The sequence below is a fragment of the Methylophilus flavus genome (assembly GCF_042678905.1).
Lineage (GTDB): Bacteria > Pseudomonadota > Gammaproteobacteria > Burkholderiales > Methylophilaceae > Methylophilus > Methylophilus flavus.
This window is the reverse complement of sequence record NZ_JBHTLN010000001.1, coordinates 461,045-518,715: the sequence shown is the minus strand read 5'-3', so window position 1 is coordinate 518,715 and position 57,671 is coordinate 461,045. Positions and strand designations below refer to the sequence as shown.

51 protein-coding genes (2 of these 51 running past the window's edge) are annotated in these 57,671 nt (G+C 42.8%); 36 read left to right on the top strand and 15 right to left on the bottom strand.

Features of this window, described 5'->3' with window-relative positions:
- The 4 genes from ACFQ2T_RS02425 to ACFQ2T_RS02410 all read left to right on the top strand — a co-directional run.
- Positions 1 to 394, top strand: the final stretch of a protein-coding gene (locus tag ACFQ2T_RS02425) for a triphosphoribosyl-dephospho-CoA synthase (RefSeq protein ID WP_379029992.1). The gene continues 440 nt to the left of window position 1, outside the view; 394 of the gene's 834 nt are visible here — the last part of the coding sequence; its start codon lies beyond the left edge, outside the window; it ends in the stop codon at positions 392 to 394.
- Between the two features lie 109 nt (positions 395 to 503).
- Positions 504 to 878 (top strand): 4a-hydroxytetrahydrobiopterin dehydratase, encoded by a 375-nt coding sequence (locus ACFQ2T_RS02420; protein WP_379029990.1) that lies wholly within the window; start codon positions 504 to 506, stop codon positions 876 to 878.
- 51 nt (positions 879 to 929) lie between these two features.
- The gene (miaA, locus tag ACFQ2T_RS02415) at positions 930 to 1,889 is read left to right on the top strand and encodes a tRNA (adenosine(37)-N6)-dimethylallyltransferase MiaA (protein ID WP_379029988.1); all 960 of its coding nucleotides are present in this window, start codon (positions 930 to 932) and stop codon (positions 1,887 to 1,889) included.
- 52 nt (positions 1,890 to 1,941) lie between these two features.
- Positions 1,942 to 2,955, top strand: a complete 1,014-nt coding sequence (locus tag ACFQ2T_RS02410; protein WP_379029986.1) for an acyltransferase — start codon at positions 1,942 to 1,944, stop codon at positions 2,953 to 2,955.
- A gap of 15 nt (positions 2,956 to 2,970) precedes the next feature.
- Here the strand turns inward: ACFQ2T_RS02410 and ACFQ2T_RS02405 are convergent, their stop codons facing one another.
- Complete coding sequence (locus ACFQ2T_RS02405; protein ID WP_449288953.1) at positions 2,971 to 4,308, bottom strand: undecaprenyl-phosphate glucose phosphotransferase; 1,338 nt, start codon at positions 4,306 to 4,308, stop codon at positions 2,971 to 2,973.
- Between the two features lie 323 nt (positions 4,309 to 4,631).
- Between ACFQ2T_RS02405 and epsL the strand changes: the two genes are divergently transcribed.
- The 15 genes from epsL to ACFQ2T_RS02330 all read left to right on the top strand — a co-directional run bounded on the left by epsL (position 4,632) and on the right by ACFQ2T_RS02330 (position 22,774).
- A complete protein-coding gene (gene epsL, locus ACFQ2T_RS02400; protein ID WP_379029984.1) occupies positions 4,632 to 5,831 on the top strand; it encodes an XrtB/PEP-CTERM-associated polysaccharide biosynthesis outer membrane protein EpsL in 1,200 nt (399 codons plus the stop codon).
- Positions 5,832 to 6,110: 279 nt separating this feature from the next.
- Positions 6,111 to 7,139 (top strand): SLBB domain-containing protein, encoded by a 1,029-nt coding sequence (locus ACFQ2T_RS02395; RefSeq protein ID WP_379029981.1) that lies wholly within the window; start codon positions 6,111 to 6,113, stop codon positions 7,137 to 7,139.
- Positions 7,140 to 7,155: 16 nt separating this feature from the next.
- Positions 7,156 to 8,505: a chain length determinant protein EpsF gene (gene epsF, locus ACFQ2T_RS02390; protein ID WP_379029978.1), complete on the top strand. Its 1,350-nt coding sequence runs from the start codon at positions 7,156 to 7,158 to the stop codon at positions 8,503 to 8,505.
- A 45-nt stretch (positions 8,506 to 8,550) separates the two neighbouring features.
- Positions 8,551 to 9,420, top strand: coding sequence for a chain length determinant protein tyrosine kinase EpsG (gene epsG / locus ACFQ2T_RS02385; protein WP_379029976.1), 870 nt, complete (start codon positions 8,551 to 8,553; stop codon positions 9,418 to 9,420).
- A gap of 1 nt (position 9,421) precedes the next feature.
- A complete protein-coding gene (gene xrtB, locus ACFQ2T_RS02380) occupies positions 9,422 to 10,318 on the top strand; it encodes an exosortase B (protein ID WP_379029973.1) in 897 nt (298 codons plus the stop codon).
- Positions 10,319 to 10,331: 13 nt separating this feature from the next.
- Positions 10,332 to 11,051, top strand: coding sequence for an exosortase C-terminal domain/associated protein EpsI (locus tag ACFQ2T_RS02375; RefSeq protein WP_379029970.1), 720 nt, complete (start codon positions 10,332 to 10,334; stop codon positions 11,049 to 11,051).
- A 119-nt stretch (positions 11,052 to 11,170) separates the two neighbouring features.
- Complete coding sequence (locus ACFQ2T_RS02370; protein WP_379029967.1) at positions 11,171 to 12,019, top strand: glycosyltransferase family 2 protein; 849 nt, start codon at positions 11,171 to 11,173, stop codon at positions 12,017 to 12,019.
- Between the two features lie 114 nt (positions 12,020 to 12,133).
- Positions 12,134 to 14,056: an acyltransferase family protein gene (locus tag ACFQ2T_RS02365; protein WP_379029965.1), complete on the top strand. Its 1,923-nt coding sequence runs from the start codon at positions 12,134 to 12,136 to the stop codon at positions 14,054 to 14,056.
- A 40-nt stretch (positions 14,057 to 14,096) separates the two neighbouring features.
- On the top strand, positions 14,097 to 15,515 hold the full coding sequence (locus tag ACFQ2T_RS02360) for an O-antigen ligase family protein (protein ID WP_379029962.1): 1,419 nt from the start codon (positions 14,097 to 14,099) through the stop codon (positions 15,513 to 15,515).
- Positions 15,508 to 16,017: a serine O-acetyltransferase gene (locus tag ACFQ2T_RS02355; RefSeq protein ID WP_379029959.1), complete on the top strand. Its 510-nt coding sequence runs from the start codon at positions 15,508 to 15,510 to the stop codon at positions 16,015 to 16,017. Before ACFQ2T_RS02360 ends, ACFQ2T_RS02355 begins: the two co-directional genes overlap by 8 nt.
- Positions 16,018 to 16,032: 15 nt before the next feature.
- Entirely contained in the window at positions 16,033 to 17,253 is a 1,221-nt protein-coding gene (locus ACFQ2T_RS02350) for a glycosyltransferase family 4 protein (protein ID WP_379029956.1), read from the top strand.
- Positions 17,254 to 18,939 (top strand): GMC oxidoreductase, encoded by a 1,686-nt coding sequence (locus ACFQ2T_RS02345; RefSeq protein ID WP_379029953.1) that lies wholly within the window; start codon positions 17,254 to 17,256, stop codon positions 18,937 to 18,939.
- On the top strand, positions 18,917 to 20,380 hold the full coding sequence (locus ACFQ2T_RS02340) for a hypothetical protein (protein ID WP_379029950.1): 1,464 nt from the start codon (positions 18,917 to 18,919) through the stop codon (positions 20,378 to 20,380). The genes ACFQ2T_RS02345 and ACFQ2T_RS02340 overlap by 23 nt, the downstream gene beginning before the upstream one ends.
- A 41-nt stretch (positions 20,381 to 20,421) precedes the next feature.
- The gene (locus ACFQ2T_RS02335) at positions 20,422 to 21,606 is read left to right on the top strand and encodes a glycosyltransferase family 2 protein (RefSeq protein WP_379029947.1); all 1,185 of its coding nucleotides are present in this window, start codon (positions 20,422 to 20,424) and stop codon (positions 21,604 to 21,606) included.
- A 28-nt stretch (positions 21,607 to 21,634) separates the two neighbouring features.
- Positions 21,635 to 22,774: an acyltransferase family protein gene (locus ACFQ2T_RS02330; protein ID WP_379029945.1), complete on the top strand. Its 1,140-nt coding sequence runs from the start codon at positions 21,635 to 21,637 to the stop codon at positions 22,772 to 22,774.
- Positions 22,775 to 22,799: 25 nt separating this feature from the next.
- On the opposite strand, the gene ACFQ2T_RS02325 is transcribed toward ACFQ2T_RS02330, so the two are convergent.
- Complete coding sequence (locus tag ACFQ2T_RS02325; protein ID WP_379029942.1) at positions 22,800 to 23,768, bottom strand: NAD-dependent epimerase/dehydratase family protein; 969 nt, start codon at positions 23,766 to 23,768, stop codon at positions 22,800 to 22,802.
- Positions 23,769 to 23,777: 9 nt separating this feature from the next.
- Positions 23,778 to 25,457, bottom strand: coding sequence for an FAD-dependent oxidoreductase (locus ACFQ2T_RS02320; protein WP_379029939.1), 1,680 nt, complete (start codon positions 25,455 to 25,457; stop codon positions 23,778 to 23,780).
- A gap of 301 nt (positions 25,458 to 25,758) precedes the next feature.
- On the opposite strand from ACFQ2T_RS02320, the gene ACFQ2T_RS02315 reads away from it, so the two are divergent.
- From ACFQ2T_RS02315 to ACFQ2T_RS02245, 15 genes are all read left to right on the top strand, one after another.
- Complete coding sequence (locus ACFQ2T_RS02315; RefSeq protein ID WP_379029936.1) at positions 25,759 to 26,526, top strand: WecB/TagA/CpsF family glycosyltransferase; 768 nt, start codon at positions 25,759 to 25,761, stop codon at positions 26,524 to 26,526.
- Positions 26,527 to 26,565: 39 nt separating this feature from the next.
- Positions 26,566 to 27,732 carry a nucleotide sugar dehydrogenase gene (locus tag ACFQ2T_RS02310; RefSeq protein ID WP_379029933.1) on the top strand — a complete coding sequence of 389 codons (1,167 nt, stop codon included), beginning with the start codon at positions 26,566 to 26,568 and terminating at the stop codon, positions 27,730 to 27,732.
- Positions 27,733 to 27,813: 81 nt separating this feature from the next.
- Positions 27,814 to 28,866, top strand: coding sequence for a nitroreductase family protein (locus ACFQ2T_RS02305; RefSeq protein WP_379029930.1), 1,053 nt, complete (start codon positions 27,814 to 27,816; stop codon positions 28,864 to 28,866).
- Between the two features lie 48 nt (positions 28,867 to 28,914).
- On the top strand, positions 28,915 to 30,393 hold the full coding sequence (locus tag ACFQ2T_RS02300; RefSeq protein ID WP_379029927.1) for an oligosaccharide flippase family protein: 1,479 nt from the start codon (positions 28,915 to 28,917) through the stop codon (positions 30,391 to 30,393).
- Between the two features lie 33 nt (positions 30,394 to 30,426).
- Complete coding sequence (locus ACFQ2T_RS02295; RefSeq protein ID WP_379029924.1) at positions 30,427 to 31,722, top strand: polysaccharide pyruvyl transferase family protein; 1,296 nt, start codon at positions 30,427 to 30,429, stop codon at positions 31,720 to 31,722.
- 32 nt (positions 31,723 to 31,754) lie between these two features.
- Positions 31,755 to 32,936 carry a glycosyltransferase gene (locus tag ACFQ2T_RS02290; RefSeq protein WP_379029921.1) on the top strand — a complete coding sequence of 394 codons (1,182 nt, stop codon included), beginning with the start codon at positions 31,755 to 31,757 and terminating at the stop codon, positions 32,934 to 32,936.
- A 43-nt stretch (positions 32,937 to 32,979) separates the two neighbouring features.
- Positions 32,980 to 33,978: a hypothetical protein gene (locus ACFQ2T_RS02285; protein ID WP_379029919.1), complete on the top strand. Its 999-nt coding sequence runs from the start codon at positions 32,980 to 32,982 to the stop codon at positions 33,976 to 33,978.
- A gap of 88 nt (positions 33,979 to 34,066) precedes the next feature.
- On the top strand, positions 34,067 to 35,041 hold the full coding sequence (gene galE / locus ACFQ2T_RS02280) for a UDP-glucose 4-epimerase GalE (RefSeq protein WP_379033869.1): 975 nt from the start codon (positions 34,067 to 34,069) through the stop codon (positions 35,039 to 35,041).
- Positions 35,042 to 35,074: 33 nt separating this feature from the next.
- Complete coding sequence (locus ACFQ2T_RS02275; RefSeq protein ID WP_379029916.1) at positions 35,075 to 36,487, top strand: mannose-1-phosphate guanylyltransferase/mannose-6-phosphate isomerase; 1,413 nt, start codon at positions 35,075 to 35,077, stop codon at positions 36,485 to 36,487.
- Entirely contained in the window at positions 36,474 to 37,922 is a 1,449-nt protein-coding gene (locus tag ACFQ2T_RS02270; protein ID WP_379029914.1) for a phosphomannomutase, read from the top strand. The genes ACFQ2T_RS02275 and ACFQ2T_RS02270 overlap by 14 nt, the downstream gene beginning before the upstream one ends.
- A 119-nt stretch (positions 37,923 to 38,041) precedes the next feature.
- Positions 38,042 to 39,097, top strand: coding sequence for a dTDP-glucose 4,6-dehydratase (rfbB, locus tag ACFQ2T_RS02265; RefSeq protein ID WP_379029913.1), 1,056 nt, complete (start codon positions 38,042 to 38,044; stop codon positions 39,095 to 39,097).
- Entirely contained in the window at positions 39,094 to 39,981 is an 888-nt protein-coding gene (gene rfbD, locus ACFQ2T_RS02260; protein ID WP_379029911.1) for a dTDP-4-dehydrorhamnose reductase, read from the top strand. The genes rfbB and rfbD overlap by 4 nt, the downstream gene beginning before the upstream one ends.
- Positions 39,982 to 39,989: 8 nt before the next feature.
- Entirely contained in the window at positions 39,990 to 40,877 is an 888-nt protein-coding gene (gene rfbA / locus ACFQ2T_RS02255) for a glucose-1-phosphate thymidylyltransferase RfbA (RefSeq protein WP_379029908.1), read from the top strand.
- Complete coding sequence (rfbC, locus tag ACFQ2T_RS02250; RefSeq protein WP_379029906.1) at positions 40,877 to 41,419, top strand: dTDP-4-dehydrorhamnose 3,5-epimerase; 543 nt, start codon at positions 40,877 to 40,879, stop codon at positions 41,417 to 41,419. Before rfbA ends, rfbC begins: the two co-directional genes overlap by 1 nt.
- Before the next feature lie 638 nt (positions 41,420 to 42,057).
- A complete protein-coding gene (locus tag ACFQ2T_RS02245; RefSeq protein ID WP_379029904.1) occupies positions 42,058 to 42,579 on the top strand; it encodes an FxDxF family PEP-CTERM protein in 522 nt (173 codons plus the stop codon).
- 69 nt (positions 42,580 to 42,648) lie between these two features.
- Here ACFQ2T_RS02245 and dapC read toward each other — a convergent pair whose 3' ends face one another.
- Positions 42,649 to 43,839, bottom strand: coding sequence for a succinyldiaminopimelate transaminase (gene dapC / locus ACFQ2T_RS02240; protein WP_379029901.1), 1,191 nt, complete (start codon positions 43,837 to 43,839; stop codon positions 42,649 to 42,651).
- Positions 43,840 to 43,854: 15 nt separating this feature from the next.
- On the opposite strand from dapC, the gene ACFQ2T_RS02235 reads away from it, so the two are divergent.
- Positions 43,855 to 44,757 (top strand): DMT family transporter, encoded by a 903-nt coding sequence (locus tag ACFQ2T_RS02235; protein ID WP_379029899.1) that lies wholly within the window; start codon positions 43,855 to 43,857, stop codon positions 44,755 to 44,757.
- Positions 44,758 to 44,761: 4 nt separating this feature from the next.
- Here ACFQ2T_RS02235 and ACFQ2T_RS02230 read toward each other — a convergent pair whose 3' ends face one another.
- The 11 genes from ACFQ2T_RS02230 to ACFQ2T_RS02180 form a co-directional block, all read right to left on the bottom strand.
- Positions 44,762 to 46,534 carry an O-linked N-acetylglucosamine transferase, SPINDLY family protein gene (locus ACFQ2T_RS02230; protein WP_379029896.1) on the bottom strand — a complete coding sequence of 591 codons (1,773 nt, stop codon included), beginning with the start codon at positions 46,532 to 46,534 and terminating at the stop codon, positions 44,762 to 44,764.
- Entirely contained in the window at positions 46,531 to 48,489 is a 1,959-nt protein-coding gene (gene mnmC / locus ACFQ2T_RS02225; protein WP_379029893.1) for a bifunctional tRNA (5-methylaminomethyl-2-thiouridine)(34)-methyltransferase MnmD/FAD-dependent 5-carboxymethylaminomethyl-2-thiouridine(34) oxidoreductase MnmC, read from the bottom strand. The genes ACFQ2T_RS02230 and mnmC overlap by 4 nt, the downstream gene beginning before the upstream one ends.
- Before the next feature lie 39 nt (positions 48,490 to 48,528).
- The gene (locus ACFQ2T_RS02220; RefSeq protein ID WP_379029890.1) at positions 48,529 to 49,821 is read right to left on the bottom strand and encodes a class I SAM-dependent methyltransferase; all 1,293 of its coding nucleotides are present in this window, start codon (positions 49,819 to 49,821) and stop codon (positions 48,529 to 48,531) included.
- Entirely contained in the window at positions 49,818 to 50,645 is an 828-nt protein-coding gene (locus ACFQ2T_RS02215; RefSeq protein WP_379029887.1) for a DUF1365 domain-containing protein, read from the bottom strand. The genes ACFQ2T_RS02220 and ACFQ2T_RS02215 overlap by 4 nt, the downstream gene beginning before the upstream one ends.
- Positions 50,646 to 50,653: 8 nt before the next feature.
- A complete protein-coding gene (locus ACFQ2T_RS02210) occupies positions 50,654 to 51,898 on the bottom strand; it encodes an NAD(P)/FAD-dependent oxidoreductase (protein ID WP_379033867.1) in 1,245 nt (414 codons plus the stop codon).
- Positions 51,899 to 51,906: 8 nt separating this feature from the next.
- Entirely contained in the window at positions 51,907 to 52,848 is a 942-nt protein-coding gene (locus tag ACFQ2T_RS02205) for an acyl-CoA desaturase (RefSeq protein WP_379029884.1), read from the bottom strand.
- 105 nt (positions 52,849 to 52,953) lie between these two features.
- A complete protein-coding gene (locus tag ACFQ2T_RS02200) occupies positions 52,954 to 53,475 on the bottom strand; it encodes a lipocalin family protein (protein ID WP_379029882.1) in 522 nt (173 codons plus the stop codon).
- Positions 53,476 to 53,513: 38 nt separating this feature from the next.
- On the bottom strand, positions 53,514 to 54,173 hold the full coding sequence (locus ACFQ2T_RS02195; RefSeq protein WP_379029880.1) for a DUF6134 family protein: 660 nt from the start codon (positions 54,171 to 54,173) through the stop codon (positions 53,514 to 53,516).
- Positions 54,166 to 54,939, bottom strand: coding sequence for a DUF1295 domain-containing protein (locus ACFQ2T_RS02190; RefSeq protein WP_379029878.1), 774 nt, complete (start codon positions 54,937 to 54,939; stop codon positions 54,166 to 54,168). The genes ACFQ2T_RS02195 and ACFQ2T_RS02190 overlap by 8 nt, the downstream gene beginning before the upstream one ends.
- Complete coding sequence (locus ACFQ2T_RS02185; protein ID WP_379029875.1) at positions 54,936 to 55,472, bottom strand: DUF2878 domain-containing protein; 537 nt, start codon at positions 55,470 to 55,472, stop codon at positions 54,936 to 54,938. Before ACFQ2T_RS02185 ends, ACFQ2T_RS02190 begins: the two co-directional genes overlap by 4 nt.
- A gap of 15 nt (positions 55,473 to 55,487) precedes the next feature.
- Positions 55,488 to 56,531 carry an SAM-dependent methyltransferase gene (locus tag ACFQ2T_RS02180; RefSeq protein WP_379029872.1) on the bottom strand — a complete coding sequence of 348 codons (1,044 nt, stop codon included), beginning with the start codon at positions 56,529 to 56,531 and terminating at the stop codon, positions 55,488 to 55,490.
- A 175-nt stretch (positions 56,532 to 56,706) separates the two neighbouring features.
- On the opposite strand from ACFQ2T_RS02180, the gene ACFQ2T_RS02175 reads away from it, so the two are divergent.
- Positions 56,707 to 57,671, top strand: partial view of a pyrroloquinoline quinone-dependent dehydrogenase gene (locus ACFQ2T_RS02175; protein WP_379029870.1) — the 5' portion only. It continues 835 nt past the right edge of the window; 965 of the gene's 1,800 nt are visible here — the first part of the coding sequence; its start codon is at positions 56,707 to 56,709; its stop codon lies off the right edge, out of view.

Sequence of the window (57,671 nt, the reverse complement as noted above, 5' to 3'; positions counted from 1 at the left end):
CTTGCTTGAAGCAATGCGACTTGCGAGTGCGCACGATACGGTGGCGCGCCAGTATAGCGAATGCTATGGACAACTATTTTCTCAAGCGCTACCACTTTATAAAAACTATATCGACCGTTGGCAGCGTCCGGCCTGGGCATTGACTGCAGTATACCTTTACTGGCTATCCTCTGTGCCAGACAGCCATATCGCCCGCAAGTATGGCGAGGCCGAAGCATTACAAGTACAGCAAACTGCGCAGGAACATGCCACAGCGTTCATGGCACTCGAAAATCCTAAAGATTACATGAGCACATTGCTCAAATGGGACCAATCGCTCAAGCAAGCGCGACTTAATCCTGGCACCAGTGCCGACCTCACTGTAATCACCGCCATGCTGGCAATGTTGAGTTAACTCAGGAAGCTCCCCGGATCAATCAAGGTGCGCTAGATGCATGTAAATCGCCTGTATGGCTAAGGTATACTGTCTGTAAAATTAAAAAATCATTCACGAGGAGAACGCCATGACTGAACAGGTTCTAACCGAGCAGGAAATCCAACAACACTTTGCTGAATCTTTACCTCACTGGTTTTACGAAGAAGGCTGGATCCGTCGTAAATACAAAACCAATAGCTGGAAAGGCACACTGATGGTAGTGAACACCGTCGGGCATCTGGCAGAAGCCGCCTGGCACCATCCTGATTTAACCGTTTCCTACGCGTTTGTGATTGTGAAGCTCTGCACCCATAGTGCAAAAGGCATCACCATGAAAGACATTGAATTGGCACGCAAAATAGAAGAGGTCATTCAATGGCAACCGAATGCCAAAGGTGATTCTGCTCTGGAAGGTACCCCACAAGATGACCTGCGTTTCAGCTATGTAAAGTATGATAAATAAACAGCTCAACTAAGTAATTGCTACACGTTATTGATTAACGCTTGATACTGTATGTCCTTACCAGTTAATACCAGTCTGCCCCCCGCGATTTTTCTGATGGGGCCGACTGCCAGCGGCAAGACTGCCGCCACGATAGCCTTATACCAACAATTGCCGGTAGAAATTATCAGTGTAGATTCGGCTCTGGTATATCGCGGTATGGATATCGGCACCGCCAAACCTGATGCCGAAACGCTACGTCAGGCCCCGCATCATCTGATTGATTTAATCACACCGCTGGAACAGTACTCAGCGGCGCAGTTTGCCAAAGATGCACTCTCACTGATGAATGCAGCCACAGAAAAGGGGCGCGTGCCTTTGTTGGTAGGTGGCACTATGCTTTATTTTAATGCTTTGCAGCACGGCCTGAGCCAGCTTCCCGAGGCTGACCAAAATGTGCGTGACGAAATCGAAGCCGAGGCAGCTAAAGCGGGTTGGCCAGCCATGCATGCGCAGCTGGCAGTCATTGATCCAAAAGTAGCCGCCAAAATACAGCCCACAGACTCGCAGCGTATTGAGCGAGCGTTAGAAGTTTATCGTATTAGCGGTCAGTCGATGAGCACCTTGCGCGCACAATCCAGCAAACATGAACTTCCCTTCAATATCCTGAAAATTGCCCTGATGCCGAGTGAGCGCGCCGTATTGCATCAGCGCATCGCGGATCGTTTTAAATTGATGCTTGAACAAGGTTTTATTGAGGAAGTGCAAAACCTGCTTTCCGAATATCCGCAACTTACCGCTGAAAGCCCAAGCATGCGCTGCGTAGGGTATAGGCAAGCACTGGAATATCTAAATGATCAGATTGATTTAGCTACCCTAGGTGACCATGGAGTATTTGCGACTCGGCAGCTTGCAAAAAGACAGTTAACTTGGCTAAGAGGAATGACTGATGTGCAAATTATTGATTGCTTAAAACAAGATTGGGTTAATGAGATATTAATGATGACTCAAAAAAAATATCAATACACATGATGTTTTGCTTGCAGTCTATTTCACATCTTAATAAAAAATTGAAAGGTACTTGATGGCTGAAAGAATCGACTATTTTGATGTGCTTCGTGGATTGGCAATTATTGCAGTTATTGCAATTCATGTATCCCGGACTGGAATTCAAGCTGGCGAAGATAGCATCAACTTCTACGTGGCAATTTTATGGAAAAATATTTGGAGTTACGCTGTTCCTTTGTTCATTTCTATTTCCGGATACTTTTTAGCGAAAAAGTCTTTCTATCTATGGCACGATTATTTTACCTTTCTCGGCAAGCAGATACCGAGAGTATATTTGCCAATGTTTTTTTGGTCGCTTGCATTTTTATCTCTAGCAATGATGAATAGCAACACAACTTTTACTTATGAGTTAATTAAGTTAATTACCTTTCAATCTGCAGGCCCATATTATTTTATTGCACTTATTATTCAGTACTATTTATTGCTGCCACTGCTTAAAAAGTTTGCAAATATCGAAGGTTTAATAATTAGTATAGTGATTAGCTGCTTAACAGTTGGGGTGATTTTTATTACTCGATATTTTATCGGAATTGAGTTGCCATTGATTATTTTTGCCGGCAACTTCTTAACGTGGGGAATGTTTTTTGTACTAGGGCTTTATTTGGGGCTGGGTAAGCAGATCAACATATCCAACATTGTGCTTATCAGTTTTATTGTAGTGTTTTATTTATTATCATGCGTGGAAACTTATTTGCTTGTTAATTGGTTTCATAAGCCAACAGCAATTAAATTTTCTTCGTTGTTTTATGCTCTAAGCATGATTCTCTATTTATTTAAAAATAAAGATTTAATCAGAACGAATGTGTTAAAAGAGTTAGGTAGATTATCCTTCGGAATTTACTTGGTCCACATGCTTGTGCTCGATCTTGAATCTCGTGCTCTACATAAACTAATTCCAATGTTTGACCAAGACTCATTGATTCATCTAGTGCTTTTGTCTGCGCTTGTAGTTGCAACATGTGCAATAGCCATTAGAGTTACAAATAAAATGTTATCTAGCAAAGTGAGCATATTAATTGGGTTTAAATAGTTGGTATTTATCGGTCTAATATGCGCTATCTTGGCCGACAACAGTTAGCCATACTGTTTTAGCAACAATCAGCATATCCAGGCGAGGACTCCAGTTACGCAAATACTCAAGGTCATAGTGCACACGCTGCTCCATCTTTTCCAGCGTATCTGTTTCACCCCTGAATCCGTTCACCTGTGCCCATCCGGTAATGCCTGGCTTCACTTTATGGCGCACCATGTAACCCTTGATCAGCTTGCGATACTCTTCATTGTGCGCTACCGCATGCGGGCGAGGGCCAACTACGCTCATGCGTCCTTGCAATACATTAATAAATTGCGGTAATTCATCTAATGAAGTTTTACGCAGAAATGCGCCCAACGGCGTAATCCGCTGATCATTCTTTGTCGCCTGGGTCACCTTGCCGCCATCTTCAGTCACCGTCATAGAACGGAATTTGTAGACCAGTATCTCTTGCCCATCTAAACCATAACGACGCTGTTTGAAAATGATCGCGCCAGGAGAGGTAAGTTTTATTCCAATGGCAATAATCAATAAAATAGGTGAAATCAGAATTAAAACAAACAGTGAAAACAACACGTCAGCGGTGCGTTTAGTGAAGCCATCCATACCTGTGAATGGAGTATCGCATACAGAAACAACTGGAATACCATTTACCTCAGATACACGCCCCTGGATCAAATCCGTGACAAAAATATCCGGCACAAAATAGATCGAAGTCGTGGTGTCTTTCAAATCATCCAGCATTTTTAAAATACGTGGGTGACTGGACATTGGCAAAGCGATATACAACTTGTGTACTGTGTGTAAGCGTAGATAAGTACTCAGCTCATTCAAGCTCCCAAGTACGGGATAATCTGCCTGTTCTTCAAGACGGGCTGGAGAGCGATCCTCAAAAAACCCAAGCACATTAATTCGCTGGTAATAATCTTCTTTAAGATTATCAGCCAACAAAATACCTTGCTCATTCAAACCAACAATCAGTGTATTTTGCGGCGGACCTTGCCATTCAATCAACTTGGGGCTAGCCCATTTTAATAGTTGTAATGCGGCAATTTGAGCAAGCGGCGTGATGATCAACCACGCTAGAATCATTTGCTCACTATAGAGTGTGATGTATCGGGTGACGTATGCAAAAATTAAAACGAAAAAAGCAATTAATAACCATTGTGCAATGACATCCCTGCACATAGAAAAAAAGGACTTACGAATTTTTGCGCCACTAGGGAAGGTGATCGAAAACAGAACAATCGATACGATAAATATCGACATGGGAATCTGGTTTTCAGTGTAAATGAACAGTCCCCACAATACAAAAACCATTACCAGAGGTTCAACAATCGACTCTAGCAAGTATAGCGGGCTGTTGGCACTAGCGGAGAGGCCTGAGAGAGTTCGGATGGGAGGTTTTTTAGTAGCCATAAATTTCTTGTATATTACTTTAGGTAGAGTTTAACGCATCCTAATAGGGTTGCAGAAATTTTTTGTTCAAGCGCTGCCCTTTCGGGTAGGTGCAAGACAGGCGCTAACATGATAATCTGTCACATAAATATCATCATACTCTTGCATCATTAGAGGCCTTTTTCATAATTGTTCGCGAATATTTTTTTATTCGGTCGACTATTGTTTTTTTAATAGTAGAATAAGGTAAAAGATTTATAAATCAGGGTGGCTTCATGCCTTTTAAGTATAATCGTAAAAAAAATATCTCTCTCATTCATGAGCTTCTACTAAGCTATTGCTTCTTGAATTTGTCATCCACTCCAGTTTGGGCAGATGAACTTGACACTTTGCAATTCCGCGCTTCTATTAATAAAGCATATGACGATAACTTGTTTAGACGGTCCACCGATGAAACAACTGAGCAAATTACAAGGTCAACTTTGGGAATTAAAATTGATAAGTCTTACTCCTTACAGCATGTCATTTTAGATGTATGGGTTGTAGATAACAAATATCATAAAAACGATTATTTAGATTTCGTTGGTAAAAATTACAATGCAACTTATTTATGGACATTGACACCCAGCCTGACAGGTACTTTGAGTTCTCGACAAACTGAATCAATGAATAACTTTGGGGACTTTTTAAGAACCGAACAGAATGTCCGTACATTCACTAGTAATGAATTTACAGCAAAGTATTCGCCACATCAGGTTTGGGGAGCAATTTTAGGGGTTAGCCAGAACAAGCTGGAGAACAGTCAGGTTTTTACCGCGATTACGGATTTTGATGCTAAAGGTCTAGATTATGGGGTGAGTTATGACTTTTCTTCGAAGTCCAATATAAAATTTTTAGCTCATAATAGAACAGGAAATTTTAATCAGAGGCCACTCGATCCTGTAAATCTTTTTGACAACGGCTATAAAGAAAATGAATATGAACTAGATTTATATCTCCAAGAACCTGGTCTCAGTACTTTGAGCGCGAAGTTAGGGTATGTTGACAGAGAGTACGACAACTATACTGTGCGCAACTATAAAGAGTTTATCGGTAACGTAAATTACAATTTGATTCTAACAGGTAAAATCAAAGGTAATTTTTCTTTAATGCGTACCGCTTCTCCTTTCGAAACTGTTAATTCAACTTATTCAGTCACTGATACTTTCACAACAAGATTAACTTATGATGTGTCATCAAAAATCCAAGCAGGTGTGAATTTACGCTATACAGAACGTGATTTTGAAGGGCGTGCACAATTTGACACTAGTGGAAGGAACGATATAGAACATGCATATGGTGGTTTTCTAAGTTGGAATCCTACAAAAAATATCGGACTGACTTTAAACAGTACCAAATCAACTCGTGATTCCACTGTGGCACGCTTCGATTATGAAGATACATTGACATCTGTTAATTTTGAATTAAAAATTTAGAATAGATAATGCTAGCTTTTAAAGAACAAATTTTATATCGATTTACCATGTCAGTTCTCTGACGTTATCCGAAGCTCGTTTTGTTGCTGATAATATAACTGTATATCCAACTCAACGTGAGTCGTTAATTTAAAAATGATGCATTACTTAGTAATTAAAGTGACTATAGTATTGTCCCCGATGCTTCCGAATAGACTATTGTCAATATTTTGAACCATGCTACTGTTGCAAAGGTCTGTCTGACACAAAATTAATTTGAATTTGAAGAAGAGAAAGAGTATGACCAATTATATTAAATCCCTGTTTATTTGTTTAATCGTTCTATTTAGTGTTCAAGCATATGCGGATTACACTTTAGGCGCAGGCGATGCCGTTAAGGTCATTGTGTATGGAGACGCCGACTTAACTCGTGAAACACGGGTTGCAGAAGATGGTGTCATAACTTTACCTCTAATTGGGGAGGTGGCCGTTGGCGGGTTGACAACAATTCAAGTTGAAAAGCGTGTTGCAGAACAACTAAAACGTGGTGGTTTTATTGCTAACCCACAAGTTTCTGTATTTATACTTGAGTTTAAGAGCAAAACAGTTTCTGTACTCGGTGGGGTCTTAAAACCCGGAAGATATCCAATTACGCACCCCACAGATATCAAAGATTTACTTGCTGAAGCTGGTGGGTTAACCCAAGATGCATCTGAAATCATTACTGTTGTGCGTAATGATAAACGTAGTGAATATGATTTGAATGAAGTGATTGAGCGACGTAATTTAAGTGCTCAAGATGTGCGACTTGTAGGAGATGAAACTATCTATGTTAGTGTGCGGGATGTAGCGGTGACTGGTCAGATTCTTCGCCCAGGTAAATATGGAATTCAAGGAGGCAGTCGCAAGATTAGCGATTTTGTTGCACTTGCTGGCGGCGCGAGTGAAGCGGCTGGCGAAACTTTATTTTTCACTACATCGCGGTCTGGTACGCCTGATACAAAAGAGATCAATATGGATGAGCTTTTCCGTACACCCTCTGCAGAATTCAACAAAGACCTGGTTCCAGGCGATGTGATTTATATTCCGAAAGCACCACAAGTCTATATTTATGGTGAAGTGCAACGTCCAGGCATGTATAAAATTGATAAAAACATGACAGTAATGCAGGCTATCGCAAAAGCTGGCGGCATTACAATCCGTGGCACTCAGAGATCTGTAAAGTTGCATCGAAAAAATGCAGATGGAAAATTAGTTAAGCAAACCCCGGAGCTTACAAATACCTTAGCCGATGAAGATGTTTTATTCATTGAAGAAAGTCTGCTTTAATTTTTTAGGTTGAGTTATGAATTTTTCACAATTTATTATTATTCTTCAAGCGCGCAAAAAACTTATCATTTTAGTTGCAATTCTTACAATGATAACGGCGATTGTAGTAAGTATGCTTTTACCAAAAAACTATCTTGCTACCACCAAAGTGTTATTGAATTATAAAGGTGTGGATCCAGTTACTGGCCTCGCCATTCCAGCTCAGTTAATGCCTGGCTTTTTAGGTACGCAAGCGGAGATTATCCAAAGTAAAAGTGTTGGTATCGATGTTGTAAAAAAATTGAAACTCTCTGAGATCCCATCAATCCGAGAAGACTTCGAGAAATCTGTAAAAGATAATAATGTTGACATTAATGAGTGGCTGGCTGAGAAACTGCTGAGTAACTTAAGTGTTACCCCATCTAGGGAAAGTAGTGTAGTTCTGATTGGTTATAAAGGAATTGAGCCTTCTTTCGCAGCAACGATGGCAAACTCTTTCGCAGAGTCCTATATTGCAGTTACGTTAAAACTCAAAATGGACCCTGCAATTAAAGCTTCTCAATATTTATCAGAACAAACCAAAGTCCTTCGCGAAAATCTCCAAAAATCCCAAGAGAAGTTGTCGCAATACCAACAGGATCACGGTTTAACCAGCGTTCAAGAAGCTTATGATGTCGAGGGATCTAAACTGCGAGATCTTTCTGCTCAATACGGGATGATGCAATCACAGGCTATTGATGCCAATTCTAGAAGAAATGATGCTGCAAAGAATACAGGTGAATCACCAGATGTTGCCCAGAATCCCGTGATTCAAAATTTACGAATGAGCCTTGTGACTTCAGAATCCAAACTGGCTGAATTAGGTCAACGTTACAGTAAAAATCATCCGCTATATATATCTACCGAAGCTGAAGTTGCCAAGCTGAGAAGTCAATTGGAAACCGAAATTGATCGCACAGTTTCAAGTTTGGGTAATAGTGCCAATATTAATTCTCAAAGGCTTGCAGATGTCAGATCACAGCTTGAAAAACAGAAACAAAAGGTTTTAGAGCTAAATCGATCTCGCTCAGAGTTAATGATTCTTGAGAAGGATATTGAGATTGCACAAAGCTCTCTGGCCTCAGTTAATAACCGATTCAGCCAGACTGCGTTGGAAGGGCAATCTAATCAAGCAGATATCTCTATTCTTGAAGCTGCTACACCTCCATCATCTCCAAGCAACCCTCGTTTGGTGTTAATTGCTCCATTCGCGCTAATAATCGGAGTTATGCTAGGTTGCTTTTTTGCATTGGTTGGGGAGTTACTTGACCGTCGAGTCCGCAGCAAGGACGATATTATCGGTTTGGCAGAAATTCCTGTCTATGAATACAGTGTCATCAGAGCTTAGTCGAAAGCTTCCATTTTTCCTTTTTTGAAGTAAGAGTCGTTACGTATGAATATTATAGAAACTGACACTAAAGTCCCTGCCAAAACTATCTCTTCCAGTATTGGACAATTGCTACTGGATATGGGGAAAATTACTGATAAGGATGCTGAGCGTATCCTGAAGTTTCAGAAAGAAAAGTCTATGCGCTTTGGAGAGGCTGCGATTGCACTCGGATTCGTGACTATGGAGGATATCAACAAAGCATTGTCGTACCAGTTTGAATATCCTTATGTAACTGCCGAAAAATCATCTTTCAGCAGCAGTTTAGTAGCTGCTTTTGATCCTTTTTCTAAACAGGTTGAGTCCTTAAGATCTTTAAGAACGCAGCTTATGTTACGCTGGTTTGAGCGGGGTTATAAATCTATTGCCGTTTCTTCTGCAAAAGAAATCGATGGAAGTGATGAGCTAGCTGCGAATCTTGCTGTTGTATTCTCACAACTTGGCGAGCGGACGCTATTGATTGACGCCAACCTTCGTGAACCTTCTCAGCATAAGTTATTTAGATTAAATAATAATGCAGGGTTATCCGAAATTTTGGTAGGTAGGGCCTCTACTGAAATATTAGTAAGGATTCCCTCTTTATTAAATCTGACCGTTTTGACTGCTGGAGCTATCCCGCCTAATCCGCAAGAGCTATTAAATAAAGAAACATTCGAGCAATTGCTTAGCGCATTTTCGGAACAGTTTGATGTCATTATCGTTAATGCTTCACCAATATTGCAATCATCCGATGCTCAAATACTTGCGAAGAAAATCGGTGGTGTCCTAATCTCGACCGAACAACATAAAACTTCGCTTAACGATACGCAAGCAGCTATCGAAGCGTGTCGTGGATTAGGCATAGATGTACAAATTGCTCTAAATATGGTGGTCTAAGGTGACCTCACAAGTTTTTGCAAGCGATTCGCCACCACAGAGCAAGCTTTTAGGATATTTAGCATTGCTTGCATCATTACTGGTGTTATTTGTACCTGTATTCTATGATCTTTTTATAAATGTATGGAATAGCGATACTCAATCCCACGGCCCCATTGTTTTAGGTATAGCAATTTGGTTTTTTTATTTTAAAACGAATCAGATTTTAGAAAAGCGACCCGAAATTAAACCGGCACCTTTACTAGGCTGGTTTTTTATTATATTCGGTGCTTTGATTTACCTGGTTGGTTACTCGCAAAGTGTTTATATTTTTTCTGTGATATCGCTAGTTGCTATTCTATGCGGTTTAATTTGTATTGTTTTCGGTATTAAAACTGTTCTTAAATATTGGTTTGCCTTATTTTTCTTTGTGTTTTTAATGCCTTGGCCTGCTTCAATCATTGATGCTGTCACCCAACCAATGAAAATCGCAGTTTCGTTTGCGTCAGAACACTTGCTATATGCTCTTGATTACCCCATTGCTCGCTCTGGTGTCATTCTACAGATTGGTCAATATAAATTATTGGTAGCAGATGCTTGTGCTGGTCTAAATTCCTTGTTTACGCTTGAAGCCATAGGTCTGCTTTATATAAACGTCATTAATCATCAGGCATTTTGGCGTAATGTATTACTTGCTATTTTGATCGTACCAATCTCCTTTACTTCAAACGTACTACGTGTTTGTACGCTTGCTCTTATTACCTATCACTTTGGTGATGAAGCAGGGCAGGGGTTTCTACATAATTTCTCAGGGATGATTTTGTTTATGACGGCGCTCGTATTGATTATTGTGGTGGATACGCTCATTCAAAAACTCGCTGAGCATTTTAAGATTAAATCATTGTTGAGCCAGGACTGATACAGGTTTTAAGATGAGAGACTTAATTCATAAATTACCTAATGTTCAAATGCGTCCGGCTATCGTTCTATTAGTCTTGAGTATTTGTGTTTTGATTATTGCGATTGGGATGAAGCCAGTTACGAACTATGCTAACTCTGCAAGTGATCTGGAAAATAACATCCCCAAAGAATTCGCTGATTGGAAACTGGCTCCTCAATTAATTCCCCAAGTGAGTTTGGTCAGCGATAATAATCTTCAAAACCAAATATACGATGATGTGTTAATGCGTACATACATCAACAAAAGTGGTGCAAAGGTCATGCTGGCATTAGCCTATGTAAAAGAGCAACGGCAGGATGTTAAGGTGCATCAACCCGATATCTGTTATCCAGCTCAAGGCTATCAATTGCTGCAGTCACAATTATCAACTTTTGATATCGCCACAAATCAATCACCAATCGTAGGTAAAAACCAAATTTATATCTCATCTTCCCACAGAGAAGCTGTTAGCTATTGGATTAGAGTAGGAGATGGTGCATTTTTATCCGGCCTGCAAATGCGGTTGAAAATTATTAAAGATGGGTTGTTTAAACAACGCTTTGACGATGGCATGCTTGTCAGAGTTTCTTCTGAATTGCAATCTGATGCCGATACAGAAAAGCTATTTAACTTACATGAGCAATTCCTGAATGATTTAACCTCTTCTGTTACAGCGAAGAATCTTAAATTGTTGGTTCCGGCTGCAATTTAAGTATTTATTTATCTATCGCTTTTGCTCAAACCTAAGAGCGATAGTTTGATTAAGTCTAACTCGCAGCGGTAATCCTAATCATTTCACTAAAAGAATCTATCACCCAAAAAGATAAAGATATGAAAGTCACTGTATATATCCCAACAAAAAATCGCAAAGATATTCTTGCAAAAGCAGTTGATTCAGTACTGAATCAGACATATTGGGATATTGAAGTAATTGTAGTCAGTGATGGTTCAACTGATGATACAGAGTCTTATTTAAAGCAAAAATCTTCAATCGATAATAGATTGAAATATTTTATCAAGCCAAATTCTGAAGGGGCTCCTGCCGCTAGAAATTTGGCAATAAAAAATGCTACTGGAGATTTTATTACTGGCCTAGATGATGACGATCAATTTTTGCCAAATAGAATTGAGCTGTTAATCAACTATTGGATTTTTTTAAAAGAACATTCAGTTCTACCATCATGTTTGTATACGCCTGATTTAATTTATCGAAATGGTAAAGAAGTTGGGGAATCGAAAAAGTTAGGTCATGTAAGCCATCAACAACTTTTTGAATCAAACCAAATAGGAAATCAAATTTTCGCACCAAAGTCTGTATTCATTGATGCAGGTTTGTTTGATGAGCAAATGCCGGCATGGCAAGATATGGAATTTTTTTATCGAGTGTTAAAGATGTTCGGTAATGCATCTTTATTAGACATTCCAACGCAAATTGTTGACGACACTCCTAGGGCAGATCGAATTTCAATTAAAGCAAGTAACAGGTTGAGAGCGGCTAATGAAAGATTTGTATCTAAGCATTGCCAAAATTCTGATCGTCATTCTCAAATGCTATATCTGCAAATGTTTTCTAGTTTTTATCGCATCCGCCCTAAATTTTCAGACTGGATAAATTTTATGAAGCATGGATTCTGGCCTAAAGGTATTGTTGGATTACTTGCTGCAACTTTTCGAGTTTAACCTGTCGTTAGTGTAGCTATCCGGGTCAGTATTAATCTTGGTTAATACATTAGTCTAACAATATATACATAGGTATGTGTAAGCAATATGCAGTTAAATAGATGGTTCCAACCCGTGCAAAGTAATGCTTACTATCGGCCAGAAATTGACGGGCTCAGAGCTATTGCTGTCATGCTCGTGGTATTGTTCCATGCATTTCCTACCAGGATTGCGGGAGGATTTATTGGCGTAGACATTTTTTTTGTTATTTCAGGCTATTTAATTTCCAATATTATTCTCAATGAAATTTCGAAAGGAAATTTCACAATATTAGGTTTCTACAAAAAGAGGATAAATAGGATTTATCCTGCATTAGCATTTGTTCTATTAACTTGTGTACTTGTATCAAAGTTTCTTCTTTTTAAAGCTGAGATTGCCGAGTTTGATTTATCAGTCTTTTTCTCGACGATTTTCTCGGCAAATCTTTATTTTTTAAAAACGCTCAATTATTTCGATAATAGTGCAGAAAACCACCCATTGTTACACTTATGGTCACTGGGGGTAGAAGAGCAGTTTTATATTTTCTGGCCTTTTCTTTTGCTTTATGCCGCAAAGAAAACCAATAGCTTTGCAATTAAAGCAATCACTTTGGTATTAGCAGTATCTTTTCTACTTAATATTCTTTTTGTTGCTCAATACCAATCAAATGTGTTTTATCTACCATTCACTCGATTCTGGGAGTTAGGATTTGGCTCACTATGTGCTTTGGTAACTCGTACAAATATTCATAAATATCCAATCAAAATATTCAATTGCAAAGTAAATTCAGATTTCCTGACGATGCTAGGGTTGTTATTTATAATTGTTTGCGAGTTGCTTATTCAACCTACAAGTTTGTTCCCAGGATGGTTTGCCGTATTGCCTGTACTTGGATCAGGTTTAATTTTGACATATGGAGAATCAAGCAATTTTGCAAAAAAAATACTCGCAAACCGTTTGTTCGTTTTTGTAGGTTTAATCAGTTATCCGCTGTATTTGTGGCATTGGCCCATTTTATCCTTTAGTCATATTTATTTAGGATATTTGATGGTTGGTTATGTCAAGGTTTTTTTGGTTTTTTTAAGCTTTTTGTTTGCTATTGTTACCTACTATCTGATAGAAATCCCTTTAAGGTACAAAATTACTCACAATTTAAAACCTTTATTTTTATTTATTTTATTATTGCTAATAGGTTTTTATTCGCTTGTAAGTTACCAAAATATTTCGTCTTCTAAACTGACTGAGTATGATGAATTTGTGAGCTTTTACAAAGGTTATGTTGGCAATACTGACTATGTAAATAAGAATCGAGTGTATTGTAGCTATATTGATCAAAACGGCTCTTTTGAAGAAAATATACCTTCCAGCTGCATTATCAAAGATGCAAAAAATTTGATAGTTCTTTGGGGTGACTCACATGCCTATCAGTTATTTTCAGGGCTAGAAAAAAATCTTGATAGTAAATTTAGTTTGAGTCAGTTAACTTCTTCTGGCTGTCATCCCTCAATAAAATTGCAGGGGAGTAGTAACTCAATTAATTGTAATAAAGCAAATGAAAAAGCGCTTGATGTGATAAGAGCAAGTAAGCCAGGTATAGTTGTATTGGCGCAAAGAGACTCACATGATTCAACGGACTGGAATTCTTTGGCTGTTGAGCTTAAAAACTTAGGTGTTAAAAGAGTAATATTACTGGGCCCAGTCCCGCAGTGGAATCAGTATCTCTATAGATTTTTAGCAAAAAACTATACCACCCTGAATGACATTCCTCCCTACATAGGAGGTAAAGTTTTAAACCAAGCAATTCTTGAGTTAGATATCAGCCTCAAGAAAAAATACAGTCAAAGCACTGCACTTGAATATATTTCATTAGTTGATTTGTTTTGCGAGCCTAAACTGGGTTGTTTATCTTTTGTGAAGGATAGTAGTGTGGAGCTTACAACTTTTGATTACGGACATCTTGGCCTTTCCGCTTCAGAAATGGTTGCAAAAAAAATAACTCAGTCAATTGACAAGAAATAATCAATTGACCTATTTAGAAATAACTATCCCGGATTATTAAATGTCAAAGCTAACTCAAAATAAATCCATGATAGCTCTAGTGTTGATAGCAATTCTTTCTGCTATGTTTTTTGGGCTTGTATCCCTTATTCTCGTTAGCACAGTCGGAAAGCATTATGGATATTTGCTGGCACTACCATCAGTAATTGTAATTGGACTACTATTTTTCTTCAGTAGAGAATTCTTTCTTTTATTAGTTATTCTTACAAGATCCTCTCTTGATGTAGTTTTCGAATCTATAAAGATAGGTAGTTTTGGTTTAGGTGGCGTTCTTAATGCGCTTGTAATTTTAATTGCTTTAATCATGTATTTCGAGACAGAAAAAGATAAAAGGGCAGGTTTTGATAATATAAAGGTAGCTTGGGTGGTGTTTATGCTTACCTGCTTTTTGTCTCTATTTTATGCCCCTGTATTTCTAACAGCTTTTAAAACATTCTTGAGCTATTTATCCTATGCGGCAATGTTTTTTATTGGGTTATATTCAATAAAAAAAGAAGATGACTATAGAAAGTGGGTCAAGGTGATTGCATTATCAACACTTATCCCACTTGTTTACAGTTTGCTCTCGTTGGCTTTTGGTTTGCATGGCGTTCGAGATAGTATGGGTGAAGGATTACGCCTACAGGGTACTTTTCCACATCCGAATCCATTTGCACCATACTTGGTTTTAATGATTTCAATATGTTTCTTTATTTATAAAGCAGAGTTTTTTTCTGTAGGAACTGTTATCAGAAGAACTTTGCCGCTATATATCCTCGTATTAATTGGTCTCTTGGTGATGACCAAAACTAGATCAGCTTGGGCTGCATGTTTCATATTATTTTTCGCATATGGAGTACTTCTAGAAAAAAGATTTCTTTTGTTTGTGTTTATTGCACCATTATTTGCATTACTTATTCCTGACATACAAGACAGAATTTTAGCGGCAACACAAAATACAGATTATGGCGTAACTGGATATGGTAAGTTGAATTCTTATGCTTGGCGTTTAAAAATATGGCATGACAGTATTAGCTGGATGAACCCATCACACTATATAACTGGCTATGGTCTAGCCGCCTTCGTTCATTACTCAATGGATTTTGGTATGGCAAATGCATTCCAGAAAGCGACTTTTGAAATCAATGCGCATAATATATTTATTCAGACCTTCTTTAATTTAGGTGCTTTAGGACTACTGTGCTTTACATACTTAATTTACACACCTGTTAAAAACTTGTATAAGTATTATCAGAGAAAAAAGTTATATGTTGTTATTGCAATTCTTGTTGTTGTTCAGTTTCTTCTTCAAGGATATTCAGACAATACATGGGATTATTTAATTTTTGAATGGTATTTCTGGTTTTTTATTGGCATAACTTTAAGTTACTTAAAGCTGGTAGATAAACGGAAACTTATAGAAGAAAATAATAATGATTAACATTGATTTTGATAAGGATTTGGAACGATACCCTTCGCGTCCTTTTTTAAAGGAGCAGTCAATATGGGCAATAAAGCTATATAGATGGGGCAGGTTTATAGATTCTCAAAATGATGGTTTATTTAAAAAACTTAAACTTCAATTCTATTGGCTTGCATTTAGATTAGTTGAAACTCTGACCGGGATTAGTTTGCCTAAAGGTGCAGTTATCGGTCCAGGATTAAGAATTTGGCATTTTGGCAATATCTTCGTTAACTCTGGAAGTATTATCGGAAAAAATTGTACTTTGCGTCAAGGCGTTACAATTGGAAACAGACATGAAGATGGCCCATTGCCTGTCATAGGAGATAATGTAGAAATTGGTGCATATGCCCAAATTTTAGGCGGAGTACAAATAGGTAACAATGTAAAAATAGGTGCTATGTCAGTGGTTTTATCTGATATCCCTTCTGGAGCAACTGCTGTAGGCATCCCCGCCAAAGTTATTCACGCAAACCATTAAATAATAAAAGAAACAATGCGAATCAGTTATTTCACCAGCAGTTATCCCCGAGCCACGGATACGTTCATTCAAAGAGAAGTAGTAGGTCTTAGAGAAGCAGGACATGGAGTATTCACAAGTGCATTGCGTAAGCCTGAAGGCGCAAACAATGTCAGTGAGTTGATTCGTAGCGAGCGTGAAAAGACAACATATCTGTTGCCGGCAAAGGCTTTTGCACTAATCAAACTAAATATAATCACATTATTTAAAACACCGGCTATTTATTTCAAAACGTTATGCCTGGCTTACAGAACAAGGAAACCCGGCATCAAAGGTACGTTGTATCAGCTTTTCTATTTTCAAGAAGCCTTATTACTTTCCAACTATCTGCTTCAGAATAAAATCCAGCACATACATAACCATTTTGGTGACAGCAGTGGCTCCGTGACTATGTTGGCAAGCCAGCTGAGCGGAGTCGAGTACAGCATTACTTTTCATGGTCCGCATATTTTCTTTGAACCTACATTATTGGCGTTGCGTGAAAAGGTCAAATTCGCAAAATTTATCGTCTGCATCAGTAATTATTGCAGAAGCCAGATGATGCTTTTTTCTGATGCTGAAGACTGGCACAAGTTACATATTGTTCACTGCGGTGTTGATGTCGCTGCTTACTCCACTGGCGAACCCCTAGCAAAAAACCTGGTAAACGATGCGTTTAAATTGCTTTATGTCGGGCGGCTTGCCGCTGAAAAAGGTGTCCCGGTCTTATTAAACAGTCTGATCGCACTGAAAAACGAGGGACACAATTTTCACCTTACATTGCTTGGCGATGGCCCTGAGCGCGCTGATCTTGAACATAAGGTGAAGCAGCATGGACTTCATGAGCATGTGTATTTCGGAGGTTTTGCCAGCCAGGAAACAGTCAGGAAAACACTGCAAAACAGTGATGTGTTTATTCTGCCCAGCTTTGCTGAAGGTGTCCCTGTTTCCCTGATGGAGGCGATGGCATGTGGCGTACCTGTGATTGGAACCAACGTAGGCGGGGTCACCGAATTGATACAACATGGAATATCAGGGCTGGTGGTTTCTCCCTCGGATGAAGTCTCACTCAAACAAGCGATCCTGAGTTACATGGAAAATGAGCAGTTACGTGAAAATGTGAAACGTGAAGCAAGGCAAACGATAGAGGCGCAATTCAATTTAAACCTTGAAATAGCGAAATTAGGAAAATTGATCGATAAATATCAGGAAAGCTAAATGATTGGTTACCTTAAAGATGCGGATAAACTGGCTCTTGAAAGCTTCCCTGTTTGCATCGTAGGCGCCGGTGCCGCTGGCATCAGTCTAGCCGCAAAGCTTTCTCGCCTGGGCAAGCGTGTCCTGCTTATCGAAGGGGGAGGGTGGAACGAAACACCGGAGATTCTTGACGCCTACGTTGGTAAAGCCACGTCACCTCATCCACAAACAACAGAGTTCAGGTATCAGCGCTTTGGTGGAACGACCCATCTTTGGGGAGGTCGTTGTGTACCTTTCGATAGCCATGACTTTCAACAAAGAGACCATGTGCCTGAAAGCGGTTGGCCCGCAGGTGCAGAGGATATTGCCAGCTATTATCCCGAGGCACTGGAGTTTTGTGATGCCGGAAATAATGACTTTGCAATTTCAGCATTTGGGCCTAAAACGAAACCCATATTCAGTGAGATCACGTACTTAACGCCTGATTTAAACGAATATATTGAGCGCTATAGCTTACCAACTGATTTCGGCAAGAAGTTTCGTCAGGAGTTAACCGCGTCCAAGAATGTTCATGTATTGCTGGAAACTCGCTGCATCAGCCTCAACTGCCTGCCGGATCAGCCGGATAAGATAGCATCTATTACCCTGCATGATGGTAACCAATCTTTCACATTGAAGGTAAATGAAGTCGTACTGGCAGGCGGATGTATCGATGTCACTCGCTTGATGCTGATCAGCCGTCAGAAAAATCCCGCCTTGAGCTATTTGGATGCCAGCCTGGGGAAGTATTACGCATGTCATTATGATTTGATATTTGGCGCTTTACGTTTTCAAGGCGAAAAGCCTGTGTTTGATTTCCAGAAAACATTAGAAGGTGTCTATGCCAGACGCAAGCTACAGTTTTCTCCTCAGTTTCAAGCGCAACATGGTTTGTTGAATGCAGCCTTTCGCTTGCATTTCCCTGCCTACGCAGATCCTTCCCATGGCAGTGGCGTCCTTTCAACGATTTATCTTGCTAAATCAATACTCAAACCCGAATACCAGACAATTTTGAACCATGGGACAAGTCAACCTGACCAAAATCGTCAACTCTTAAAGCATGTCAGGAATGTTTTCCTGGATATTGGTTCGGTTGTAGCATTTACATATCAATGGTTATTTAAAATAAAACTTGCTAAAAGAAAGGTTCCCTATACTCTAATTGCCAATAGAAATGGAACGTATCCCCTTGAATTTAATAGTGAACAAGTTCAAGACATCAACAACCGCATAGAGCTGCTGGATGAAGTAGATCGATTCGGTATGCCCAGAGTGAGCGTCCATTGGAAACTCACTGGCCTGGATATTGCTTCTGGAATTAAGTACTTTAATCTGCTTAAGGAATTATTTGAAAGAACCAAGTCTTGCCGACTTGAGTTTGATCAAAATGAGTTGGAAAAAAGTATGAAGAATGCTTTACCAGTAGGCGGCCATCACATGGGAACGACTAGGATGGGAAACAATCCAAGTGAAAGTGTGGTTGATGCGAATTGCAAAGTTCATGGTATATCGAATTTACATATCGCTAGCTCCTCAGTCTTTACCACTAACAGTCATGCAAATCCGACCCTCACTATAGTTGCGTTGGCTTTGCGACTGGCAGATCATTTGAATCGAAGTGCTGTTTGCTCTAAAGGAGTCAATAATGAAGGCGTTACCAAAAGCTAGTTCACTTATCCCTGCCTCACTAGTTTCAATATCCTTATTGGTCTCAATAAGTACTCATGCTTATGCTGGAGATCCAAATAGAGCTCCCACACCGAACAAAACAGAGAGTAAAACAATAGACCCAAATCGGTACTTAAAACCGTTTGAGGAAAATTCACTATGGAAAAGTCGACCTGTTTCTCCAACATTTTCAAACTTTACAATCCCAGCCTCAAATTTTAATCCTTACTTGGTTGAAGGTACATGGTCTACAGGATGTTTTTATACTGATGAACGTGATTCGGCGATAACTATTAAATTAAGCCCAGGTCAAAAGGGCGTATATGATGCTGATGCTGAAACCTTTTTTCCACAGGTAGAAATACCGCATTGGCCAGCGGATGTAAAACCAGCGTCAGGATTAGATGGTCATGCTGATATTTATGATGTGTCAACTGGTGTAATACATTCATTTTGGAAATTAAGAAATGACAATGGCATATGGACAGCTAGACAATATGCTTGGTCTCCAATTAATGGCAGTGGGTGGCCAAATCCTGCACATTATTATCAAGGGGCTAGAGCTGTAGGTGTGTCAGCTTGTGCAGGAATTATACGAAAGCATGAAGTTCAAAGTACTGACTCGATTTATCCACACGCTTTAGCAATGTCTCTTGATAAGAGTGGGTTATCAAAAGATTATATTTATCCTGCTACTTCAGCCGATGCAACAAGTAAAGAAAACACTGGGCAAATACCTGAAGGTGCATTAGTTATGTTGCCACCAAATTTTGATATTAACCAAATTAAAACCCCTGAGGTATTAAAAGTTGCTAATACTTTAAAAGCCTATGGTGCTTACATCATTGATCGTAATTCTGGAACTCCATTTATGATTTATGTTGAAAATGGATCAGGACTAAATTTAAATAAAAATGGTGCTAACAAGCAAGCAGAAAAAGAGTTTCAATTAATCAGGCAGTCTCTAAGAATGGTAACGAGTGCGAAATCATGGGTAAATGATCAAGGTCAACCATTCTTGCCAGAGAAAAACCTCAATATTTTATCAATGCGAGGACCTTGGTGTGTATTCCGAGGCTCAGCTTGCGTGAGTGACCCGTCAGGTAAATATGACACATGGAAGCAGGCATTTATTTTTGGTAAGACTACTGCAGTCGTTTCCCAGACAAATCAAACTGGCCGAAATATTAGTCAAGTAGAGTGGGCTAAGCCTAAACCAGGGGAGAAGTTCAAACTTACTGCGAAAAGTACAGGCGGCGCTAAGTTGAGGTTTGTCTTACGTGATGCAAAATGGAATACTAAAATTGATAGCTATCAGCTTGTAAATGATCAGTCCATAACTTTTATATGGCCTAAAGATGTAGTGAAGTCATATATCTATGTTACTAGCGGTATTGGAGACAGTTCAAGTGTAAGTGGTACTTTAGTACGTGTTAAGTAATTGATGTTAAACTAGACTCAAATTTAATTGAAGTTGAGTGTATGTTGATTGTTTTTGAAGTGCTTTATTACGTACTGCTGGTTTTTCTGGCAATCCCTGTATTAACTTTTTGTATCCAGATTCTTGTGGCAGTATTACCTGGATATCGTAATCAAAAAATCAATCTGCAAACAGCATCAGTCGCGTTGCTGATTCCGGCCCATAATGAAGCTGCCGGAATCAGTGATACGTTAAACTCTATAAAAAAAGCGGCCACTCCAAATACTAGAATTGTTGTCATTGCGGACAATTGTACAGACAATACGGCTGAAATAGCCCGTAGCCACGGTGCAGAGGTAACAGCGCGATCGCATGAAACTTTACGTGGCAAAGGCTATGCTTTAGATTTCGGCATAAAATATTTATCTGATAACCCACCAGAAATCGTGATTGTTTTCGATGCGGATTGTTTGGTTCATCAAGATACGATTAATGCATTAGTCCAATCAGTAATTAAAGACGGGCGTGCAGTTCAAGGATTGTATTTGATACAATCCAAGCCTACTTCTCCGGTAAAAACAAAACTCTCAGAATTTGCCTATGTTGTTAAAAGCTGGACACGCCCCTTAGGTTTTTACCGTTTAGGTCTGCCTATGCAACTCATGGGATCTGGCATGGCTTTTCCTTGGAGTCAGATTGCGCAAGCAGACTTTTCACATGGAAGTATTGTAGAAGATATGAAGCTTGGGATTGATTTGGCAGGGCAAAAAATGGCTCCTAAATTTTGTCCAGAAGCATTCGTCTCCAGCATTTTCCCTGAACATCAGGAAGGTGAGAAAACTCAACGCAAGCGTTGGGAGCATGGTCATTTGGGAATGATCCTTCAAGAAGGTGTCCCTTTATTGGGTAGGGGAATTAAATCATTTGATTTAGATATGGTTGCAATGGCTTTGGACCTTTGTGTACCGCCTGTCGCACTTTTATTCTTGTTAAGTGGATTGTTTAGTCTCTTGTCATTGATTTTATATGTTTCAGGTAACGAAACCTTCCCCTTGATGCTGGGCATCATGCAATTTTTATTACTATCTACATTTGTCTTAATAGCATGGGTGAAGCATGGTACAAAAATAATTTCGCTTACCGCGTTGTTGGCTTTCGCTCCAGTATACGCCATCAGTAAAATAAAAATGTACATTAGCTTTTTCGGGGATAGACAAACTGAATGGGTTAAGTCTCGTAAGGATTAGCGTTCTACTTTGAAAAAGTAAATGTGGGATGAATCAAAAGATCAACAAAAAAAATAAAATAGATGAACTAGAAAGTATTCGAGGCCTCGCAGCTCTGGTCGTTGTGATGTACCACATTCCAGGCTGGCACCCATTTTTGCACCACATCTCTTTTATTAGGGGCGGTGGCCTGATGGTGGATTTATTCTTCGTGTTGTCTGGCTTTGTAATTTTTTGCGCATATGGAGACAGGTTAGAATCTGGGGCGGCTTTTATAAAGTTTCAGTTTCTAAGGCTTGGTCGCTTATATCCAGTCCATCTTGTTTTTTTGCTGGTTTATCTTTTAATTGAAACATTAAAGTATATTCTGCAAACCCACTATGGTATTCAGAGTCATAGTAAGGCACCGTTCCTGCAAAACGATTTTGCAGCTTTTTTAAGGGAAGTATTTTTAGTTAAAGCCTTTTGGCCGAATGAAACGGCAATGGCGTTCAATAGTCCAGCATGGTCAATCAGTGCAGAGTTTTATACGTATATCTTGTTCGGGTTGATTGTTTTATATCTGAATAAATTCAAGCTTTTAATTTTCACAATTATTTCCGTAGTTTGTATTGCTACACTAATACTATACAAGCCTGAGGAATATAATTTTATGCTGCGTTGTCTGTCTGGGTTTTTTATTGGCTGTTTAGCCGCGAATGCCGTTAAGAGAAGTAACGAGTCCTCAGCGTCCACTTATGGCATAACATTAAATGCATGGTTAATTCCCTTATCAATGTTTTTAATAGTGTGGATTACCAGTCAATCTAAAGGGTATTTTGGAATTTCGCTTCTAATATATCCGCTAACGGCATTGCTGATAGCATCCATTACGCTTTCTAAGCAGAGTGTTTTCAAAGATATACTGGCACACAAATCTTTGGTTTGGCTAGGCACAGTTTCTTACTCACTATATATGTCTCATGGTGCAGTTCTGTGGTGCTTCCAGCAGTGTCTACGAGTGGTATTTCATCGTCCAGAACTCATGGTTAGAGATATCTCAACACCTCAGTTTCATGCTGCTGAGGCGGGATTTTTAATGTTCGCATTTATAGCTATCTGCTTATTGATTTCACAACTTACTTTTATGTATATTGAGAAACCATTTAGAGAAAAATCGAGAGATTTTGTAAATACTTCCAATTATTAATGAATAAATAGTTTATCGAAAACACTTACAAATTTTGGTACCAATCAACCGAATCTTGCAGACTCTTATCATAACTTTGGTAAACAAAGCTGTATTTCATACTAAATTTCTCAGAGTTTAAATAAATCTGTTGATCAAAAAGCCTAGTCAAACTTGGCGGTAATGGTTCAGGTAGCCACTGTGAATCTACCTTTAGCTTGTTGCATGCGATTTGTGCTATTTTGATTGCCGGGCTTAACACCTTTGAGTCCAGTGTGAGCTGCTGCCGGCTGAGACGCTTGATTGGTATAGCTCCGATGGCTTCAGCCAGATCAAATAAGTATTGATTCCATCTTGGACTATCGGGAGATGACAAATTGTAATGTACAGACTCGCCGGCTTGAGCAGGGGCGCTTAGCCCGATTTCAATTGCTCTTACGAGGTCATCTACATGCACCAGGTTACTCCAACCATCACCGGCATCACCTAAATCGCCAAGCCGATAGTTTTTCAGAAGGTTTGCAGGCCTGCTTACCCATAACTGACTCCCTGGACCATGAACGCAGCCTGGACGGAATGTTACAACTTGGCCGCCAGCGGCTGCATATTTTTCCATATGCGATTCGGCTTCACATTTAGCCGAGGCATACCAGCCATGATCTGGGTCAAACGGGTGTGTCTCGGTGATGTTACCCTGATGCCCTCCATATACCGACATGGTGCTAAGATGGATAATTTTAGGCATGCCGGCGGCGATGGCGGCCTGAACCAGTATTTCAGCACCTTTTGCAATAGAGTCTTTGTTACCAGCGACACAGTTAACTACCGCATCCACCTGCTTCAGGGTGTGCGTTACGCCATTAAGATCAAGACTATCTAGCTTAATCTGCCCTGGGATGTTTCCAGATAGGCGACCTCTAGAGGCTGCAATTACTTGATAATCTTGTCTATGTAAATAGTTGGCTAACCGGCTACCTACATGACCGGTAGCGCCTAGGACTAATACTTTCATCATATGCTACCTTTAAATACGTGAGTGATTCGATTGCTGGGGCGCATTAAGTTTCTGAGCAATGTGATCGGCCAATCTTAAACTCAGCGCGGTAATAGTAAGCGTAGGGTTCGCCTGTCCGCTGGTAGGGAAAACGGCCGAACTTGCTATGTACAGGTTATCGACATGGTGTACTTTGCAATTGGCGTCAACGACTGAGCTTTCCGGATCTGTACCCATTCTGGTGGTGCCAATATGGTGGCCACCATAAGCGCCAAAACGGGTCAAATCTACTTCAAGTTGTTCTGTATCGAATTCGAAAGTACCGATACCACTCTTGCTGAACTCTTCGGAAAGCACGTTTAGTGAGCGACGGATTGATTCAATATCTTGCGGCATGTATTGCCAGTCAATTTTGGTTTTTGGCATGCCGAGCGTGTCTTTTTCATCAAGCAGGGAAATGCGACTGTTTGGATTAGGATATTGCTCACCATGAATTTCTAGGGTGAATTGGTTGATTTTGTTCCGCAATATCACAGATGGAAATTTACGCTTAGCCAGTGTTCTTTTGGTGAGCCAATGATAGAGAAATTTAACTGTATCAATGGGGTCAAGAATAATGTTCTTAAAGTGCTTTAAGTATGTAGTGAGGCTAGCATGGCCATCTTTTAGCCGTTTCCCGTATTCATAGCTGATGAAATTTTTAGCCAGAAACAGGCCTGATAACACGCCAATCTTGTGCGAAGGATCCACAATTTTTGGGAAGTGTAACCTTGCAACCATATTACCCGCTTGAGCTTTGCGTTGTGCTTCTTCAGTCAGAGAAATGCGTCGGCGACAATAAATACCTTCGGCGGAAACTTCATAGCCGTGTCTGACATTCGAGGTTGGGCCAAAGATCGTTAGCTTGCCGAGATTGCCAGCGATATGGCATTGATAAAAACGGCCCACCAGATCATTTTTGTTTCCGATACCCGTCTCGCAAACATCATTGGACGCCAACAGTAAACGCGCTGCCTCAATGCCCCCAGTGGCAATAATCACTTCTTTAGCAGTCACCTTTACTTTTTTGCCATTCAGGCTGGCGACGTCCAGATGTGTCGCATGTGTTCCTGTCGCATCAAGCCTGATGCCCGTACAATTAGCGCCAAGGATGACATCAATGTCTTCTGCCAATTCCAATCGGCGCCGATAGCGACTACCCACATTGGTCGGACATGAAAATCGTTCCATGTTATTGGTCAGTATGTTATTGCTTCTGAACCCCTTAAACAATGGTTTATCCATCCCAAAAACATCGTCTGCATCGTAGCGATATTCGCCCGCCTCAAGTAATTGATTCGCCTTTGGAAAGTAGGGGGCCAAGTCTTGATAGTTAACAGGCCAGCCACTTCCTGGAATGTAGTCGCGCTTTTCAAAATCAATCGGATCAAAAGGCATGCATCGACCACCCCAGATGGCTGTAGATCCACCAAAACGGCGATGGCGGTATTTATCAGGCGGACTATGGAGTCTCTCATCTACGACAGTGCCTGCATAGAGTGCCTGCGTATTCTTGTCCAGCTTATCGGTGCCTGACTCAAGCAAGGTAATGTTTAAACCTCGGCCAGTCATAGAGAGTGCAGCAGCAGTGCCTGCAGCGCCTGTTCCTATAATGCAGATGTCTGTATGGATAATGGATTCTGAGGGGATTGAAGAGATATTTTTAATCATTTTTTACATACAATTCCAAAGGTAGCCTGTGAAATCAGGGACAGGACTAATTGCTTAAAGCATACAACATATTCAAGCGACTGTACTTCTCACTGAGACTTTTTATAATACTTTTTAGTGTGAAATTGCTTGGCATTTCCAAGTCGATTCATAAATGCAATGATGAGATTAATATTTTCTGGTGTAGAATCAAACTAAACAAAATAATAATAAGCTCATCAGATTTATAAATGAGTACAAAAACTATAAGGGGTGGTGGCCTTATGCCATCTTGTATTGACCAACTGCCCGAGATCGCCTCATGAAATATGATCATAGTGAGATAGAAAAATCTTTAACTCACCTTGAAATTGCCGGAATTCGCATACTAGACACCTCATCCAAAACGCTGGCTGATGTCTTATATCAACGCCATCAGCATTCGCTCAAGTCGATACTGTTTTTTGCCAATAGTAATTTTATTGTGAATGGGCAAGCGTTGTTTCAAACATCCTCGTCAGATTTAGCAAATGTATTAATTGCCAACGATGGTGTGGCATTGAATATTGCGTCCAGATTACTGCACGGTAAAAGTTTTAGTGACAATTTGAATGGCACTGATTTTTCACCATACTTTTTGAAACACTCTCCGGACAAATTAAAGATATTCCTTTTAGGGGCCAAGCCGGAAGTAGTGGTTAAAGCACAGGAATATCTTTCTATCCATTTTCCCAATCATGTCGTTGTCGGGATTAAAGACGGTTATTTTGATCATCGCCAAAGCATGTCTGTTGTTGATGCCATTAATTCTGCGCAAGCAGATATATTGTTTGTCGCCATGGGAAACCCCGTGCAGGAGAAATGGATCCTTGATCATCAAGATGTAATAAACGCAAGCTATATATTCGCGGTTGGTGCTTTGTTTGATTTTTGGTCTGGCAATAAAATCCGGGCTCCCAAGATGGTGCAAAAGTTGCGTTTGGAATGGTTATTCCGATTATGCCAAGAGCCAAAGCGACTGATTAAGAGGTATAGCGTGGATATATTAAGATTTTTGTATATCAGTATTAAATATACAAAAAGAACATAAATCGATGAAGGTTTTGTATTTAAGAAATAAGGAGTTCTTGTGAAGATTGCAATTGCAGGTACTGGATATGTTGGTTTGTCGCTAGCTGTCTTATTGGCCCAGAAAAATGAAGTGGTCGCGCTGGATATTGTGCCAGAAAAAGTAGAGTTATTGAATCAGAAAAAGTCTCCAATCGTTGATCATGAAATTGAAGATTTTTTAGCTAACAAGCCACTAAATCTTAAAGCTACCACTGATAAAAACGAAGCGTATCAGAATGCTGAATTTGTAGTGATTGCAACGCCCACTGATTACGATGCAGAAACGAATTACTTCAATACCAAATCTGTTGAAGCGGTGATCAAAGATGTCATGGCGATTAATCCTGATGCCGTGATGATCATTAAATCGACAATTCCAGTAGGCTATACTGAAAAAATCCGCACGGAACTTAACTGCCAAAACCTGATATTTTCCCCTGAGTTTTTACGCGAAGGTAAAGCGCTCTACGATAACCTTTATCCATCACGTATTGTGGTTGGTGAGGTATCGGACCGGGCGAAAAAATTTGCCAATCTGCTTAAAGATAACTGTTTAAAACCCGATGTGCCCGTGCTGTTGACAGATAGCTCAGAGGCCGAAGCAATCAAACTTTTTGCAAATACCTTCCTCGCAATGCGCGTGGCCTACTTTAACGAACTGGATACCTATGCCGAGTCACACGGATTGAATACGCGCCAGATCATCGAAGGTGTATGTATGGATCCTCGCATTGGCAATCATTACAACAACCCGTCATTTGGCTATGGCGGTTATTGCCTGCCTAAAGACACTAAGCAGTTGCTTGCGAACTACTCGAAAGTACCTCAGAACCTTATTAATGCGATTGTGGACGCTAACACCACGCGCAAAGACTTTGTGGCCATGAGCGTCATCAAGAAAAATCCAAAAGTGGTCGGTATTTTCCGTCTGATTATGAAAGCCGGCTCAGATAACTTCAGGGCTTCTTCAATCCAGGGCATCATGAAGCGAATAAAAGCTCGAGGGATTGAAGTTATTGTCTATGAGCCGGTATTGCAGGAATCAGAATTTTTCAACTCCAAGGTTGTGAATGATATTGAACAGTTCAAAAAGATGTCCGATGTCATTATTGCAAATAGACAAAGTAACGAGTTAGCTGATGTAGCGGATAAAATTTATACGCGAGACTTGTTTGGTAGTGACTAAATGTGTGAATCAAATATCTCACTTCACTGTATAAGATAGTTTTGTAAGTTCAATAACTTTATCTAGTAACAAAAGACAATTATGAGTAAAAACTCTTTCCTAAATATCTTTAAAGCAATCTTATTCAAAATACCAGGTCTTCATAAGAGTTTAAAGAATTTAAAAAAAGCAGTTGGTGATGCTGCATTGAAAACTAGATTCATAAATTTCAAGAGAGATATTGTCGAGGACTGGAAGTATATAAATTGGGATAGGAAAGGTGTTGATTACTGGAAATTAAGTTCTGAATTGATCTTTTACTATCACAAACTTGAAAAGGGCTTGTGTTTGCCACCTGAGAATAGACGGTGGTTCGGATTACAACCTGCTGAAAAGACCCTGGAGCTTTTAAACGAATGGGATAAATTTAATCTACCTAAAACTGCACCAGTTTATCAAGCAGCTTGTGGAGTACTTTCAGCTTATTGTCAATTTACTAAAAACATTTCTTCTAATGACCCTTCTGCAAAACTGATCGTTACAAAATTAGAACGCTATCTTCAGCAAGTTAGTTTTGACTCCCGGTTCATTACTCCGATTTTGCCGGACATTACGCCTGATAGCTCATTTGATATATTGCAGCAGTTATCTCAAAGTAGACGTAGCACAAGAAACTTCTCAAATAAAGTTGTTGATCTTGAATTGATTAGCAAAGCTGTGCATGTAGCACAACTAAGTCCATCTGCTTGCAATAGGCAGCCATGGAAACTACACATTTATGATAAGCGAGAAGACATTGACAACATGCTTGCTTTGCAAAATGGAAACAGGGGGTTTGGCCACAAAGTGCCTTTATTAGGGGTAATGTGTTGTGATTTAGGATCCTTTTTTGACTCTACGGAGAGATATGAGCCCCATTTAGATGGAGGACTATTTCTAATGACTTTCATTCTTGCATTACAGTCTCAGGGAATTGCATCTTGCTGTTTAAACTGGTGCGTTAATCCAGATAGAGACATAGCTGCACACCGTGTTGGCAATATCGCTTCAAATGAAAGAATTTTAACGTTTTTAGCAATAGGATATTCTGAGGAAGCCACACTGGTACCCTTGTCTGCGCGCAGACCTTTAACCGATGTTTTAATCAAGCATTGATTAAACACATGCTTGATAAGCAAAAATCTGTTTGTTTTGAGTGGTTTTATGAATAATGATCAAAAGGTAACTAGCAATGAATCAATCAAAGGTGCTGTAAAACATGGTGTGCTTTGGTCAGTCATTCAAAACTGGGGTGGAAGATTAATCACATTCATCACTTCAATTATCCTTGCCAGGCTACTGGGGCCTGAAGAGTATGGGATCATTGGGATTGCATTTCTTATACTTACGTTTATTCCTATGATTGCTGATTTTGGATTTGGCGTTGCAATCATACAGAAAAAGAATCTTTCTGATGAAGACTTAAATCTGCCTTTTTACATTTCATTATTTTTGGGTTTTTGTCTTTTACTTATTCTTTTTTTATTTTCGAGTTTCATAGAGCATTCTCTTAAAGCACCAGGGCTATCAATATATCTTTACGCTATAGCAGTGATCACAATTATTACGATACCTGCTTCATTCCAAGAGGCACTATATGTAAGAAATGCACTTTTTCGTGAACTAGCTTACAGACGATTAGTGATTGATTTTGGTGCAGGTGTTATTGCTGTGATCTTGGCATTTAATGGATTCGGTGTCTGGTCATTGATCATTCAAGCTGCGATTTCAGCGGCATTAGGTTTTATTTGGTTGTGGACAAAACCTCAGTGGCTCCCAACTTTCAATATAAGTACAAAATCTTTTAATGGCTTATTGAAAGTCGGAATGCCAGTTTTTTTAGAAAGAATTCGAGAGTTTCTATCTAATAAAATTATTGATTTTTTGATTGTCACAGCACTAGGTTTAGCTGCATATGGTATTTTTGTTGTCGCTAATCGGCTTTACACCATATTGATGCAACTTCTTCATGGTGCTATTTTTAATGTTTTATTGACCTCAATTTCAAAGATTGCAGATGATCTTGTACGCCTGAGATCAATCTACATAAAAACAATTGGCTTTTCATCTACAGTTACATCTCCATTTTTTGTTCTTCTGGCTGCAATTTCTCCGGAAATTATGGACGTTTTATTTGGAAAGAAATGGATTGGTATAGACACTGTTTCTGTGCCTTTGATGTTGCTTGGAGCAGTACATACAATACAATATGTAAATGGAGCTTTTTTAACTTCAATTGCTAAGTCTGGGTTAACCCTTTTCGTTGGTGTTGTAAAAACCTTTTCCACTGTTCTCATTTTATATTTCTTTGGGAGTAATGATCTTGTTCAACTGACTTGGCTCTTTGTATTGAGTCAACTGGTAGTAACACCTTTGTCTTTCTATGTTGTATGGAGTCAAATAAGATTTCCAATTAAGGATTTTTTAAAATTGACTTTGGAGACCACAATTGGAAGTGCCTTGGCTTATTTCACAATCACTTATTTGAGAGACGTGGTGTCTGTCTTTATCTCAACTAGTTTCTTAAAAGGGTTAATCCTAGCGCTAGTTTTTGCCATAGTTCATTTAGTTTATATATTGATAGTCAATCCAAAAAGGATTGATTTGATTTATGAGTTTGTAAAGGATAAAAAGAGAAAATGATCCAACTGTTAATCATTGAGCTAGGTAGCTAGTATGAAAAAAACATTAAAAAAAATATACCATGCGATAAAACATAAATTCAGATTAACTCAAGCCATTCGCAATTGGCAACAGGCTAAACTTGAGCTGGTGTCGAATCAGGTTAAACGATCTATGACAGAAGCTAGTGCAGCTTCGGCAAAGAAAGTTCTAATTTATCCTAGTGATTTGAGTACGATCATTGGTGCTTTGGGTGATGATGCCATGATCTCAGCATCGCTTGATCAGCTCAAAAAAACACATCCGGATCTTGAGGTATACATGTTATGTAAACCAACATCAAAAGACGTTGTGGAAAGTTTGGGATACAAATCTGTCGCTTTTCCAAGCCTGGATTTAGATGCTCATCCAATGTTTTTTAAAAGTTTGTACGAGAGCCTATCCATTGACTATTTGGTTGTTTTAGGTGCAGATATTATGGATGGTTATTATGGCTTAACCCATCCAGCATCAGCTTTGATTGCTGCAGATCTAGCCGCAGCTAATGGTATAAAACCAATCGTTTTAGGGTTCAGCTTTAATAAAGCACCTAATAAAGATTTAGCTAATTTCTACAAACGGTTAGATCAAAGATTGATATTGAATGTCAGAGATGATATTTCGCTGGGAAGGATACGGGACTTTACAACTGCAAATTCTGAGCTTGTGGCTGATGTAGCCTTTTGCCTTATTCCAACAACCGTCCCACCTGATGTGAAAAAGTGGATTGAAGAACAGAAAAATAATGGCAATCAGATCGTTGGATTCAATGTTCACCCGATGCTACTAAAGTCTGCATCAGAAGAGAACATACAAAATATTGTTGAATCGGCTGTTTATAGTATAAAAAATCTATCAGAGAATTTAAAAGTAAGTTTTTTACTACTTCCACATGATTACCGTGGAAAAAATGGCGATGCCATTTGCCTGCAGCCTATTTACGAACGTTTAAAAAATGATAGCAAAATAAATGCTTTTTTCCTTGAAGGTAAGCATAGAGCATCAGTTCTTAAAGCGATTGCAGGGATGCTTGATGGGGTAGTGACCGGGCGAATGCATCTGGCAATTGCAAGTTTAGGAATGGAAACTCCAACGATGTGTATTACTTACCAAGATAAATTTGAAGGGTTGTACCGGCATTTCTCATTACCTAATAAATTATTGCTTTCTCCACAAACTATGATGGATAAAGACACGTTTACTAAAGAGTTAACAGATTTTGTGAGCGAATTATCGACCTTAAAATCAATTGTCAGTTCAAAAGCGCCAACTGTCAGATCTCTTTCTGAAAAGAATTTTATTAATCTTTAAATTACCTTGATAATGAATTTATTGGTGACGAATTGAAAAAAGTACTTATTGCTAGCCCTGTTGTATGCTCGCCTGCATATTCAGGAAATTCCGTGCGCATCAAGCAATTTGTAAATGCGTTACACGAAAAAGGGATTGAAGTTTACTTCGTTTTATTTTCTATACGTGAAATTGCGGATAGAAAACAGGCCAATCATATGGAGTCAGAATTTGGAGAGAAATTTTACTTCTTGAATGAAGGCCATAAGATAAAGGGAACATTGATTAACCGGGCTTTAAACTACTTTAAAAGGCTAGGTCTGAACAAAACAAAATTTGGTCAGGATACAGTCTTACCATGGAGCATATTTACAAACGAAACTTTAAATGAATTTAGTAATATTGTTGACCTAGTGAAGCCCGATCTTGTTATTGGTGAATATGCACTTTCAGCACCATTAATAAAATACCTGAATGGCAAATATCCTACAGCTATCGATACACATGATTGTTTCACATTACGAAATAAGAAAATAAGGCAATCTAAAGGTGTCGGCCTTTGGTGGTCTCTTTCAGAAAAACAAGAGCGAGATTTGCTCTCGTGCTTCGATACTGTTATCGCTATTCAAGAAAGTGAAAAAGTTTTTTTTACAAAGCTTCTGGATAAAAAGGTTACTAAAGTTACCAAAATAGATGTGCTTGAATTACCTGGTGAATGGGGTAGCAAAGTTGAGCAAAGCATTCCTGCAATAGGGTTTATAGGTTCCAACAATGCTCATAATCGCGAGGGTTTGGCTAAATTTATTAATTTACATTGGCTTCATATCTTAAAGAAAATACCAAATGCAAAACTTCTTATTGCTGGCGATGTAGAAGTAGAAACTTCTTTATCAGGAGTAACAGTGTTAGGTCGCGTTGATTCTTTATATCTTGATTTTTATTCAAAATGTAGCATAACGGTAAATCCATGTGGAAGCGGTAGCGGGTTAAAAATTAAAACCATAGAATCTATGTCTTACGGTGTCCCAATCATAACGACAAAAGAAGGATTGTCCGGTATAGAGCAAGCGATTGGAGAGGGTGCATATTGCTGTGACCTAGATCAAGATGAATTCTTTTTAACTTGCCTAGATGTTCTTGCTTCAAAAAACCTGCCTTCAGAAGGCGTCAAAGCTAGGAAATTTATAGAGTTATGCAAAGCAGAGTCAATGAACAAAATTGAAGAGTTGTTTTGATCAATGCAAATCTTTACTTTAGTTGGTAATTTTGGAGACTTTGTTGAGTAACATAAAAATCCTATTCGCTCCTGACTTTGACCAAAATCAATATATCGAAAATATTTACAATATCATTAAAAGTATTGATTCTGTAGAGCTGACGAAGGTTAAACACATCGTCCCAGGGTTCATAACGTCCGGAGTAAATCATTATGATGTAAGCATAGTGCACTGGCTGGAAAACTGGCTGGTGAATGATGTAAATGACAAGCGTCTTACTTTACGCTCCAGCATGAGATTTTTATTAAGGCTTTTTGTACTTAAGATAATCTCAAAAAAATTGATTTATGTTAGACATAATGTATATCCGCATTCACTTAATGGCCGGGATGCAAAAATTGCCGAATGGCTAACAGACTTGGCCTGTAAGATATCTGATGTGTGCGTTGTTCATTCTGGACATCTAGGTAAAAACTATACATATATTCCTCATCCGCTCTATAAATTTGAGAATCAAACTGATGTCAATGAAGCGGATAAGATAAAAAGATTTGTGGTGTTTGGCCGGATTGTTGAATATAAAGCAATAGATAAGCTGCTAAATGCTTGGTCAGATGTTCCATTATTGATTGCTGGCTCGGTAGGCTCAAAACCTTATGCTGAGCAATTAATAACCATTAAGGCAAACAGACACTTAACCAATGTAGATATTGACGCAAGATTTCTATCAAATGAAGAAGCGCAATCTATTGTTTCGAATTCAAGAGGTCTTGTTCTAGCCCACTGTGAAGACGATATGATTGTGAGCGGTAGCTTTTTCTTTGCGGCAAGTCTGGGTGTACCGGTTTATGCAGTTAAAACCCCATTTTTAAGCTGGTTGAAATCAGAGTCTAATTATAAAGGACTACATATCTACGATAACCTGCCTGAAATGGTAACTGCACTCGGCTCTGGTAAGCTAGAGGAATCAGACGTTAGTCAGGTTTCGCTGGAAGCAAAAAACTTATTTGGTGACCAGATCATTAAACAGGCATTTGAGAAAATCTTATTGCACTCGTGATAATTAGAGTATTAGAAAGTTTTGAAAATATGTAATGGCGCTGGCATTGCCAGCTGAAAAATCAATTGACAGGATATTGTTTAAATTCATGCGTATTTTAGTGGTTGGCGGGGCCGGATATATTGGCTCTCATATGGTAAAAATGTTGTTAGATGCTGGTCATGAAGTGATCACATTGGACAATTTATCCAGCGGTCATCGTGATGCTGTTTTGGGTGGTACTTTTATTGAAGGTGATCTTGCCGACACAGCATGCCTTAATCAAGTTTTCGACAGCTATCAGCCTGAAGCAGTGATGCACTTTGCTTCATATATCCAAGTGGGTGAATCTGTACGCAAGCCGGATATTTATTACCGTAATAATGTGACCAACACGCTGAATTTATTAGATACTATGCTTGAGTTTGGTGTGAAGAAATTTATTTTCTCCTCTACCGCCGCTGTGTTTGGTGAACCGGATTATGTGCCTATTGACGAAGCACATCCTAACCGTCCTTTGAACCCATATGGCCGTTCAAAATGGATGATTGAACAAGTGCTGGCAGATTATGACAAAGCATTCGATTTTCGCTCTGTGTGCTTACGCTACTTCAATGCTGCCGGCGCAGATCCTGAAGGTAGATTAGGCGAGCGTCATGATCCGGAAACACACTTGATTCCTTTGATATTGCAAGCAGCTTCCGGACGGCGTGAAAACATACAGGTGTTTGGCAGGGACTATGACACGCCAGATGGTACCTGTATAAGAGATTATATCCATATAGTGGATTTGTGTTCTGCACACCTTGCTGCTCTCGAATACCTTAATAAAGGTGGCAGCAGTGACCGCTTCAATCTTGGTAATGGATCAGGATTTTCCGTGCAGGAAGTGATCGATGCCGTAGAAAAGGTATCGGGTAAGCATGTGACTGTCATAAACGGCCCTAGACGTGAAGGTGACCCGGCTAGGCTAGTTGCAGATGCCTCTCGCGCTAAACACGTACTGGCGTGGCATCCTGAATATACATCGCTTGAAACCATAGTGCGCCATGCATGGCAATGGGAAAGCAAGCAGATAAATTAACGAATTCAAAATGTAGGCATAAGGTTGATAAAGATGAAAATTGTTCCAGTGATACTTTCCGGTGGCTCGGGTACGCGTTTGTGGCCACTTTCTCGCGCTGTACTTCCAAAGCAGTTGTTACCTTTAGTGACTGAAAATACCATGTTGCAGGAAACACTGTTGCGGCTTTCGAGCTGGGCTGAGGTTTCTGCTCCTGTCGTAGTATGCGGCAACGACCATAGATTCCTGGTGGCTGAGCAGTTACGGCTGATCAACCTGAGCCCCGAAGCGATTCTGCTCGAACCCGTAGCACGTAATACGGCGCCAGCCATTGCGGCGGCGGCGATTGCACTGCAGGATAAGGATGTATTGATGCTGGTATTGCCTGCGGATCATGTGATCACTGATGTAACCGCTTTTGAGGCCGCCGTACGACGAGCCAGTGTGGCAGCAGAGCAGGGGAAACTGGTGACATTCGGCATCGAACCAACACATCCTGAAACCGGATACGGTTACATCCAGTCCGATAATGCCTCTAAGTTTGCAGACAATTGTTATGAAGTGGCTCGTTTTGTAGAAAAGCCGAATGCGGAAACCGCGCAAGAGTACATGGATGCCGGTAATTTTTACTGGAATAGCGGCATGTTCTTGTTTAAACCAGCCGTGTTTCTATCAGAGTTAAAGCAGTATGCACCTGCAATCGTTGACTCAGTCTCCAAAGCTGTCGCGCAAAGTTATAAAGATCTGGATTTCGTGCGTTTGCATGAGGCTTCTTTTGCCGAGTCACCTTCGGATTCGATTGACTATGCGGTGATGGAAAAAACCAAACTGGCAGCAGTAGTTCCAGCCAGTATGGGTTGGAATGATGTTGGCTCATGGACAGCCTTGAAAGAAGTGCAAACGCAGGATGCCAATGGCAATGCAGTACGTGGCGATGTCTATCTCAAAGATGTAAACAATACTCTGGTTCGTGCCGAAAATCGTTTCGTAGCTGCCGTTGGCGTCAAGGATTTGCTGATTGTGGAAACCAGTGATGCGGTTCTTGTGGCACATCGCGATTGTGCGCAGGATGTAAAAAATATTGTTGATCACTTAAAAGCCAGCGGTCGCTCAGAACATAAAATGCATCCACGTGTATATCGTCCGTGGGGCTGGTACGAAGGCATTGATATAGGCGAGCGTTTCCAGGTGAAGCGTATTATGGTGAAACCTGGCGAAAGGCTTTCTCTGCAAATGCATCATCATCGCGCCGAGCACTGGGTGGTCGTCAGTGGCTCCGCGATGATCACGATTGATGATGTAACCAAGCTGTATACCGAAAACGAATCTACATACATCCCAATCGGTTCCACACATCGTTTGGAGAACCCCGGTAAATTGCCGTTGCATTTGATTGAAGTGCAATCAGGCAGCTATCTTGGCGAGGACGACATCGTGCGTTACGAAGATACCTATGGCCGTAGTTAAGGTTGCCGATATGCAGGTATTACAAACTGTAATGCAGCAGAGCGGGGTGGCATTTGGTACCAGTGGCGCACGTGGCCTGGTAGCTGCCATGACAGATGAAGTTTGTGCTGCTTACACACAAGCTTTTGTAAAAACAGTTCAAGGTTCGTTTGCCTTTAAACAGGTAGCCATTGCTGTAGATTTAAGACCAAGCAGCCCGCGCATTGCCGAAGCATGCGCAAAAATGTTGCGTCAGCTTGGGCTGGACGTGATTTTTTGTGGTGCGATCCCCACGCCTGCCTTGGCCTTATTCGCTCAAACACGCAGTATTCCGGGGATTATGGTCACCGGTAGTCATATCCCTTTTGACCGCAATGGCCTCAAATTCTATCGCCCGGATGGTGAAATCACTAAGTCTGATGAATCCTCTATGTTGGCAAGTGAACTTCAGACATTGTATGAAACTGTGACAACGTTGCCTGAAGAAAATCCCCAAGCCAAAGCCGAGTACATCCAGCGGTATAAGGATTTATTAGGTGAACAAGCTCTGACAGGGTTAAAGCTGGCCATCTACCAGCATTCAAGTGTGGCGCGTGATGTGTTGCATAGCCTGTTGAGCGACCTGGGCGCTGAAGTCGTCTGCCTGGAACGGTCAGACATCTTTGTGCCGATTGATACTGAAGCAGTGTCGGCAGAAGATACGCAGCGCGGCCTTGATTGGGCAGCGCAATATCAGGTAGATGCGATTATTTCTACCGATGGTGATGGCGACCGGCCATTAATCAGTGATGAACAAGGCAACTGGTTGCGTGGCGATATTGTGGGTCTATTAACAGCGAAGGCTTTACAAATCACACATTTAGCTGTGCCCGTTAGCTGTAATACCGCAATTGAAGCCAGTGGCTTTTTCCAGAAAGTAGCACGTACCCGCATTGGGTCACCATTTGTGATTGCAGGTATGCAAGCATTGCAAAAAGAGGGTGCAGCCAGTGTGGCAGGGTTTGAGGCGAATGGTGGATTTTTGTTAGGTAGCCATATACCTCAGGCCCCTTCATTACAACCATTACCCACACGCGATGCAGTATTGCCTGTCGTGACCTTGCTAGCGCAGGTGAAAGCGCAAGGCAAGCCCTTATCACAATTAGTGGCTGCCTTGCCGCAGCGCTTTACCGCCAGTGACCGCCTGCAGGATTTCCCTACTGAGAAGAGCAAGGCTCTGCTCTCGAACTGGACTGAGCAACCTGCAGACATGTTGCAATCCCTGCAGCTTGCAGAGCCGTTGTCGCATATAGACAGTACTGATGGCTTGAGGGCCACTCTGCAATCTGGCAGTGTGGTGCATTTACGGCCGTCCGGCAATGCACCTGAGTTCAGGTGTTATGTTGAAGAAACCAGTCAATTAGCGGCGCAATCATTGCTGGCCAACGTCATGGCGCAGCTTAAACAGTTTGCATAATCCAGGTTTTCAAATCTGATCAGGTTGACGGTTAATATCCATACTAAAATTGTCGTCATCGCAAAAACGTTCTAATATGCCTTTTGGTATCTGAACACTTAAAAAAGGTTATTGATTACATGATTTTTGTTACTGGGGGCGCCGGGTTTATCGGCAGCAATTTTGTATTGGACTGGCTGGCGCAATCCGATGAGCCTGTGGTGAATCTGGATAAGCTTACTTACGCAGGCAACCTGGATAACCTGACATCGCTTAACAATGATCAACGCCATATTTTTGTCAAAGGCGATATTGGCGACTTTGAATTAGTCAGAAGATTACTCGCTGAATATCAACCGAGAGCGGTATTGAATTTTGCTGCTGAGTCACATGTAGACCGCTCTATCCATGGGCCGGAAGACTTCATTCAAACCAATGTGGTCGGCACTTTCCATTTACTGGAGGCGGTACGTGCCTACTGGGCTGGGCTGGAAGGGGATGCAAAAGCTGACTTCAGGTTTTTGCATGTCTCCACTGATGAAGTGTATGGGTCTCTAGAAAAGAGTAATCCGCCTTTTAACGAAAAGAACCGTTACGAGCCTAATAGCCCATACTCTGCTTCCAAAGCGGCTTCTGACCATCTGGTACGTGCTTATCATCATACCTATGGCCTGCCGGTACTGACGACTAATTGCTCAAATAATTATGGCCCATACCACTTTCCCGAGAAATTAATCCCGCTGGTGATTCACAATGCATTAAATGGAAAACCACTGCCAATATATGGTGATGGACAACAGATCCGCGACTGGCTGTTTGTGAAAGATCACTGTACGGCTATCCGCCGTGTGTTGTCTGCCGGGCAGTTGGGTGAAACCTATAATGTAGGCGGCTGGAACGAGAAACCGAATATTGAGGTGGTGAATACCATTTGCACCATATTGGATGAGCTGAAGCCACGTGCCGATGGCCTGTCTTTCAACACGCAGATTACCTATGTCAAAGACCGCCCCGGACATGACAGGCGTTATGCGATTGATGCTACCCGTCTTGAAAAAGAGCTGGGTTGGAAACCGGCTGAAACGTTTGAAACCGGTATCCGTAAAACAGTGCAGTGGTACCTGGATAATCCTTCCTGGGTAGAAAACATTACCAGCGGCCAGTACCGGCAATGGGTAGAAAAGCAGTATCAATGAGGCTATTACTGACAGGTTGTAACGGCCAGGTAGGCTTTGAATTGCAACGCAGCCTGGCACCGCTGGCGGAAGTGATTGCAGTCGACAGATCTGACTGTGATTTAGCAGATGCATCCGCCTTGCGCGCACTTATTCAAGCGCTTAAGCCAGATGGCATTATCAATCCCGCGGCTTACACAGCGGTGGATAAAGCTGAATCAGACGCCGCATTGGCAAAGAAAATCAATGTCGATGCGCCGCGCATTATGGGGGAAGAGGCTTCTAAATCTGGCGCATTCGTTTTTCATTATTCCACTGACTATGTATTTGAAGGTGTGGGCGAGCAATTCTACAAAGAGGCGGATGAGACAAATCCGCAAAATGTTTACGGCCAAACCAAAATGGATGGCGAACAGGCGCTGTTGACCGCTTGTGCTCAAAGCTTGATTATAAGGACCAGTTGGGTCGTCGGTGCACATGGCGGTAATTTCGCAAAAACCATGTTAAAGCTGGCCAGCGAGCGTGAAACGCTGAGCGTGGTTGCTGATCAGTTTGGCGCACCGACCTCAGCTGCGCTGCTGGCGGATGTGACAGCGCAATTGGTCGGGCGTATCAAACATCAAGGCGATAAAAAATTCCCTTATGGTTTGTATCATGTCGTGGCTGCTGGTGTGACTAACTGGCACGAATATGCCCGATTTGTCATAGAAGAAGCGATCAAAGCAGGTAGACCGATGAAAGTATCGCCTGAAATGGTTAAATCGATCACTACTTCAGATTACCCGGTACCGGCTAAACGTCCGGCGAACTCCAGGCTTGATACGACATTGTTCCAGAACACTTTTGAGTTATGCCTTCCTCACTGGAAGGATGGCGTATCTCATGTGTTGCAGCAAATTTTATAGGGTGAATTATGGCGAAAAATAGAAAAGGTATTATTCTTGCAGGAGGCTCCGGTACGCGCCTGTATCCGGCCACGCAGGCGGTTTCCAAACAATTGATCCCTGTGTATGACAAACCCATGGTGTATTACCCGCTGACTACGTTGATGCTGTCAGGCGTTGAAGATATTCTGCTGATTTCAACGCCGCAAGATACACCCAGGTTTGAACAGTTACTAGGTGATGGTTCACAGTGGGGCATCAATATTCAATATGCGGTGCAGCCTACACCGGACGGCTTGGCACAGGCCTTTATTATTGGTGAATCATTCATCAATAACTCGCCAAGCGCACTAGTCCTTGGCGACAATATTTTTTATGGTCACGACCTGGCGACAACTTTGCAACAGGCTAATCACTCGGAAAGCGGCGCGACAGTATTCGCTTATCCAGTCAATGATCCCGAGCGTTACGGTGTGGTCGAATTCGACCAGCAGGGTAAAGCTATCAGCCTGGAAGAAAAGCCGGTCCAGCCAAAATCACGCTATGCAGTGACAGGTTTGTATTTTTACGATAACCAGGTCAGTGATATTGCGGCAAACTTGAAACCTTCACCAAGAGGCGAGTTGGAAATCACCGATGTCAACAAACATTATCTTGCCCAGCAACAACTGAATGTCGAGGTCATGGGCCGTGGCCACGCCTGGCTGGATACCGGCACACACGAATCTCTGCTGGAGGCATCGCTGTTTATTCAAACCATTGAAAATCGTCAGGGTCTGAAAATTGCCTGCCCGGAAGAAATTGCATTCCGCATGGGGTATATCAACGCTGAAGCGTTGTTAAAGCAAGCTGAGCTTTACAAGAAAAACAGCTATGGGCAGTATCTAATTCAGATTGTGAATGAGAAGGTATTTTAGTGATCGCGCATCAAACAACTATTCCTGATGTCCTGGTTTTTGAGCCCAAGGTATTTGGAGACGCCAGAGGCTTCTTCTATGAAAGTTTTAACGAAAATGTTTTTGCTGAAGCTACCGGGCTACGCCCAAGGTTTGTGCAGGACAACCACTCAAAATCCGCAAGAAATGTTTTGAGAGGTTTGCATTACCAGATACAACAACCACAAGGCAAGTTGGTGCGTGTCACGCAAGGTGCCGTATTCGATGTGGCTGTAGATCTGCGTTCAAATTCACCCACCTTTGGGCGATGGGTAGGCGAAATATTAAGTGACGAAAATAAAAAAATGCTATGGGTGCCAGAAGGATTTGCGCATGGCTTTGTAGTGCTGTCTGACACTGCTGAGTTTTTATACAAGACCACAGACTTTTATGCACCACAGCATGAGCGATGCATCGCCTGGAATGATCCCACCATCAAAATCGATTGGCCAATTCAAGAGATGCCTGCATTATCTTCAAAAGATTCGGCTGGGACAAGTTTTGTTGAAGCAGAAAAGTTCTAGCACATTTATCGTCAGAAATCGTTTTAATCAACGCTATTTAAATAATACTTTTTGCGTTTGACAAACGCTTCTATAAGTTGTAATAAAAAATTCACATAAGCCTCTTTTTTTTGTGTAAAATGCAAAGCGTAAAATTGCACGAAAGTGGTGCATAAGCACCAGTTAAAGTTTCAATTGCAGCAACCAGTTAATTAATACGCTTCTGTCAATCCTCAAATCCTATAAATTTTTAATGAAATCAATTGGTTATAGAGATTGATGAATCTGGAATGGTTTTTGCATTAATTAATAAAAAATAAAGTGATTAAAGCGACAATAAATGGAAGAATAGCCCGAACGGGTAATGTCGCTGTAAAAGAATTTAAGTTATCGTACTTATAAAAGAGGAAAGCCTAAAGTAATCACTTTAAAAGTGAACTGTTGCATTAATGCTACTAAGTTACAAGTGCATACAAGCGACAAGTCTTTAAATTTCCCTACTTATTAGGATGTCTCGGCTTTCCATGTAGTGTAATTAGTTATTGAGTTTAAGCTTTATGTATGTGAGCTTGCTTGCGTTAGTTAAGTACTACAGGTTTAATTTTTGTTTTAAAAATGTTGTTTATTATTTCTTCTATTAACTTACCTTAAGGATATATATGTTAAATATAAAAAAATCTTTAGCAGTCATGGCAATCGGGTCTGCAATGCTGTTGCCTATGACCTCTTCTGCTACAGTCACTAATTTCGGTGATATTACCAATTCTACAAGTGCAACTGGTAATTTCAGTACTATTGTCATTGGTGGTTTTGTATTTGATGGTGGCGACACTTTCAACTTCAGCCTGAATGCAGCTGACAAGTCTAATATTTCTATTGATCTGACCCAGTTGTTTGGTATCAATATTGGTAACTCTTATTTCAGCCTGAAACAAGGTGCTACTGAGATCAGCCAGATTGCACTTGATCCACTGATCCTGTTGAAAACTGAAAGCTACTCTTTTAACAGCCTGGTTAATGGTAACTATTCCTTGTCACTGATTCCTTCAAACATCCTTGCTTTGAATTTTGGTGGTACAGTAAGTATTACAGCTATACCAGTTCCAGAACCAGAAACTAATGCTTTGATGTTCCTGGGCTTGGGCATTATCGGTATGATCGCTCGCAGAAAATTCGTTTAAGTTTTTTCTAGCAATTAAAAAAGCCGGTTTGCATATGCATCCGGCTTTTTTGTTTTTAAGGGTATTTGTTTATTTAAAGTAATTGACGATTTGTTGGGCGGCCGTGAGAGTTTCCCTAGTGGGCGCTACCAATGCCATCCTGATAAATCCTTTTCCCGGATTGATGTTATGCGCTTCGCGGGCGAGGAATGAGCCAGGTAACACAGTGATATTCAATGCTTGGTAAAGTTCTCTAGCAATGACGGTGTCATCTTTTTGTGTGTTAATCCATAAGTAGAACGCCGCATCAGGAAACTCAGTTTCGGCCCATACTTGCTTGAGCAATGGCGTGACTGCATTAAACTTTTCACTATATAATTTTCGATTTTCAATCACATGTGCCTCATCATTCCAGGCCACAATGCTGGCTGCCTGCACCGCTGGATTCATGGCGCAGCCATGATAAGTGCGGTATAACGCAAATTTTTCAACAATGGCTGCATCACCTGCGACAAAGCCTGAGCGCATGCCTGGAACATTTGAACGTTTGGATAGGGAGCTAAACATCACCACGCGGCTAAAATCACGGCCTAACTTATGTGCCGCTTCCAAAGCTCCCACAGGCGGATTTGCTTCATCAAAGTAAATTTCTGAATAGCATTCATCCGATGCGATCACAAAACCGTATTGATCTGATAATTCAAACAGGGTTTTCCAGGCCTGTAGATCCATCACCTTGCCTGAAGGGTTACCTGGGCTACAGACAAACACCAATTGTGTACGCTTTAATATTTCCACCGGCACCAGCGCAAGGTCCATCACAAAATCATTTTCCGGTGTGGTATTGATAAAGTAGGGCATAGCACCGGCAAGGAAAGCGGCGCCTTCATAAATCTGGTAGAACGGGTTGGGCGAGATGACGACAGGCTGTTCAGACACGCTGGTGTCAATCACCGCTTGTGCAAAAGCAAACAAGGCTTCTCGGCTGCCATTGACTGGCAAGATGGCTTTATCGATATTGAGTGCAGGAATCTTATAGCGCCTCTGCAACCATTGATTAATGGCCTCGCGTAAGGCGGGCACACCGATTGTGGTAGGATAGCTGGCCAGCCCGGCCAGGTTTGCCCTTAATGCTTCGGTAATGATTTCTGGCGTCGCATGTTTGGGTTCGCCTATGGATAGATTGACAGGCGCAAAGTCAGGATTAGGTGTTAGCCCCTCAAACAAGTCACGCAAACGCTGAAAAGGGTAGGGCTGGAGTAAATTTAAATGTGGATTCATAGGGTTGTATTATAAGTGAGCCTTGCGCATAAACAAAAAGCCCATCAGCAAAAATATTTTGCCCTGGCAGCACTGATTTACGGCGCGATCAGCTGGGGACTCATCTGGTACCCATATCGATTACTGAATGACAATGGCCTCGCTGGCGTGCAATCCAGTGTGCTGAGTTATTGGCTGGCGCTACTGATAGGCGGGCTTTTATTCTGGCGACGTTACGCAGATATCGTAAAAGTCCCGGCATCGGCTTACTGGCTGAGCCTGGTCGCCGGCTGGACTAATCTGGCTTATGTGCTGGCGATTATTGATGGCGAAGTGATGCGGGTCATGCTGTTGTTTTACCTGTCGCCGCTATGGACATTATTGCTGGCAAGAATATGGCTGAATGAGCGTTGGCAGCGCCCGCAACTGATCGCTATTGCTCTATCCCTTATCGGGGCAGAACTTATGCTTACGGACGGCCAGTGGGGCTTGCCGTGGCCGCAATCCACTTCGGACTGGCTGGCCTTATCTGCGGGAATAGGTTTCTCGATCACCAATGTCATCACACGTTTTTCCACCCATCTTACCGTTGCGGCAAAATCCATGCTGGTCTGGCTGGGAGTGTTTTCTTTATCGGTGATCGTTCTGCTATGGCAGGAGGGACTTGCTGGTTTTGCCATCATAAGCTCGGTCAATATGCACGCAATGAGTTTGCTATTGCTTATCGCGCTGATGATCACTTCTGCGACCTTGCTGGTGCAATATGGCGTCACCAAAATTCCGGCTATCCAGGCTTCAGTGTTATTTATGTTTGAACTGATTGTCGCTGCGGTGGCAGCTTATTTTCTGGCCAATGAAACGATGTCGTTGATAGAGATGATAGGTGGTTTGTGTATTGTTGCAGCCGGATTATTGTCGGTTTGGTACAGCAACGAGTAAGGTGTTATTCCAGCAGCTGGCGATAAATCTGCTCAAGCTGGCGGCGAAATGTAAGCGGATCAAATAACACCTTAGCTTGTTTCTCCACTTTTGCTTTCAGGGCTGTTAAAGCGACCGGATCATTTGCCAGTGCAACGGCCTGCTTTTCCACCTGCGCCCAATCCTCATAAATACATTCGTCCAGGCCGATATGGTTTAAGAGACTGGCACTTACGCGTGCGGGAAATGTATCGCCTTTGACCGCTAACAAGGGGATGCCTTGCCACAATGCATCGCTGGCCGTTGTATGCGCATTGTAGGGGGTAGTATCCAGCATCAGGTCTGCATGCTCCTGCCTGGCGATATGCAGGTGGGCACTGGTACGTGGCGCAAATATCAGTCTGTCCGGATCTACTTTTGCAACCTGTGCAGTCTGTTTAAGATTGGATGTCGCCCATGGATTACACGCTTGTAACCACAACACGCTTTCCGGCACCTGCTGCAAAATCCGCATCCAGCAAGCAAATACTTCGGCGGTGATTTTAAAACTCTGGTTAAAGCTGCAAAATACAAATCCTTGTTCAGGCAAGCCGTGTTGGGCTCGCGTACCAGCCTCAGCCTGAGGGCGCTGTGCATTATTCGGCTGGTAACAAGGTAAAGCGACAGTTCGCTCGGAAAAATGACCTTGTTGCAGGGTTTCATCTACCAGGATGAAATCAAATAATGATTGCTCATTCACCTTACCCATACTGCCCGGGTATCCCAGCCAGTTGATATGACAGCGTGCCGGGCGATAAGCCGCCACACCGCTGCGGCTATTTTGTGTAAAGCCGGTCAGATCAATCAGGCAATCAATGTTGGCGGCGCGCATATGTGCGGCAACCTCTGCATCATTCAGGCTTGCAATCTCAATCCAATGGTCGGCTGCCGCGATAAAAGCTTCTCGCTCTATTGAGCTGTCATCTTTGGCCTGGCTATATAGGCTCACCTCAAACTGGTCTCTATCATGGGCGGCAATCACGTCCGTTACCAAATAAGCCAGCGGATGCTTGCGAAAATCTGAAGAGATATAAGCCAGCCTGATTTTCTGTCCTGGAAGTCGAGTAGCAGGCGATGCTAAGGGTTGGATGTGCCCGTAGTGCTGTTGCGCCCACAAACTCGCACATTGCAGTTGCTCTGCATCAGTAGTACCGGGCATAGCGAGAAAAGCAAACGGCGGGATTTGTGCTTGCAGCTGTTGCTTCAACGCCGTGCGCACTTCATCAACAGCCAGGTCCAAGCCTTGCCAGTCAGCCATATGCTGCTTCTGGTGTATCCAATGTACTTTGGCATGCAATAAGTCAGGGTTAAGTTTTAGTGCCTGCGCATAAGCGGCCACTGCCAGATCAAGCTGCCCGGTTTCCCTGTAGGCGTTACCCAAATTGTTACAGGTATCGGCATCAGCCGGATTGATGGTTAATGCCTGCTGGTAATGATGTATGGCTTCCCTGTTCAAACCCAGTTTGCGCAGGCTATTTGCCAGGTTGAAGTGCACATCGGCCTGCTGCGGGTCTTGCTGTAATGATTGCTTAAAGAAATCGGCTGCCAACGCTTCATCACCAAGCTGGCTGGCAGCATTACCCAGTTGCATTAAAATTTGCGGGTGCCCCGGGGCCAATTGCAATGCTTTGGAAAAGGAAAGCTGGGCTAGTTCAGCTTGCTTGAGCGCCAGGTAGCCACGGCCCAATTCATAATGCAATGCAGGATCCTGCGGCGTACGTGCTAATTGCTGCTGTAACTGTTTAATTTCTGGCGTCATGATGGCATAGGATCATTAAACGGATTCAACAGATGTTTCCATCCCAGTTGTTTGAACAGGTGACGCTGCGGATGCAAGCCTGTCCAGAAAGTGTCTTCTGTCAGCTGTGGCAAAGGCAGTTCAAAATCACCTAGTAATCGCCTTGCCAGCACAGCAGCGCAATAAGGCGCGGTCATCAGGCCTTTGCTACCATGCGCCACATGCACATATAGGCCTTTGGAGACTGGCAAGTCAGCAAACTCGGGTGACGCGCTGGCTGTTAGGGAAGATATTGGAAGCAATGGTCCGACATAAGGCAAATAATCCGGTGAGCCGCAGCGGCTTGCAGCCCGTGCATACGTCACTTCTGCCGTCTCTGCCTGGTCAAACTGCGGACTTAAGTTGCGTATCATATTCAAATTTGACTGATTGTCTTCTTCACGCAGGCTGGTATCGACGTCGCCTGCTGCAAACGTGGCGCCCATGGCATGCATGCCATCATGTACAGGTGTAAGGTAGCCTTCGCCACACAGAATCTTTTTCAGGGGCAGCAAGGCGGCTTGCGTTGCAACCATGCCCATCTGTCCGCGAACGGGGTTCAGCCACATGCCACTGTCGGGTAGCAACTTCCCGGCCTCTGCCGCATTCGCCACAATCACTGCATCAAATCCGGCATGGGTTTCTGTGGCTGTGCTTAACTGCCAGCTAGCCTCTTGTCGGGATAAAGCATGAATGTCTTGTTGCAGGTGCACATGAATATTTTTGTGTGCCAGCATCGCCTGGCAGGCCTCACTTGGATTTACCCAGGCAGCCTCAGCAAAATACAGGCAGTCTGAAGCCAATGGCACACCAGCCAATGTGGTGGCTTGTGTGGCATCTACCTGCGTTAGCAGCCCTAAATGATCATAACGTGCCGCCACTTTATGCACGCGCTTTTGTTCACGCGTATTGCCGCCTAATTGCAATAATCCGCAGGTTTTAAAGCCATCCGGATTTAATCCTAAATTGGCATAGTGCCGTAAGCTAAAACTGTAGCTGCGTAAGGCCAGTTGGTCATTCATCGGCTTTTCTGCGTTCAAGCGCGGATACAGCATGCCGCGGGGATTACCTGAAGCACCGTTGGCAATCTTGTCAGCACGCTCGAACACATGCACTTCGCAACCTAGCGAGGCCAAAAACCAGGCGCTACTGCTACCGGCAATGCCTGCGCCTATCACCGCCACTTTGGGAAGTGTCACTGGTTGCTTATTTGCTGTGGATTGCCATTGACCTGCGAGCATTTCACGTTTGGCACCATAGCCGGTTTTCTTTTCGACATGAAAGCCTGCTCCCTGTAAACCACGCCGCACAAAGCCAGCGCTGGTAAAGGTAGAAAAAGTGGTACCTGGGCGTGAGCATCTGGCCATACAATCAAACAAGGGTGATTGCCACATGTCAGGATTTTTGGATGGTGAAAAGCCATCCAGGAACCAGGCATCGGCCATGACATTCAGTTCAGGTAACACCTGTGCTGTATCTGCGATATGCAGGGTCAAACTTGTGGAAAATTCTGCTAGCTCTAATTGATTGATGCCTGGCTGCAATAATCGGTACTGCTTGCACAACGCCTGGCTAAACTCGGCCAACTCGGGAAAGTGGGTATGCGCCTGTTGCAGATCTTGCAGGGTAAAGGGCGCGATCTCGATGCTAAGGAAATGTAAATGGGCTGCAGCCGGCGCATATTGCCGCCATAGTTGCAGGGTCGCCAGAAAATTCAGGCCGCTGCCGAAACCGGTTTCAACAATGACAAAATGACTGGTTTTATCAACTGGAAGTGCCTGCCAGCGTCGTGGCAATTCGTTATGCTGCAGAAACACATGGCGGGTTTCAGCCAGGCCATGCTGTGGCTGATCCGGGCTGGCAGAAAAATAAACATCATCAAATTGAGTAGAGTATGGCAAACCATCGCGCCACTCCAACACTGCATGGGTAGTCATAGGCTGGCAATTTTATCATGCCCGCTGACTGCTGCGCGGCTACACCCGCTTAAGCTTACGGTAGCCAGGCTTAGCCAGCAGTAAATGCACATCGCCCAATGCGCATTCGGCAAAGCCTCCTTCACAATAGCTGAGATAGAAATCCCACATGCGGATAAAGGTGTCGCTATAGCCCAACTGCCTGACGGCATTGATATGGGTGAAGAAGTTTTCCCGCCACATGCGCAAGGTAGCGGCGTAATGCAGGCCGATATCCTGCAGATCCACCAGGCGCAAATCACTGGCTCGCGTCATGCTGGCCAGCATGGCGGTATTGGAGGGGATGTTCGAACCTGGAAAGATATAACGCTGAATAAAATCCACTGAACGAATAGCGCTTTCATAGCGTTGATCCATGATGGTAATTGCCTGTATCAGGGCCACGCCATCCGGTTTAAGCAAATGGCTGACTTTTTTGAAATAAGTGTCGTAATACTGGTGACCAACCGCTTCTATCATTTCAATCGAAACCAGCTTGTCATATTGTCCTTGCAAGTGGCGGTAATCTTGCTTCAGCAACACGATGTTATCCTGCAAGCCTTCCGCAGCGACCCGTTCCTTGGCCAGGAGAAACTGTTGCTCTGAGATAGTGGTGGTGGTGACATGGCAACCATAATGTTTGGCGGCATAGATAGCAAAACCGCCCCATCCAGTGCCTATTTCAATCACACGGTCTGTCGCAGAGAGCTGTAATTTCTCACAAATTACCTTTAGCTTGCGTTCAGAAGCGGCCTGCAAGCTGTGAGCATCAGCTTGGGCATCAAATATGGCGGATGAATACATCATGGTCGGGTCAAGAAACAGCTTGAACAAGTCGTTACCAAGGTCATAGTGAGAGGCGATATTTTTCTGGCTGCCTGCTTCACTATTGCTGTTTAACCAGTGGAGGATTTTGAGGAATGGTTTACTCAAATACTGGTAACCGCCTTCCAGCGTATCCATGACTGACTGGTTAAGCACCATCAGGCGCACCACATTGGTCAGGGAATCAGCCTGCCAGTAGCCCAGCATATAAGCTTCACCTGCGCCTATGCTGCCGCCAAACGCGATTTCGCCATAAAAGCGGGGATCATGCACGGTAATGGTTGCCTCAATCGCTGTACCGCTTGCGTGACCAAACTGGTGCCTTTCATCGCCATCAATCATGGTAAGGGAGCCAACCCGCAGCCCGGCAAGTCGTTGCAACACCTGAGACTTGGCCATGCTTGCTACCCATTTAGCACGGCTTTTTGACTTTAAAGGTTTGGTCAGGTTGTCTGGGGGCAGTATTTTTGAAGAAGGCATTGAGTTCATGATTCATCACCAAGCTTGGAAGGTTGTTTTGGGTGAGCGTGAAAAGGAATTCTTTTGAGCCATAACCGCAGGGCTTGCCAGTAAATGGCAGCGATGACTTTCAATGTCATCCAGGGGTAGCTAAAGAGCATGCGATTAAGAGTATTGGCCTGCCAGGGTTGCCGTTCCATCTTTAAGGTGGCAAAAAACATGGCCTGTTCCTGCCGCCAGTTTTGCATATGCACGCTGAGTGATTCGCCTGGGGTTGAGAACTGCCATTCATAATCAATATCCATAGGCATGAACGGGGAGACGTGGAAGTCCTTGTCGAGTTTGAATAACAGTGAGGTTGCCTGTTTGACCTCATGCACATAGGCGAATTGCTCTTTCCAGGGCGTATTGGTGATATGACTGACAATCGCCTGTAATTCGCCCTGCTTATCATGGCAATAATAAAAACTGACCGGGTTGAAGCATACGCCCCAGTAGCGGCAATGGGTCAGCAAACCTATTCGACCTAGTGGACGTTGGCCGGTGTGTGTTTCCACCAGGTCACGTACGCATTTATCCAGTGGCTGATCTGCTGGACCCAGGTAATCCTGTCGCTTGAAGTAAGCACAATTTGGTTTAAGATAAGACCATAACTTATTATTTTTAAATAAATAAGGCAGTTCTTCCAGATCGAGGTAAAGCATAAAAAGCTGGTAGAGAAAGCCATGCGTTTTCGGTTGCAGGCGTTGATGGCTGATCCAGCCTGTATAGATGGCGCTATGCAGTTTGTCGCTGGCCGGTTTTTCAGTTAACGATTTCTCACTGGGCAATGTTTCACCGGGTATCGAGGACATGCTGTCTGTCATTTTAATGCCGCCTCAAAGTGTTGAATGGCAGCCAGTGCACTCACGACACCATCCTCATGAAAACCATTTTTCCAGTATGCACCTGCAAAACCGGTACGGTTTTGGCCACTAATCTCGGCATGCCTTAACTGCGCTTGCGCTCCCGCCAGGGTAAACAACGGATGGCGGTAGTGCAGTTTCTTGATGACTCTGGCCGGGTCAATCGGTTGCGTATAATTGAGGGTAACCAGCAAGGGTTCCGCAGAGCGTATGCCTTGCAGAATATTCATATTGTAGGTGACTTGCACCTTGCCGGTAGCCTGGGCGGTGACATGGTAGTTCCAGGCTGCCCAAGCCAGTTTCCGCCTGGGCATCAAGCTCGCGTCGGTGTGCAGGAATACCGTATTGTCCTGGTAGGGGATGGCACCCAAAACCTCCTGTTCGGTTTCAGTCGCTTCACTGCCAAGAATGCGCAAGGCCTGGTCACTATGGCAGGCAAAAAACACATAATCAAACCGTAGTTGACCTTGTCCAGTGGTAAGCGTAACGCCATCACTGTCTCTATGCACTGATATCACCGGGCTATTCAGGTGAATGCGATTACGGTAACCGGCAGTAAATTTCTCCAGGTAATTTGCCGAGCCGCCTTTAATCGTGCGCCACTGTGGCCGGTCATTAATACTTAACATCCCGTGGTGATGGAAAAAGCGCACGAAGAAGCGGGCAGGGAACTGCAACATTTGCTCGGCATCGGTAGACCAGATGGCAGCGCCCATAGGCACAATATAATCCCGTATAAACTGTGGGGAATAGCCGTTTCGTAATAAATAATCGCCAAGAGTGATTTCATTACCGGGCGCCAGCAATATCAATGCCTGTTTATTAAAGCGCAAAATGTCGCGGATCATGCGGTAAAAGCCAGGCGAGAAAAAGTTTCGCCTTTGCGCGAACAGGCTGTTGATAGAAGTACCGTTATATTCCAGACCGGTGACTTCATTGCGTACGCTAAAGCTCATGTCACTGTCACGCCAGGCAACATCGGCAGCGCGCAGCATGCGCTCAAATTCAGGATAGGTTTTATCGTTAAACACAATAAATCCGGTGTCTACCAGATGGGTTTCACCGGCAATGGTCACCTGGTGGGTATGCGTATGGCCACCGATATAGTCATTGGCTTCAAACACCGTTACCTGATGTTTTTGATGCAGATGGTAGGCAAGCGTATTACCGGCAATACCACTGCCGATGATGGCTATATTCAACGCCATTGTCAGTGCCCCTTACCCGCATGCTGGTTGCGTACTTCTATCGGTACCTGCTTGAGGTTCCAGATCAGGCCCAGTGCAGCCAATAGCTGCAATCCGTAATAAGTGAGATCTACCTCCCACCAGTAAAAACCCTGTCTGACTGTGCCAGGGTAGTGATGGTGGTTGTTATGCCATCCCTCGCCTAATGTAAAAATGGCAATCAGCCAGTTGTTACGGCTTTGGTCGCGGGTGGCATAGCGGCGACTGCCCCAGACATGTGCCAGGGAATTGATGCAAAAAGTCGCGTGGTAAAGCGCAATGGTAGAAACCACAAAGCCCCATACCAGCAGTTGCCAGCCATTGGTGTGTAAACCAGGTGCATATGCGCTCAGTAACTCACCCAGGCCATAGATAGATGCAGCCAGTGCAATCGGTACCAGGCTATCAAACCTGTCCAGCCAGCAAAGCTCGCGGAAGCGTGTAAGCTCGCGTACGCGTTCAAGCTGGGTGTTAAAGTTGGCATGGCTTAGAAACCAGCCCAGATGGCTCCACACAAAGCCATGTTGATGCGGTGAATGAATATCTTGTGGCTGGTCAGCATGCACGTGGTGGCTGCGATGGTGTGACGCCCACCATAATGGCCCGCGTTGTACTGCGGTGGCGCCGATCAAGGCAAAGACGAATTGCCCGGCGCGTGAGGTTTGAAACGTTTTATGGGCAAAATAACGATGATAAAAACCGGTGATGGCGAACATACGCACCAGATACATCATCACGGCAAATATCACCGCAAAAGGACTCCAGCCTACCCAGAACAATGAGATCAGCGCGATATGCAGAAGAACAAATGGCAATACCCGCCACCAGTCTATGCTTTCTGAAGTGGCACTGGCTGGGGCCTGGTAATGCTGATTATCCAGCCAGCCGATTAATCGCCAGAGTAATCCCCAAAAGCGGTGCTGCAAGTTACTTTTTCTCTGAATCACTTGAGTCTCTCATTCACTTAGGGTATTCCCCGGACTTACTGCGTCTAACGCTATCGATTTATATATTTGATATGTATGCGGGTTTTAAAGGGGCTGCTTTAAGGGTGGCTGCACATTCAGGTGAGGAAAAATTTCCAGTTTGCTGATATCGTAGCCCATGGCCTTTATTTTCTCGACATGCGTATCAAACGTTGCCTGGTCCATCGAAGGTTTACGTGACATCAACCAGACATAGTCGCGCTTGTTTCTGGCGATAATGGTGAGTTGCGCATCATCACTGAGGTATGCGATCAGGTATTCGGCCTTGAACGGCCATAAAAATTGCATTTTCCATTCGGCATTGCCGCTATCCGGCACCACAAAACCAGTCGGGTGGTAGGTTTTCAATTTGCCATCGAACCCGCCCTGGTTGAAAGTAAATGTGGTGGCAATGGTGCCATCCGCATTTCTGTCATAGTGCTCGACAGGGTTGTACGGGTCACTTTCCATAAAGGTGGGGATGGCCGCAATCACATACCAGTCACCCATGAAGCGGTCCACATCTACTTGGGCAACAGTCTTGATTGGCGGCAAATTCTGGCAGGCGGTGAGTCCTAAGATTGTCATGATACAAATCACTTTAATTAAATTTTTTAACATATTGATTAAATGAGCCTATAAATAATTTTATAACCTTCAGGCGTCACCGATTCCAGCGCCACCCAGTCTTGCTGCTGGTCATACCAGAGTGTGATGTTCAGCTTGTCTTTGCCTTTGTAACGGCCAGTCAGGTGGTATTGATGCGTAAGGATGTTCTGGCCTTTTACCATAATTGTTTTAGCACCGTCATCGGTCACCGTCACATCCAGGTATTCGGCATTTTGCGGGTTCAGTAACTTCGTTTGCTTGAGGATAGCCGGATTCCAGTAGGCGAACGTCATCGTGCAAGCGGGCAATGCCTGCTTTTCTTCGTTCTTGCCTTCCTGCTTATCAATGACAAACTGCCCCTCTTTTAATTGCCCGCTGACATCGGTGACAGTCTTCTTTTCTACAGTATGTGCTTTCAGGCTACTTAAACATGCACCTTGCCAGGTTTCATCCGCCTGGTGCTGGTATCGGTAAGCATTGATAAACAATATCTTGACCTCAAAATTCGCACGGCTTTGCAACTGCTGGTTGTCGAATGAAAAAGTATGGGTGCCGATTTTCTGTTTATCCAGCCAGACGTCAAAAGACCAGTCTTTTGCTTGCACATTGGAGAGCATGCCAAAGCATAGTGTGATAACTGCCAGCGATCGTTTTTGAATGATGGCTGTTTTAATCATGTGCCTGCCCAGCTTTAGGAATGCCTGGAATAAAAGCATTGGTGTTTTTGATGTATTCAGCATAACCGGGGCGACGGCTGTGTATGGTCTTCTCCATCAGGCTGACACCACTGACTTTCAATAGCAGGCCAGTCATGATGACTGGCGATAACCATACCCAGTGATCGCCGGTCGCGGCGCCAAATAAGGCAAAGCTCCACCAGATCATGCTTTCGCCAAAATAGTTCGGGTGGCGGCTATAACGCCAAAGCCCGGTATTGAGTACTTTGTTTTCATGTCCTGGCTGGCTGCGAAAGCGTGTTAGCTGAATATCTGCCACTACCTCCCAGTAAAATCCGAGCGCAAACAGTAAAGTAGCCACCCAATCAAGCCACTGTAAAGGCGCCTGATCGGTCACTGCGGCGTATAGCGGATAAGAAATCACCCACGCTAATAATGCCTGCAAGCCAAAAATAATATAGACACTTTTAAACCAGAAGTACGGTTCATTATTTTTGCGGATGGTGTCGTAACGATGATCTTCCTTACCCCAGTTGCGCCAGGTGAGAAAAATGCTCAGTCTCAAGGCCCATAACGTCACCAGCGCCAGTACCAGGCAGGCGCGTACTGAAAGATCATAGTAAAAAATAGCACTGATATAAGCTGTGATGGCCATGAACAGGCTCCACATGCTGTCGACATGGCTGTAATGATGGGTGGCAAAGCTCAGCAACCAGCCACTCAGGGCAAACATCAGTATCGCAATCAGTGCATAGGTATAAATCATGTTTGCCTTATATCAGCGGTCTTGTTAAACGTATCTCGTACCCAGAGCAACAGCGGCATGGCGATGGCCCACTCCAGTGCTACCCATACCAGGCTGAAAGTCGGTGAGGGCAGGTGTATCACGCCTAATTGCGCTGCTCCCAGGTAAGCCAAGGGGCCAAAAATGCCGCCTAACACTGCCGCCAGCACAGGTTTGGATTGTAACCAGCGCATGCTGACATTGAGCGTGCTGGCAAAGGCCAGCCATAGCGCAATCATCCAGAACGGGATGTAGTTTACCGAGACGCTGTGATACTCAAAAATAACCCAGCCGTTTAAGTAACCGATCTGATCCAGTATGCATCCCAGCGTAGCCGCTATCAGTAAAGGTAAAGCCTGCTGCCAGCTTTCCACCCACTGCAAATGCACCGCTGTGAATAACAGGACCAACAAGAAGGCTGTTAAACCCAGGCCTGGCTTGGCGGAAAGCACGCACGTCCACCATAACAGCTGGAAAGAAATAAGATTCAATATAATCAATTTGTTAGAGACCATATTCAACTTTAAAGTTTATTTCTTGGCAAACAAATAGTGACTGACCCACCAGGTTTGTCCGTGGTTGTAACCAAACAATTCGGCGCAGGCCATGAAAAAAATGCGCCAGCGTTGACGCCAGAGTTCAGCATCTGCCTTGCCATAAATGGCTTGTAACACCGGCGTCAGCGCCGCATGGTTTTTATCCATATTTGCAAGCCAGGCATTGGCGGTTTTCTCATAGTGGGAGCCGCTCCAGCGCCATTTTTCTATGATTTTTAAGTCATCCTGAAAATACAGTGGTAAATCATCACTGGGCATCATGCCGCCGCTGAAGAAATACTGGCTCATCCAGTCGTCATCTGACTTCACATCGAAGGTATATGCAGCATGTCTATGCACAAAAATATGCTTGAAAAACAGTCCATCTGCTTTCAGCCAACGCGCCACTTTCGCATACAGTACCTGGTAGTTGCGCATATGCTCGAACATTTCGACCGATACAATCCGGTCAAACGTTTGCTCGGTATCGAATACATTCATGTCTGCGGTAATGATATTGAGATTGGACAGCCCGAGAAGGTTGGCTTGTTGCAGGATATATTCACGTTGTGAAGCAGAGTTAGACACACCTGTGATATTGGCATTTGGATAATGACTTGCCATCCACAATGTCAAAGAACCCCAGCCACAACCTAGCTCCAGTATATGCTGACCATCTTGTATCAAGGCATGGGCACAGGTTTGTGACAATGCCAACCGTTCGGCTTCATCCAGTGTTTTTGTCTCTGGTTGCCAGTAACAACTGCTGTATTTGCGATGCGTACCTAAACAATAGTTATAAAAAGCAGCAGGAATTTCGTAATGTTGCGTATTCGCTTTTTCAGGCAAAGGTGCAATGTCTGAGGTTTGCATCTGCTCGATAAAATGAATCAGGGCTGATTGAGCGCTTTCGCAATCTTTTTCTTGAATTTCATCTAATCTTGTTTGGCTGAGTTTTTGTATTCCTTTGCGAATGAATATATCTGGTAGTGAGCCGTTTTCGGCGAGTTTAAGGGCAAAGGAAGCAACTGAACTCATAATGGTTATCGCATTAACTAATTATTGTTATGTCCATCATAAACCGGGTTTAGTTTCATTGAGAGAAATATTTTTATATTGCATTTATTCTGAATAACATCTGGCGGCCGCAAAAATATTTCGCGAACGCATTTCGCATGTATACTCACCTGTATAGTCATTGGATATTATTGATATGAATAAACCTCTCATCCGTCAATTATTTAGTTATTTAAGTCTGGCATCCGTGTCATTGCTACTGGCTTGTACGCAGCTTTCCAAGCCAACTTCTGCCAGTGCAGGCAATACTGACTGGCCAAGTTACGGTTTGAATCTGCAAGCACAACGTTTTTCTCCCTTATCAAATATCAATGAACAGAATGTCAGCCAGCTGCAACCGGCCTGGAACTTCAATACCGGCGTTAAGGCCACTTTTCAGGCCACACCTATTGTCGTCAATGGCGTCATGTATGTCAGCCTGCCGTTTAACCATGTATTGGCTCTAGATGCGGCTACCGGCAAGCAACTTTGGAAATATACGCATGACCGCAAAGCCGACTGGCCTATGTGTTGCGGGCCCGCCAACCGCGGCGTTGCCGTGTCTGAAGGCAGAGTGTTTATCGGTACAGTAGATGCGCGATTAATCGCACTGGATGCCAGCACAGGGAAAAAGCTGTGGGATATTGACGTCGCCGCCAACCAGGTGAATACCGAGCAACAAAATACCCTGAATAGCAGTGATCCCAATAAAACTCGAAAAGTCACGGGCGGCACCGGCGTTGGTATCGCCATGGCGCCTGTGGTTTTTAAAAATAAAGTCATCATCGGCATTACAGGCGTGGGTTATGGATTGCATATTGATAACCCGACCAGCGATGCACCGCTGGGTGCGGTAATCGGGGTGACCGGACGTTATGGCCGCCCAGGCTTCCTGGCCGCATTTGATGTGAGTGACGGCCATCAGGTGTGGCAGTTTGATACCATTCCAGCAAAAGACTGGGAAGGCAAATTCACCACCAAAACGGCGGATGGCAGCTATTTTGAACGTGATATCCCGGCAGAGAAAGCCGCCCTGAAAGAGTATCCGGATGCAGCCATATTTGGTGGCGGTTCAGCCTGGAGCACACCGGCGATCGATGCGGACACAAATACACTTTATTT

Coding starts and splice junctions, on each gene's coding strand:
- ACFQ2T_RS02200 (WP_379029882.1), bottom strand. CDS start 53,475: ATGACAATCTTAGGACTCACCGCCTGCCAGAATTTGCCGCCAATCAAG.
- ACFQ2T_RS02245 (WP_379029904.1), top strand. CDS start 42,058: ATGTTAAATATAAAAAAATCTTTAGCAGTCATGGCAATCGGGTCTGCA.
- ACFQ2T_RS02350 (WP_379029956.1), top strand. CDS start 16,033: ATGCGAATCAGTTATTTCACCAGCAGTTATCCCCGAGCCACGGATACG.
- ACFQ2T_RS02315 (WP_379029936.1), top strand. CDS start 25,759: ATGAAATATGATCATAGTGAGATAGAAAAATCTTTAACTCACCTTGAA.
- ACFQ2T_RS02395 (WP_379029981.1), top strand. CDS start 6,111: ATGACCAATTATATTAAATCCCTGTTTATTTGTTTAATCGTTCTATTT.
- ACFQ2T_RS02320 (WP_379029939.1), bottom strand. CDS start 25,457: ATGATTAAAAATATCTCTTCAATCCCCTCAGAATCCATTATCCATACA.
- ACFQ2T_RS02215 (WP_379029887.1), bottom strand. CDS start 50,645: ATGTCCTCGATACCCGGTGAAACATTGCCCAGTGAGAAATCGTTAACT.
- ACFQ2T_RS02185 (WP_379029875.1), bottom strand. CDS start 55,472: ATGGTCTCTAACAAATTGATTATATTGAATCTTATTTCTTTCCAGCTG.
- ACFQ2T_RS02355 (WP_379029959.1), top strand. CDS start 15,508: ATGATTAACATTGATTTTGATAAGGATTTGGAACGATACCCTTCGCGT.
- ACFQ2T_RS02195 (WP_379029880.1), bottom strand. CDS start 54,173: ATGATTAAAACAGCCATCATTCAAAAACGATCGCTGGCAGTTATCACA.
- ACFQ2T_RS02295 (WP_379029924.1), top strand. CDS start 30,427: ATGAAAAAAACATTAAAAAAAATATACCATGCGATAAAACATAAATTC.
- miaA (WP_379029988.1), top strand. CDS start 930: ATGTCCTTACCAGTTAATACCAGTCTGCCCCCCGCGATTTTTCTGATG.
- ACFQ2T_RS02340 (WP_379029950.1), top strand. CDS start 18,917: ATGAAGGCGTTACCAAAAGCTAGTTCACTTATCCCTGCCTCACTAGTT.
- rfbA (WP_379029908.1), top strand. CDS start 39,990: ATGGCGAAAAATAGAAAAGGTATTATTCTTGCAGGAGGCTCCGGTACG.
- galE (WP_379033869.1), top strand. CDS start 34,067: ATGCGTATTTTAGTGGTTGGCGGGGCCGGATATATTGGCTCTCATATG.
- ACFQ2T_RS02325 (WP_379029942.1), bottom strand. CDS start 23,768: ATGATGAAAGTATTAGTCCTAGGCGCTACCGGTCATGTAGGTAGCCGG.
- ACFQ2T_RS02275 (WP_379029916.1), top strand. CDS start 35,075: ATGAAAATTGTTCCAGTGATACTTTCCGGTGGCTCGGGTACGCGTTTG.
- ACFQ2T_RS02180 (WP_379029872.1), bottom strand. CDS start 56,531: ATGAGTTCAGTTGCTTCCTTTGCCCTTAAACTCGCCGAAAACGGCTCA.
- dapC (WP_379029901.1), bottom strand. CDS start 43,839: ATGAATCCACATTTAAATTTACTCCAGCCCTACCCTTTTCAGCGTTTG.
- ACFQ2T_RS02190 (WP_379029878.1), bottom strand. CDS start 54,939: ATGATTTATACCTATGCACTGATTGCGATACTGATGTTTGCCCTGAGT.
- ACFQ2T_RS02345 (WP_379029953.1), top strand. CDS start 17,254: ATGATTGGTTACCTTAAAGATGCGGATAAACTGGCTCTTGAAAGCTTC.
- ACFQ2T_RS02410 (WP_379029986.1), top strand. CDS start 1,942: ATGGCTGAAAGAATCGACTATTTTGATGTGCTTCGTGGATTGGCAATT.
- ACFQ2T_RS02305 (WP_379029930.1), top strand. CDS start 27,814: ATGAGTAAAAACTCTTTCCTAAATATCTTTAAAGCAATCTTATTCAAA.
- epsL (WP_379029984.1), top strand. CDS start 4,632: ATGCCTTTTAAGTATAATCGTAAAAAAAATATCTCTCTCATTCATGAG.
- ACFQ2T_RS02370 (WP_379029967.1), top strand. CDS start 11,171: ATGAAAGTCACTGTATATATCCCAACAAAAAATCGCAAAGATATTCTT.
- ACFQ2T_RS02230 (WP_379029896.1), bottom strand. CDS start 46,534: ATGACGCCAGAAATTAAACAGTTACAGCAGCAATTAGCACGTACGCCG.
- rfbB (WP_379029913.1), top strand. CDS start 38,042: ATGATTTTTGTTACTGGGGGCGCCGGGTTTATCGGCAGCAATTTTGTA.
- ACFQ2T_RS02300 (WP_379029927.1), top strand. CDS start 28,915: ATGAATAATGATCAAAAGGTAACTAGCAATGAATCAATCAAAGGTGCT.
- mnmC (WP_379029893.1), bottom strand. CDS start 48,489: ATGACTACCCATGCAGTGTTGGAGTGGCGCGATGGTTTGCCATACTCT.
- ACFQ2T_RS02420 (WP_379029990.1), top strand. CDS start 504: ATGACTGAACAGGTTCTAACCGAGCAGGAAATCCAACAACACTTTGCT.
- ACFQ2T_RS02375 (WP_379029970.1), top strand. CDS start 10,332: ATGAGAGACTTAATTCATAAATTACCTAATGTTCAAATGCGTCCGGCT.
- ACFQ2T_RS02360 (WP_379029962.1), top strand. CDS start 14,097: ATGTCAAAGCTAACTCAAAATAAATCCATGATAGCTCTAGTGTTGATA.
- ACFQ2T_RS02335 (WP_379029947.1), top strand. CDS start 20,422: ATGTTGATTGTTTTTGAAGTGCTTTATTACGTACTGCTGGTTTTTCTG.
- epsG (WP_379029976.1), top strand. CDS start 8,551: ATGAATATTATAGAAACTGACACTAAAGTCCCTGCCAAAACTATCTCT.
- ACFQ2T_RS02330 (WP_379029945.1), top strand. CDS start 21,635: ATGAATCAAAAGATCAACAAAAAAAATAAAATAGATGAACTAGAAAGT.
- rfbD (WP_379029911.1), top strand. CDS start 39,094: ATGAGGCTATTACTGACAGGTTGTAACGGCCAGGTAGGCTTTGAATTG.
- ACFQ2T_RS02220 (WP_379029890.1), bottom strand. CDS start 49,821: ATGAACTCAATGCCTTCTTCAAAAATACTGCCCCCAGACAACCTGACC.
- epsF (WP_379029978.1), top strand. CDS start 7,156: ATGAATTTTTCACAATTTATTATTATTCTTCAAGCGCGCAAAAAACTT.
- ACFQ2T_RS02270 (WP_379029914.1), top strand. CDS start 36,474: ATGGCCGTAGTTAAGGTTGCCGATATGCAGGTATTACAAACTGTAATG.